The sequence below is a fragment of the Capnocytophaga sp. oral taxon 338 str. F0234 genome (genome assembly GCF_000192225.1).
Classification (GTDB): Bacteria; Bacteroidota; Bacteroidia; order Flavobacteriales; family Flavobacteriaceae; genus Capnocytophaga.
This window is the reverse complement of sequence record NZ_GL872413.1, coordinates 2,304,089-2,360,944: the sequence shown is the minus strand read 5'-3', so window position 1 is coordinate 2,360,944 and position 56,856 is coordinate 2,304,089. Positions and strand designations below refer to the sequence as shown.

Annotated in this window: 45 protein-coding genes and 1 pseudogene; 29 read left to right on the top strand and 17 right to left on the bottom strand. The window is 37.5% G+C overall.

Annotated elements, in window-relative coordinates; translation table 11 throughout:
• Positions 1–76 precede the first annotated feature (76 nt).
• The 3 genes from menA to idi all read left to right on the top strand — a co-directional run bounded on the left by menA (position 77) and on the right by idi (position 2,145).
• Positions 77–976 carry a 1,4-dihydroxy-2-naphthoate octaprenyltransferase gene (gene menA, locus HMPREF9071_RS10770; protein WP_009746680.1) on the top strand — a complete coding sequence of 300 codons (900 nt, stop codon included), beginning with the start codon at positions 77–79 and terminating at the stop codon, positions 974–976.
• A 111-nt stretch (positions 977–1,087) separates the two neighbouring features.
• On the top strand, positions 1,088–1,630 hold the full coding sequence (locus HMPREF9071_RS10765; protein WP_009746679.1) for a DUF192 domain-containing protein: 543 nt from the start codon (positions 1,088–1,090) through the stop codon (positions 1,628–1,630).
• Positions 1,630–2,145, top strand: a complete 516-nt coding sequence (idi, locus tag HMPREF9071_RS10760) for an isopentenyl-diphosphate Delta-isomerase (RefSeq protein WP_009746678.1) — start codon at positions 1,630–1,632, stop codon at positions 2,143–2,145. Before HMPREF9071_RS10765 ends, idi begins: the two co-directional genes overlap by 1 nt.
• Positions 2,146–2,332: 187 nt before the next feature.
• On the opposite strand, the pseudogene HMPREF9071_RS12695 reads toward idi, so the two are convergent.
• Together HMPREF9071_RS12695 and HMPREF9071_RS10750 are read right to left on the bottom strand one after the other, a co-directional pair.
• A pseudogene (locus HMPREF9071_RS12695) lies at positions 2,333–3,210 on the bottom strand (carbohydrate kinase).
• A gap of 78 nt (positions 3,211–3,288) precedes the next feature.
• The gene (locus HMPREF9071_RS10750) at positions 3,289–5,499 is read right to left on the bottom strand and encodes a GH32 C-terminal domain-containing protein (protein WP_009746676.1); all 2,211 of its coding nucleotides are present in this window, start codon (positions 5,497–5,499) and stop codon (positions 3,289–3,291) included.
• Between the two features lie 307 nt (positions 5,500–5,806).
• Here HMPREF9071_RS10750 and frr point away from each other — a divergent pair, with 307 nt between their 5' ends.
• From frr to fabG, 3 genes are all read left to right on the top strand, one after another.
• On the top strand, positions 5,807–6,361 hold the full coding sequence (frr, locus tag HMPREF9071_RS10745; protein WP_009746675.1) for a ribosome recycling factor: 555 nt from the start codon (positions 5,807–5,809) through the stop codon (positions 6,359–6,361).
• Positions 6,362–6,518: 157 nt separating this feature from the next.
• Positions 6,519–8,930 (top strand): thiamine pyrophosphate-dependent enzyme, encoded by a 2,412-nt coding sequence (locus HMPREF9071_RS10740; protein ID WP_040358593.1) that lies wholly within the window; start codon positions 6,519–6,521, stop codon positions 8,928–8,930.
• Between the two features lie 67 nt (positions 8,931–8,997).
• Positions 8,998–9,732 carry a 3-oxoacyl-ACP reductase FabG gene (gene fabG, locus HMPREF9071_RS10735; RefSeq protein WP_009746673.1) on the top strand — a complete coding sequence of 245 codons (735 nt, stop codon included), beginning with the start codon at positions 8,998–9,000 and terminating at the stop codon, positions 9,730–9,732.
• Here fabG and rsmA read toward each other — a convergent pair.
• The 6 genes from rsmA to rplS all read right to left on the bottom strand — a co-directional run bounded on the left by rsmA (position 9,729) and on the right by rplS (position 14,349).
• Entirely contained in the window at positions 9,729–10,508 is a 780-nt protein-coding gene (gene rsmA, locus HMPREF9071_RS10730; RefSeq protein ID WP_009746672.1) for a 16S rRNA (adenine(1518)-N(6)/adenine(1519)-N(6))-dimethyltransferase RsmA, read from the bottom strand. The two genes, fabG and rsmA, sit on opposite strands and share 4 nt — an antisense overlap.
• An 11-nt stretch (positions 10,509–10,519) precedes the next feature.
• Entirely contained in the window at positions 10,520–11,155 is a 636-nt protein-coding gene (locus HMPREF9071_RS10725; RefSeq protein WP_009746671.1) for an SCO family protein, read from the bottom strand.
• Between the two features lie 81 nt (positions 11,156–11,236).
• Positions 11,237–11,995, bottom strand: coding sequence for an energy transducer TonB (locus HMPREF9071_RS10720; protein ID WP_009746670.1), 759 nt, complete (start codon positions 11,993–11,995; stop codon positions 11,237–11,239).
• Between the two features lie 165 nt (positions 11,996–12,160).
• Positions 12,161–12,766: a superoxide dismutase gene (locus tag HMPREF9071_RS10715; RefSeq protein ID WP_009746669.1), complete on the bottom strand. Its 606-nt coding sequence runs from the start codon at positions 12,764–12,766 to the stop codon at positions 12,161–12,163.
• A gap of 78 nt (positions 12,767–12,844) precedes the next feature.
• A complete protein-coding gene (locus HMPREF9071_RS10710) occupies positions 12,845–13,912 on the bottom strand; it encodes a beta-ketoacyl synthase N-terminal-like domain-containing protein (protein ID WP_009746668.1) in 1,068 nt (355 codons plus the stop codon).
• 86 nt (positions 13,913–13,998) lie between these two features.
• Positions 13,999–14,349, bottom strand: a complete 351-nt coding sequence (gene rplS, locus HMPREF9071_RS10705) for a 50S ribosomal protein L19 (protein WP_009746667.1) — start codon at positions 14,347–14,349, stop codon at positions 13,999–14,001.
• A gap of 239 nt (positions 14,350–14,588) precedes the next feature.
• Here rplS and HMPREF9071_RS10700 point away from each other — a divergent pair, with 239 nt between their 5' ends.
• Genes HMPREF9071_RS10700 through HMPREF9071_RS10690 form a run of 3 tightly spaced genes read left to right on the top strand, consistent with a single transcriptional unit; the run spans position 14,589 to position 17,898 of the window.
• The gene (locus HMPREF9071_RS10700) at positions 14,589–15,902 is read left to right on the top strand and encodes a TolC family protein (protein ID WP_009746666.1); all 1,314 of its coding nucleotides are present in this window, start codon (positions 14,589–14,591) and stop codon (positions 15,900–15,902) included.
• Between the two features lie 16 nt (positions 15,903–15,918).
• The gene (locus HMPREF9071_RS10695) at positions 15,919–17,145 is read left to right on the top strand and encodes an efflux RND transporter periplasmic adaptor subunit (RefSeq protein WP_009746665.1); all 1,227 of its coding nucleotides are present in this window, start codon (positions 15,919–15,921) and stop codon (positions 17,143–17,145) included.
• A 6-nt stretch (positions 17,146–17,151) separates the two neighbouring features.
• Positions 17,152–17,898, top strand: a complete 747-nt coding sequence (locus HMPREF9071_RS10690; protein ID WP_009746664.1) for an ABC transporter ATP-binding protein — start codon at positions 17,152–17,154, stop codon at positions 17,896–17,898.
• An 84-nt stretch (positions 17,899–17,982) separates the two neighbouring features.
• Here HMPREF9071_RS10690 and HMPREF9071_RS10685 read toward each other — a convergent pair whose 3' ends face one another.
• From HMPREF9071_RS10685 to HMPREF9071_RS10670, 4 genes are read right to left on the bottom strand one after another with little or no spacing between them, the layout of a single operon-like run.
• A complete protein-coding gene (locus HMPREF9071_RS10685; RefSeq protein WP_009746663.1) occupies positions 17,983–18,459 on the bottom strand; it encodes an S-ribosylhomocysteine lyase in 477 nt (158 codons plus the stop codon).
• Positions 18,460–18,491: 32 nt separating this feature from the next.
• Entirely contained in the window at positions 18,492–18,866 is a 375-nt protein-coding gene (gene crcB / locus HMPREF9071_RS10680) for a fluoride efflux transporter CrcB (protein WP_009746662.1), read from the bottom strand.
• Positions 18,867–18,878: 12 nt separating this feature from the next.
• The gene (locus HMPREF9071_RS10675; protein WP_009746661.1) at positions 18,879–20,270 is read right to left on the bottom strand and encodes a NupC/NupG family nucleoside CNT transporter; all 1,392 of its coding nucleotides are present in this window, start codon (positions 20,268–20,270) and stop codon (positions 18,879–18,881) included.
• Between the two features lie 11 nt (positions 20,271–20,281).
• Entirely contained in the window at positions 20,282–20,824 is a 543-nt protein-coding gene (locus HMPREF9071_RS10670) for a bifunctional nuclease domain-containing protein (protein ID WP_040358591.1), read from the bottom strand.
• A gap of 210 nt (positions 20,825–21,034) precedes the next feature.
• Between HMPREF9071_RS10670 and HMPREF9071_RS10665 the strand changes: the two genes are divergently transcribed.
• The 3 genes from HMPREF9071_RS10665 to alaS all read left to right on the top strand — a co-directional run bounded on the left by HMPREF9071_RS10665 (position 21,035) and on the right by alaS (position 25,675).
• Positions 21,035–21,958 carry an SPFH domain-containing protein gene (locus tag HMPREF9071_RS10665; RefSeq protein WP_040358110.1) on the top strand — a complete coding sequence of 308 codons (924 nt, stop codon included), beginning with the start codon at positions 21,035–21,037 and terminating at the stop codon, positions 21,956–21,958.
• A gap of 127 nt (positions 21,959–22,085) precedes the next feature.
• Entirely contained in the window at positions 22,086–22,865 is a 780-nt protein-coding gene (gene murI / locus HMPREF9071_RS10660; protein WP_009746658.1) for a glutamate racemase, read from the top strand.
• 176 nt (positions 22,866–23,041) lie between these two features.
• Positions 23,042–25,675, top strand: coding sequence for an alanine--tRNA ligase (gene alaS / locus HMPREF9071_RS10655; protein WP_009746657.1), 2,634 nt, complete (start codon positions 23,042–23,044; stop codon positions 25,673–25,675).
• A 42-nt stretch (positions 25,676–25,717) separates the two neighbouring features.
• Here alaS and HMPREF9071_RS10650 read toward each other — a convergent pair whose 3' ends face one another.
• Complete coding sequence (locus HMPREF9071_RS10650; RefSeq protein ID WP_040358109.1) at positions 25,718–27,163, bottom strand: hypothetical protein; 1,446 nt, start codon at positions 27,161–27,163, stop codon at positions 25,718–25,720.
• Positions 27,164–27,266: 103 nt separating this feature from the next.
• Here HMPREF9071_RS10650 and HMPREF9071_RS10645 point away from each other — a divergent pair, with 103 nt between their 5' ends.
• The 13 genes from HMPREF9071_RS10645 (at position 27,267) to HMPREF9071_RS10585 (ending at position 37,476) form a co-directional block, all read left to right on the top strand.
• Positions 27,267–27,512: a FeoA family protein gene (locus HMPREF9071_RS10645; protein WP_009746655.1), complete on the top strand. Its 246-nt coding sequence runs from the start codon at positions 27,267–27,269 to the stop codon at positions 27,510–27,512.
• Positions 27,505–29,616, top strand: coding sequence for a ferrous iron transport protein B (gene feoB, locus HMPREF9071_RS10640; protein WP_009746654.1), 2,112 nt, complete (start codon positions 27,505–27,507; stop codon positions 29,614–29,616). Before HMPREF9071_RS10645 ends, feoB begins: the two co-directional genes overlap by 8 nt.
• 59 nt (positions 29,617–29,675) lie before the next feature.
• Positions 29,676–30,242, top strand: coding sequence for a LemA family protein (locus HMPREF9071_RS10635; RefSeq protein WP_009746653.1), 567 nt, complete (start codon positions 29,676–29,678; stop codon positions 30,240–30,242).
• A gap of 122 nt (positions 30,243–30,364) precedes the next feature.
• Entirely contained in the window at positions 30,365–30,736 is a 372-nt protein-coding gene (locus HMPREF9071_RS10630) for an EthD domain-containing protein (RefSeq protein WP_009746652.1), read from the top strand.
• Positions 30,737–30,741: 5 nt separating this feature from the next.
• The gene (locus HMPREF9071_RS10625; protein WP_009746651.1) at positions 30,742–31,494 is read left to right on the top strand and encodes a hypothetical protein; all 753 of its coding nucleotides are present in this window, start codon (positions 30,742–30,744) and stop codon (positions 31,492–31,494) included.
• Between the two features lie 62 nt (positions 31,495–31,556).
• On the top strand, positions 31,557–32,483 hold the full coding sequence (locus HMPREF9071_RS10620) for a DUF3829 domain-containing protein (RefSeq protein WP_009746650.1): 927 nt from the start codon (positions 31,557–31,559) through the stop codon (positions 32,481–32,483).
• Between the two features lie 79 nt (positions 32,484–32,562).
• Complete coding sequence (locus HMPREF9071_RS10615; RefSeq protein WP_009746649.1) at positions 32,563–33,477, top strand: M48 family metallopeptidase; 915 nt, start codon at positions 32,563–32,565, stop codon at positions 33,475–33,477.
• A gap of 63 nt (positions 33,478–33,540) precedes the next feature.
• Entirely contained in the window at positions 33,541–33,975 is a 435-nt protein-coding gene (locus HMPREF9071_RS10610) for an acyl carrier protein (RefSeq protein ID WP_009746648.1), read from the top strand.
• Positions 33,976–34,377, top strand: a complete 402-nt coding sequence (locus HMPREF9071_RS10605; protein ID WP_009746647.1) for a hypothetical protein — start codon at positions 33,976–33,978, stop codon at positions 34,375–34,377.
• The gene (locus HMPREF9071_RS10600; RefSeq protein ID WP_009746646.1) at positions 34,374–35,120 is read left to right on the top strand and encodes an ABC transporter ATP-binding protein; all 747 of its coding nucleotides are present in this window, start codon (positions 34,374–34,376) and stop codon (positions 35,118–35,120) included. The genes HMPREF9071_RS10605 and HMPREF9071_RS10600 overlap by 4 nt, the downstream gene beginning before the upstream one ends.
• Entirely contained in the window at positions 35,113–36,387 is a 1,275-nt protein-coding gene (locus HMPREF9071_RS10595; RefSeq protein ID WP_009746645.1) for an ABC transporter permease, read from the top strand. Before HMPREF9071_RS10600 ends, HMPREF9071_RS10595 begins: the two co-directional genes overlap by 8 nt.
• Positions 36,362–36,811 (top strand): thioesterase family protein, encoded by a 450-nt coding sequence (locus HMPREF9071_RS10590; protein ID WP_009746644.1) that lies wholly within the window; start codon positions 36,362–36,364, stop codon positions 36,809–36,811. The genes HMPREF9071_RS10595 and HMPREF9071_RS10590 overlap by 26 nt, the downstream gene beginning before the upstream one ends.
• Positions 36,781–37,476 carry a response regulator transcription factor gene (locus HMPREF9071_RS10585; RefSeq protein ID WP_009746643.1) on the top strand — a complete coding sequence of 232 codons (696 nt, stop codon included), beginning with the start codon at positions 36,781–36,783 and terminating at the stop codon, positions 37,474–37,476. Before HMPREF9071_RS10590 ends, HMPREF9071_RS10585 begins: the two co-directional genes overlap by 31 nt.
• A gap of 55 nt (positions 37,477–37,531) precedes the next feature.
• On the opposite strand, the gene HMPREF9071_RS11835 is transcribed toward HMPREF9071_RS10585, so the two are convergent.
• From HMPREF9071_RS11835 to recQ, 3 genes are all read right to left on the bottom strand, one after another.
• Positions 37,532–39,382 carry a GAG-binding domain-containing protein gene (locus HMPREF9071_RS11835; protein ID WP_050784936.1) on the bottom strand — a complete coding sequence of 617 codons (1,851 nt, stop codon included), beginning with the start codon at positions 39,380–39,382 and terminating at the stop codon, positions 37,532–37,534.
• A gap of 29 nt (positions 39,383–39,411) precedes the next feature.
• Complete coding sequence (locus tag HMPREF9071_RS10575; protein WP_009746641.1) at positions 39,412–41,106, bottom strand: glutamine--tRNA ligase/YqeY domain fusion protein; 1,695 nt, start codon at positions 41,104–41,106, stop codon at positions 39,412–39,414.
• Between the two features lie 271 nt (positions 41,107–41,377).
• Positions 41,378–43,567: a DNA helicase RecQ gene (gene recQ, locus HMPREF9071_RS10570; RefSeq protein ID WP_040358586.1), complete on the bottom strand. Its 2,190-nt coding sequence runs from the start codon at positions 43,565–43,567 to the stop codon at positions 41,378–41,380.
• 85 nt (positions 43,568–43,652) lie between these two features.
• Between recQ and HMPREF9071_RS10565 the strand changes: the two genes are divergently transcribed.
• Positions 43,653–44,618 (top strand): SIS domain-containing protein, encoded by a 966-nt coding sequence (locus HMPREF9071_RS10565; protein WP_009746638.1) that lies wholly within the window; start codon positions 43,653–43,655, stop codon positions 44,616–44,618.
• Positions 44,619–44,652: 34 nt separating this feature from the next.
• Here the strand turns inward: HMPREF9071_RS10565 and pbpC are convergent, their stop codons facing one another.
• Positions 44,653–47,010: a penicillin-binding protein 1C gene (gene pbpC / locus HMPREF9071_RS10560; RefSeq protein WP_009746637.1), complete on the bottom strand. Its 2,358-nt coding sequence runs from the start codon at positions 47,008–47,010 to the stop codon at positions 44,653–44,655.
• 447 nt (positions 47,011–47,457) lie between these two features.
• Between pbpC and HMPREF9071_RS10555 the strand changes: the two genes are divergently transcribed.
• The 3 genes from HMPREF9071_RS10555 to HMPREF9071_RS10545 all read left to right on the top strand — a co-directional run.
• On the top strand, positions 47,458–49,893 hold the full coding sequence (locus tag HMPREF9071_RS10555; protein WP_009746635.1) for a gliding motility-associated C-terminal domain-containing protein: 2,436 nt from the start codon (positions 47,458–47,460) through the stop codon (positions 49,891–49,893).
• A 1-nt stretch (position 49,894) separates the two neighbouring features.
• Complete coding sequence (locus HMPREF9071_RS10550; protein ID WP_009746634.1) at positions 49,895–51,229, top strand: type IX secretion system membrane protein PorP/SprF; 1,335 nt, start codon at positions 49,895–49,897, stop codon at positions 51,227–51,229.
• A 441-nt stretch (positions 51,230–51,670) separates the two neighbouring features.
• A partial coding sequence (locus HMPREF9071_RS10545; protein WP_009746633.1) for a hypothetical protein occupies positions 51,671–56,856 on the top strand: 5,186 nt, incomplete at its 3' end.

Sequence of the window (56,856 nt, the reverse complement as noted above, 5' to 3'; positions counted from 1 at the left end):
ACTTTAATATTGATTGTATTAATACCCCGAGTAAGTACTCGGGGTTATTGTTTGTTTTTATTTAATAATTATAATTGTGATAACTTTTCATAGCTTATACCAATCTGCTCGCTTGCGTTCACTGCCTCTTTCTATATCAGGAATCATATTGGGGAGTGCAATCGCTTATGGTCAAGGTGAATTTCAGTGGAGTATTTTTCTTTTAGCATTGTTAACCACTGTATTATTTCAAGTTCTTTCGGATTATGCTAATGATTATGGAGATGCTCAGAAAGGAACAGATAATGATCAGCGTTTAGGTCCTAAGCGAGCTATACAATTAGGAGCTATGACTCTTGAGGAGATGAAACGAGTAGTTATTGTTACCGCTATTCTTTCAGCTATTTCGGCACTGGTACTTATAGGGATTGCTTTTGAAGAGGAATGGATATTAGCTCTTGTATTTATAATTCTAGGAGGGGGGGCTATTTTTGCAGCTATCCGATATACAGTAGGAAAATCTGCATACGGATATAAGGGATTGGGAGATATATTTGTTTTCATTTTCTTTGGTTGGGTAAGTGTAATGGGTTCCTATATGCTTTATACACAAAGATTTGATATTTTAGTTTTACTTCCAGCCTCTGCTTGTGGGATGCTTAGTATGGGAGTATTGAATCTTAATAATATGCGTGATATGGTGAATGATAAGCAAATGGGAAAACATACTATTCCTGTAAAAATAGGACTTTCATTTGCTAAGTATTATCATTATCTACTTATTATATTACCTATGCTTTTGATGATGCTCTATACAGTGTTTACTTTTGAATTTCGTTATAAGGCTTTGTATATTATAGCTTTTATTCCTTTAGTCTTTCATCTGTTTTACGTAAGAGGAGTAAAGAATCCTAAGGATTTTGATTCACAGCTGAAAGTAGTAGCTTTCTCAACTTTTTTGATGAGTATTTTATTTTTTGCAGGAAAGCTATTGTGAGAAATAACAGACATTGATGATGAATTGACAGATTACTAATTTTTTGCTTTTTGCTTTTCATTTTTCTACAAAAGTTGTATTTTTGTCCCCTAAAAATAATAATGAATTTCGATGGATTTTTTCAGAAAACATTTTACTAATATCCTTATAGGAATATTAATATTAGTAGCATTAGCTACAGTGTTACCACGTTTTTTTTCTAATAATGACACACTCCCCCAACAGATAGTGACTCCTGATGAAATAAAGGAATATGAACCTCCTTTTGAACATGAAGGGAATCTCTCTTTCTATAAAAAAGATAATACTCTTATTAAAACCTTTGATGTTGAATTTGCCCGAACAGAGCGAGAAACTGAGCTAGGATTGATGTACCGAAAATCCATGAAGGAGAATCAGGGTATGCTCTTTGTTTTTCATGAGGAGAAACCTCGTTCTTTTTGGATGAAAAACACTTATATCCCTCTGGATATTATTTATTTAGATAAGGATAAGCATATTGTGAGTATAGCTAAGAATGCAGAGCCTCTCTCTGAGACTTCACGTCCGTCAGAAGGAAATGCTATGTACGTACTTGAAATTAATGCAGGCTTATCCGATAAGTTAGGTCTTACGAAAGGGGATTATATGACTTTTGAATCCTTGATAGACTAATGAAAGAGTATGTTATTTTAGTAGATGATGCAGACCGTCCTATTGGACTAATGGAGAAGATGGAAGCTCATGAAAAGGGGCTACTCCATCGAGCTTTTTCTGTATTTGTATTCAACTCTAAAAAAGAGATACTCCTTCAGCAACGGGCTTTTTCCAAATATCATTCACCGGGGCTTTGGACAAATACCTGTTGTAGTCATCCCCGAGAAGGAGAGACCAATATACAAGCAGGTGAACGTAGGCTTTGGGAAGAAATGGGCTTACGAATTCCCTTAAAGGAACTCTTTTCTTTTATTTATAAGGCTGATTTTGATAATGGACTTACTGAACATGAGTATGATTATGTATTGGTAGGTTGTAGTGATGATATTCCTGTGGTAAATCCTAAGGAGGTTGCCTCTTGGAAATGGCTCCCTTTGGAAGCAATAAAAGAGGGTATAGCACAATCGCCCCAGCAATATACTGCTTGGTTTAAAATTATATTTGACAAATTCTATCATCATTTATTAGCTTAATAAATGATGAGTTCTTAAGTGTAGATGTTCCTATGAATGGTTTTTATTTACATTATATCTGCTATTAAATACCTTTTAAAACTATTGTAAAAGTTATTTTTAGTATTTTATTCTATTATTTCTTCTTTGTATATTTCAGTCATATTGTGAAGGAAAGAGAGGACTTAAAGATAATAAATAAAATTTTTTATCTAAATAGTTCCAAATGAGCATCAGCAAGTTTAGGCATAGCTCCATGTTGCTGGCATACATAGGCAGATACTTCTACGGCTAATTGATGAGAGGCAACAAGACAACGTCCATGCAGATGTGAGGCTATAAAAGCAGCTGTAAAGGAATCTCCAGCACCTACAGTATCAGCAATAGTTATTTTTGGAGTAGGCAGGAAAGATTCTTCTTTGGGAGTAAGTACCCAACTTCCTTCAGTTCCTTTGGTAAGTATAAGAATATCAAGATTGTAATTATTTAATAAGTGTTTACAAATATCTTTTTCAGAGGCTTCCCATTTTAAAAGTTTAGCAATTTTTACAACTTCTTCATCATTGATTTTAAGGATAGTAGATTTTTGTAATGAGTTTTCTATGATTTCCCGAGTGTAATGTTCTGTCTAAGGTTGATGTCAAATATCTTTATACTGTCTTTAGGCATAGCATCTAAAAAAGCATTGATAGTAGCTCGTGATAATCTGTTACGTTGTGCCAAAGAGCCAAAACAAACTGCTTGTGCCTCCTTAGCAAGATTAGCCATGCGGGAGGTAAAAGAAATATTATCCCAGGCAACTCCTTCACAGATTTCATATTGAGGAACTCCCCAGTTATCTACACTAACTTTTACAGTACCTGTAGGGAAATCAGTTTTCTCTATCAGATAATTAAGCTGTTTCTTTTCCAGGTTATCTAAGATTTCCTTACCTAAGGAATCATTACCAATGGCACTTACTGTATAACCATTAAAGCCAAATTGAGAGATATGATAAGCAAAATTAGCAGGGGCACCTCCTAATATTTTTCTTTCAGGGAATACATCCCAAAGAATCTCTCCAAGTCCTATGATTTTATTTTTCATTATCCAATAATTTTAGAGTGGTTATTAATAGAAAAGCAGAGGGAAAGTTGCTTTCTCCCTGTTTTTCCTTTGTTGTTATTAATTTTTTATCTTGTAAAGTGTAATATTTTCTATACTAACGTCTGTATTTCCTCTTAGATTGAACCATAATTGGTTATAAGGTTCTGTAGGAAAAGCGATGTTGGTCTGTACCACCTCACCTCCATTGACAAAGACTTCGGTAGAGGCTTTATCCACCCAAAGGTGTATGGTATAGCTTTCTTTTGGAGTCAAAGGAGCTTTGATTAGAGGCTCGGCAAAGTTACCACTAAAGTTAGTAAGACCACTTTGGCTTCTATCTACTACAAAGGTTTTCTCTGTTGTATCAAAAGAATACACTATCTTTTCTCCTTTGCTATTTTGTAGAGAAAAACTAAAGCTCTTAAGAGTATTGAGCTTGACAGTGAAGCTCACCACATACCCGTTGTTATAGAAATCAGCACTGATGGGCAGGGGATTCTCAGTGAGTTTGTTTATAATAACGGGATTACTATCTCTCTCTTCTCCTACCTCTTGTACAGGAAAGCTTGCAACTACTAAGTGTTGTCCGTTGTCAGCAAGTCTTAGTTCTCGTGGTAGGGTCATAGCACTTCGAAAATTTTGGGTAGGCACTGAATTACCATAATCCCAATTATTCATCCAACCAAGGAAAATTCTGCGTCCATCACTTTCAGGAATATTACTCCAAGTAACTCCTGCGTAGTTGTCACGTCCGTAATCAATCCAGAGAGGGTAGGGAAGAGGATCTGGGGTAAAGGTAGTTCCATCAAAGTCACCAATAAAATATTGGGTAGCATTTCCTCCATTAGGGCCTCCTGGGTTAATGCTCACAAAGAGTATCCATTTTTTTTGTCCCTTATAAGTTAAAGGGAAGAGGTCAGGGCATTCCCATACACCTGTATGAGCTCCTATATTTTGTCCAAATTCACTAAGTTTTTCCCACTGCTTGAGGTTCTTAGATGTGTAGAAAGTAATAGTTTGTGAAGTAGCTAATGACATAATCCATTTCTTCTGAGGATCATACCAAAATACTTTAGGATCACGAAAATCCTGAATATTAGGATTGGGAATCACAGGATTATGAGTATATTTGACAAATGTACGTCCGTTATCAAGGCTATAAGCAATGGATTGAGATTGTTGTGCACCTGCAGAAGTATAGAAGGCAATCATGGCATTTTCACCAAAGCCTGCGGAGTTATTTCTATCTATCACTGCACTACCAGAAAAGATAGCTCCCAAGCTATCAGGAGAAAGGGCGACGGGGAGCTGCTTCCAATGCATCATGTCTTCACTTATAGCATGCCCCCAGTGCATATTCCCCCAGCGAGCTCCATAGGGATTATATTGGTAGAATAAGTGATACTCTCCATTATGATATACCATACCATTAGGGTCATTCATCCAGCCATATTCAGGAGTGAAATGGTAGCAAGAGCGATAGGATTCCTTATAATTATAATCAAAAGTATTAGAAGGTTTTATTTGGTGAATCCCCATATCTCCTTTTGTAACTTGCCTAAAAACGAGCGAAATTTTCTTCCCTTGATAGGAAGCTACCGGAAGAGGTAACCAATATTGAATGTGTGTTTTAGCAAGGCGGATATCCATAGGGGCACCCATCTCTTTTCCCTCCACTAAGAGTTGTACTTTAGTCTCTGGAGCACTATCCTCAATAGGAAGGAGAAGGTACTTTTGGGAAATGTTGTAGGTAAGAGTGTAGTTTTCCATTATATTACTTTTAAAAAGATTGCTTTGTTCAATAGCATCGATAAGGATATGCCCCCAACTGCCACGTTGGTTATCTACGATGCGTAGGGTGGCTTGTTGTCCTTTGTAAGTTTTTACATCCCAACTCATTAGTTGTAGAGTTTCACTCTCCACAGGGCTATGTGTTTTATAAATACTCTGTTCTCCAATAAGGAGTTCTATATAGGTATCACTGGAATTACCTCCTCCAATAAGAAAGTTAATGAAGTCTCGTTCTATACGAAAAGGTTTACTGGTGAGGATTCCACGGGAATCATCTCCATTATGAAAACTATTAGCAAGATATTTTCCTTGAAATCCAATAACTTCTTGTTCGCCTGCAAGACTTCCCTCAGCAGGAACTTGTCCAAAGGCATCTCCCTCAATAATCCAATCTTGAAAAGATCCTGATTCAAAATCTTCTATCATAAGGTCACCATTGTGTTGGCAGGCAGTAGGGATTAATAGAAAGAAGAGAATATAGAATAAAGATTTTTTCATAAATAATTGTAGTTTAATAAGTTTTAATTCTGTGCCAAAAGTACATCTTTTTTTTAATTAAAAAAATTTTTATGATAAAAAAAGTTTTTTGTCATATTGATTTTAATGAATTGATTTGTATATATTTATGACTCTTTGGAGAAATATAATAGTTTTGTTTGACAGGTAAGGGAGAAGAAATGATTATCTTAGTAGATTTTTGGAAAGGATGATTAAAAATTTTTAAGTTTCATTTTTTATTTTTCACTTAAATATTGTATCTTTGCCAACCGAAAGGATATTTATAACAAATAAAAAACAACTATCTATGAATGAAGAAATTGATTTTATTTTAGAGAGTACTAAGGAGGCAATGCAAGGTTCAGTAGCACATTTAGAGAAATCGTTACTCAATATCCGTGCAGGGAAAGCCTCTCCTCAGATGCTCGGGAGTGTATTTGTGGATTATTATGGTTCACAAACACCTTTAAGCCAAGTGGCAAATGTGAATACTCCTGATTCTCGAACTATTAGTATACAACCTTGGGAGAAAAATATGCTCTCAACAATAGAAAAAGCTATCATGGTAGCCAATTTAGGGTTTAATCCTATGAACAATGGAGAAACAATTATCATTAGTGTTCCTCCGTTAACGGAGGAACGCCGTAAAGAACTTGTAAAACAAGCTAAAGGAGAAAGCGAAGAAGCTAAAATAGGGGTGCGTAATGCTCGCCAAGAAGCTAATAAGGAAATCAAAAAGATAGAGATTTCCGATGATATAAAGAAGGATACTGAGGAACGTGTGCAAAAGCTTACTGATAAGTATATCAAACAGATAGATGAAATACTTGCTAAAAAGGAAGCAGAGATTCTAAAAGTTTGATATTTTGGTAAATTAAATTTAACAGAAAGGCTGTCCTTCTTGGATAGCCTTTTATATTTCCCATAAGAGAAAAATCTGTATGAAAAAAGATAGATTTTCTTGGCAAATAATTATTTTTTATGTACTTTTGGGCTTTATTTCAGAAAAACTAATTTTTATGGATACAACGACCTCTTTTTTACAAAGCATGCCTTTTGAAGAATTAAAAAAACAATCCTTGGAGGATTATAGAATAGCTGTTCTTAGCCGTGAATGTAGTTTGGCAGGACGTAGAGAAGTACTTACGGGAAAGGCTAAATTTGGTATTTTTGGAGATGGTAAGGAACTACCACAGGTGGCTATGGCTCGGGCTTTCCAGAAGGGAGATTTCCGTAGTGGTTACTACCGTGACCAGACATTTATGATGGCAATCGGAGAATATACTCCTAAGCAATTTTTTGCAGGTATCTATGCTGATAATAATATAGAACATGAACCTCACAGCGGAGGAAGGCAGATGGGGGGGCATTTTGCTACCCATAGTCTTGATGAAAAAGGAAATTGGAAAAGGCTTGTTGACCAGTATAATACGGCAAGTGATGTTTCCTGTACGGCTGGTCAAATTCCTCGTTTGGTAGGACTGGCACAAGCCTCTAAAATTTATCGGGATCTTTCTATTCCCAATAGTGAGGGTTTCTCTAACCATGGTAATGAAGTTGCTTGGGGAACCATTGGGAATGCTTCTACCAGTGAGGGACTTTTCTTTGAAGCATTCAATGCTATAGGAGTGTTACAAGTTCCAGTAGTGATGAGTGTATGGGATGATGATTATGGTATCTCGGTTCCTGCTTCTTATCATACAGTAAAGGAGAGTATTTCAGAGGCTCTTAAGGGATTCCAGCGAGATTTCAATCACAAAGGATTTGAAATATATACGGTTAAAGGATGGGACTATCCTGCCCTTATGGAAACTTATGCTAAGGCAGGGCATTTAGCTCGTACTGAACATGTACCTTCCCTTATACATGTAACGGAACTTACACAGCCACAAGGACATTCTACCTCAGGTTCACATGAACGCTATAAAACACCTGAACGACTTGAATGGGAAAAAGAATATGACTGTAATGTACAATTTCGTAAATGGCTTATATCTAATGGGATAGCTACAGAAAGTGAACTTATAGCGATAGAGGAAGAAGTAAAGAAAACAGTAAAAGATGCTCGTGATAAGGCTTGGATGGAGTATCAAAATCCTATAAAAACAGCCAAAAGAGAGCTTATTAATCTTCTATATGAAATGGAGAAAGAGTGCCTCAATAGCCTTGAGATATCTCATCTGAAGGATGCACTTGCTGATGTAGATGTACCTCTCTATCGCGATGTGATTAGTACTGCCCGTAAGGCATTACGTTATGCAGTAGGAGAGGAAAAAACATCTGTAAAAAACCTCAAAAAATGGCTTAATAATATCCTTGAAGATCTACAGGACAGATATAGTTCTCATTTATATAGTGAAGATGATAAAAATCCTATTTTTGTCAAAGAAGTACTTCCTAAATATGCGGAAGATGCTCCAGAGGTAGATGGACGTATTATCTTGCGGGATAATTTTGATGCACTGTTTGCTAAATATCCTAACTTGATTACCTTTGGAGAAGATACTGGGAAAATAGGAGATGTAAATCAGGGAATGGAAGGCTTACAAGAGAAGTATGGGATTACCCGTATAGATGATACAAGTATACGAGAATCCTCCATTATAGGACAAGGTGTAGGAATGGCTATGCGTGGCTTACGTCCTATAGCCGAAATTCAATATATAGATTATACGCCTTATGCTTTACAGACTATCACAGATGATTTAGCTTCTCTAAATTATCGAACTTGTGGTTATCAGAAAGCACCTTTGATTATTCGTACACGAGGGCATCGCTTGGAAGGAATCTGGCATTCAGGTTCACCTATGGCAGGACTACTTAACTTTTTGCGAGGAGTTTATTTCTTGGTGCCTCGTAATATGACTAAGGCAGCGGGGTTCTATAATACGCTTCTGCAAGGAAATCAACCAGCTTTCGTAGTGGAATGCTTGAATGGTTATCGTATTAAGGAGAGAATGCCTTCCAACTTGGGCGAATTCACCACTCCTATAGGGGTCGTGGAAAAAATTCGTGAGGGTCGTGATATTACAGTAGTTTCTTATGGCTCTACTTTGCGTATAGTGGAACAGGTAGCTAAGGAATTGGATAAGGTAGATATTAGTATTGAAATCATTGATGTTCAATCTTTAATTCCTTTTGATATTAATCATGATACTGTAAAAAGTGTTCAGAAGACTAATAATCTGCTCATTGTAGATGAGGATGTAGAAGGAGGTGCTTCTGCTTACTTATTGCAAGAGATTGTGGACAAACAAAATGCTTACCGCTATTTGGATAGTAAGCCACAGACCCTAACATCCAAATCTCATCGTCCTGCGTATGCCTCTGATGGAGATTATTTCTCAAAACCTAATGCTGAGGATATTTATGAGAAAATATATGAAATTATGAATGAGATAAATCCTGTTAAGTATCCGAAAATATTTTAATAAATCAAGGAATAGAAAGGCTATCTGAGAGTGTAAGATAGCCTTTTTTTCTAAAAAATGAAGAAATATGAAAAAATGTGCACTTATAACAGGAGCATCTCGTGGTATTGGAAGAGCTATTTGTGAAAAATTGGCTTATGATAATCATTATCATTTGCTTATTAATTATCAGAGTAATAAAGAAGCTGCTTTACAAACCCTTGACAAAGTACAGAGTTTAGGAGCTGTGGGAGAATTGCTCTGTTTCGATGTTACCAATAAGGAGCAAACACAGGAAGTACTTACTCTTTGGCAGGAAACGAATAAGGAGGCCTTAGTGGAGGTGATTATCAATAATGCAGGAATTACTCGTGATGGACTGTTTATGTGGATGCCTTATGAGGATTGGGATAAGGTACTGAAAACAACCTTGGATGGGTTCTATAATGTGACCCATTTTTTTATTCAAAAAATGCTACGTAATCGTTATGGGAGGATTGTTAATATAGCTTCTGTTTCGGGAGTGAAAGGTACAGAGGGACAAGTAAATTACTCAGCAGCTAAGGGGGCTCTGATTGCTGCTACAAAAGCATTAGCACAAGAGGTTGCTAAGCGAAATATTACGGTTAATGCAGTAGCACCAGGGTTTATACAAACGGATATGACCGCTTCTTTGGATGAGAAGGAACTCTCTAAGAGGATCCCCATGGGACGCTTTGGTAAAGCAGAAGAAGTCGCTAATTTAGTTAGTTTTCTTGTTTCTGATAAGGCAAGTTATATTACAGGGGAGGTGATAAATATCAACGGGGGAATTTATTCTTAAGGAGTAAGCCATTGGGTGAGTGTGATAAACTCCTCTACAGAGAGTGTCTCAGGACGCCTATCAAAAACGGAATGAACTTTAAGTTCTTCCTTCTCTGATAAAAAAGACTTTAGGCTATTGCGAAGGGTTTTACGGCGTTGCCCAAAAGTAGTTTTAACGATAGTAAAGAAAAGTCTCTCATCACAAGGGAGACTATAGTTCTCCTTACGTTTGAGGTGAATGACTCCACTTTTCACCTTAGGAGGAGGATTGAATACATTCTCAGGAACGGTGAATAGATATTCAGTATCATAAAAAGCCTGAGTGAGTACTGAAAGAATACCATAGGCTTTGCTTCCAGCCTTTTCGCAAATGCGTTCAGCAACTTCTTTCTGGAACATTCCGGCAAACTCAGGAACAAAAAAGCGAATTTCCAATAACTTAAATATGATTTGAGAGGAAATATTATAAGGAAAATTTCCTATAATAGCAAAGGAAGCCTTTGAAAAATAACTTACAATATCAAACTTCAGAAAATCTTTTGCAATAATATGGTTTTTTAATTGAGGAAAATGAACTTGAAGATATTCAACAGATTCTTTATCTATTTCAATAACAAAAGTCTCTGTTTTTTTTAGGAGAAGAAATTGTGTAAGTACTCCAGTACCAGCACCTATTTCTAAAACTATTTTATACCCATCAAAGGATAGAGTGTTTGCTATTTGTTGAGCAATATTTAAATCGGTGAGGAAATGTTGTCCTAAGTACTTTTTAGGTTGAACAGGAGATTTTTTCAAGATAAAGTCAATTATAAGGAGTTATTCTTTAGTTTTTTGATGTCCTCTATAAGCATATTAATTCCCTCTTTAGTCATACCATTATAGAAGATAATGGGTTTTCCGGTATTGTCCTTCCTGCAGACAATATTTCCTTGAGTATCCACTAAGGCAAATAATCCAGAATGTTCAAAATTTTCGGGCTTATTGCCTTCTTTAGCATAAATATTAAACCCGTCATTAGCGATATGGTATACAATTTCTTTATCTCCAGTGAGCAGATGCCAATATGGAGAATGTATTCCCTTTTCTTTAGCATAAGTTTGTAATACTTCAGGAGAATCTGTATAAGGATCAATAGAAAAGGATGCTATCCCTATGGAATTATCAGAAAAAGCATTCTGTACAGCTACCATATTAGTGGTCATAATAGGGCAGATAGTAGGGCAGGAAGTAAAGAAAAAATCCGCTACCCACACTCTCCCTTCAAAATCCTTATTACAAATCTGCTTATTATATTGGTTAGTAAGGCAAAAAGAAGGAGCTTTCCCTACTACAAATAATCCATGAGAACTCTCTTTGCGCCAAGAGTGGATCCCCCATACAATGATGGCTATGAGTACTAAAGGGATACATCCATAAAGAGTAGATTTTATCTTTTGGGACATAGTTAGTTAAGATTAAAAATTAAAAGTGAATAGAAAAATAATAATTAACTATTCACTTGTAATAAATATAAAAAATATTCATTAGTTTAGTCTGAATAAGATAGGGTAAGAGAAGATTACCGCTACCGGTCTGTCACGTTGTTTACCAGGGATAAGTTTTGGAAGTTTTTCAATCACGCGACGAGCTTCTTTCTTAAGAATATCTTCTTTTCCTTGAACATTAATGACTTCTACAGTGCCATCTTTCTTGATACGGAACTGTACAGTTACTCTTCCTTGTGTTCCCATTTCTCTAGCGATTTCTGGATAGACAAGGTTTTTGTTAACAAAAGCATCTAAGGACTTCTTAAAACACTTTTCCTGTTGATCTTTGGGTTCATCTTTACATTGCTCAAACATAGGCTTTTGCTCAATAGCAAAGAATTGAACTTCATCAGGAATATCCTCATCACCTCCTGTACCGGTACCTGTACCTCCGGGGACACCTTTTAGAATAGGGGCTTTGTTAGAAGCATCATCCTTATTATCATCATTCTTTTTTAAATTAACCTCTACTTTTTCCTTGTCATCTACTTGTTTGATAACATCAGGAACTTCAATTTCCTTAGGTTGTTCTTCTTCAGGTTGAGCAGGAGGGGGAGTATTATCCTCCATAGTGAAATCCTGCACATCCTCTGTAAGGTCAGTAATTTTGTCAAATTCTAATTTCTTTTTACCTTCTTCTACGGTCTTATAATTAATAGCATAGAGGCTAGCAAAAGTAGCTATAGCAAGACCTATGGAAAAGAATAATCCAGTACGGCGTTTTAAATCAACATTAGGATTTTTTTTAGGTTTCATGGGGTGGATATTTTAAGAATTTATATCTGTAAAAAGTAGCTCAATAATTGTGCCATTTTACTCTATTTTAATAAAAAATCTAAAAGAAAGAAGCCATTCTCTTAGAAATAGCTTCTTTGTATATTCAAAATAACTGATATAAGAGAGATCTTATCTACAAAAGGTTTATTTATTTTTGTGATATAACTCACTTACTTTATTCCAATTGATAACATTGAAGAATGCTTCAATATAGTCTGCTCGACGATTTTGATAGTTTAGGTAATAAGCATGTTCCCATACGTCTATTCCTAATATAGGAGAGCCACATTGTATATGAGGCATTAAGGGGTTGTCCTGATTGGCAGTAGCACATACCTCTATTTTCCCTCCTTTGTGTACAGTAAGCCATGCCCATCCTGATCCAAATTGGGTAGCAGCAGCTTTTGAAAAGATCTCTTTAAAAGCTTTAAAAGAACCAAATGCTTTATCAATAGCCTCAGAGAGCTCCTTTGAAGGAGTCATCCCCTTATTAGGAGTTAAGATCTCCCAAAAAAGATTATGATTGTAATAACCTCCGCCATTATTACGAACTGCTTTGTTTTCCGGGTCTAAATTAAGGAGGATATCTTCAATACTTTTTCCTTCTAACTCAGTTCCTGTAATGGCATTATTTAGGTTATCTGTATAGGCTTTGTGGTGCTTGGTGTAGTGAATTTCCATAGTACGTGCATCTATATAAGGCTCAAGAGCATTATATGCATAAGGAAGTTCAGGTAGATTAAATGACATATTTTTATTTTTTAGTAATAAAGTACAAAGATATAAAAAATGATTAATATAAAAAACTATTTTGTATAAATAGAATTGTTATTTTTTTCTTAATAATATTAAACTGTGTTCTTTCCCTAAGTATTGGTTATAGAGTAAGATATACTGGATGGGAGCATTTACCTCCTTTTGGGTAAGTATGTTCAAGGATTGAGGTACGGTGCCTTTCTTGAGAGCATTACAAGCAATCCATAATCCAATAGCAGAAGCCGTAAGAAACTCTCCTGTTAGATGTTTGTAGATAAGTATAGGAATAGAGGAAAATAAATTTTCAAAGGCTTTGAAATAAGGAATATCATCTTTGTTGTCATTTCTTCCAGAGATAACCATTGAAATATCATTAATAGTAATTCCTTGCTGATGTAGAAAATGGTTAATGAAAGTAGGAATTTCATTGATATCCATTCTGTTAAGGAAAGATACCTCTATAAGTTCCGCAAATGTACTCTCATTACAATAATTAGAAAGAGCAAAGAAGGTTGCCCCTTCCCCCAAACGAACCCCTTGAGTTTTTGGTGATAAAATGGATTGAGGGAGACTTCCTTTATCTTTTATGATGTTTGCTAATTCATATAAATAGAGGGTATGAGGGCTGTGTTCATCTACTCCTCCTACCAAAACATTTTTCAGTAAATTCTGCTCCATTTGCATCTTAGCCTCCAGTAAGGCGCTTTCAAAAGAGACTGCCCCATTTACGTATGTGAAATTCATTCCTTTGCATTGCATATTCAGTGCAATTTGCCCTGCAACTGTATTATGAGTGGATTGTATGAATGCTGTAGGAGTAAGGTGTTGTTCCTGATTGTCTAAAATACCTCGTAAGAATTTCTCAGAGTCCTGTACGCATCCCATCCCCGTTCCTACTAATATAGCTTCGGGAGAGGAGATTTGTGCTTGCTTTAGTGCATGAATTCCCGCTACAATTCCCATTTTTACTCCTTTAGCCATTCTTCGGATAGATGCCGGTGGAATATACTCCTTATAAGCAGGTTCTATAGCATAGAGTATATTATTCTCCTTGTTTTCAATAGAATAAGAGGGGAACTCCTCCGTAAAAGAGGGCTGTACGGAGATACAGGAGGCTCCATTAATAAAAGTTTTGCTCATGATAGGTCTATCAATTGAAAATGAATAGAAATTATAAAAAAAGGCTGTCAATTGACAACCTTTTTGTTATGATCACGTTTAAAAGACTATTTTCTTATTTCTTTGATACGTGCTTTCTTACCACGTAATTCTCGATAATAGAAGATACGTGCACGGCGTACCTTTCCGTATTTGTTAACTTCAATTTTCTGAATAGCAGGCATATTAATAGGGAAGATACGTTCTACACCTACTTCACCTGACATCTTACGGATGGTAAATGTTTCTGTTGCACCTGTACCTTTTCGTTGGATAACGACTCCCTTGAAGAACTGAATACGGGATTTTTCTCCTTCTTTGATTTCATAATACACTGTAATAGTGTCTCCGGTGGAGAAATCAGGAAAATCTTTCTTTGTAATGAGATTGTCTTGTACGTACTTTAATAAAGACTCCATAAAAGTATAAAAATTATTAAATTAACCCTAAGCAACATATACGTCCTTCGCCAGAGGTTACTTAGCGGGTGCAAAGATACTCCTTTTTTTTTATCTGACAAATTTTTATCTAAAAATATTTTGATAAAGAAAGGTATAAAAAATTTATATAATTGCTATATAATTCCCGAAAAATTATTACTTTTGTAGTTCAAATGAGCACCTAAATATTCTGTTAGGTACTCCAAATGTAATAAAAGATGAAAATGAAATATAAAACTATCTTTATTGCCCTTTTGTCTCTTCCTATATGGGCTCAAGAAAAAACATGGTCTCTTACTGATTGTATTAACTATGCGATTACTAATAATATTTCAGTAAAGAAAACACAACTTAACCAACAGATAGCTTCCGTTAATCATCATCAGGCAAGAAGTAATCGCTTGCCTAATGTAGGAGCTAATGCTTCAGCAAATGTAAACAATGGATCTGTGATTAATCAGATAACGAATGATAGGGTGAACCAAACTACCTTCACTAATAGTTTTGGCATAAGTGCTTCAGTTTCTCTCTATGAAGGGAATAGATTGAACCTACAAATACAGCGTACACAGTTGGTGTTGGAACAGAATGAATTATATGTAAAAGAAGCTCAAAATAATATAGTACTGAGTGTGTTAGAAGCTTATCTGCAAGCGCTTTTTAAGTATGAGAATATTACAGTTGCCAAGAATACGGCTCTTTCCTCTCAGGAAGAACTTGCACAGGCAAGGAAGCGTTTTGAAAATGGGGCTATAGCTAAGATTGATCTTATTGAAATAGAAACACAAAACGCCAATAATCAATACAATATTATACAAGCTCAAAACCAATATGAAACTCAGGTACTTGCTCTCAAGCAACTTTTAGAACTCCCTGTAGGGACAGATTTCAGAATTCAAATTATTCAGAAGGAGGAAGTTAATGAGCCTATTGAAAACAAAGAAGTCATTTTCCAGCAAGCCTTACAACAACTTCCTAATACAAAAATATATGAAAAACAGAAAGAAATAGCGCAGAAGGATATTCAGATAGCCAAATCAGGCTTTCTACCTACTCTGTCTCTTAGTGCAGGTGTAAATACAGGATATTCCAATCGTGCGGAAGTGAATTATAGAACACAGTTAGATAATAATTTTGGACAAACGGTGGGACTCTCACTCAATGTACCTATTTTTTCTCGTTACAAAAATAGAGATAATGTTACTTTAGCTAAAATTTCTGAATCACAAGCTGAACTTGAACGTAGACAAGCTGAAAAAGACCTCTATACCAAGATAGAAACAGCTTGGCATAATGCTACCACACATCAGGCACAGGAAGTTGCTTCTAAAACAGCGCGTGATAATGCTAAGTTAGCTTATGAACTTGCTATGAAAAAACATGAATTTGGTAATCTTACCAATACAGAACTCTTGGTCAGTAGGAATACCTATCTTAATGCGGAGCAGACCTATTTGCAGAATAAATACATGGTAATACTTTACCAACAATTGTTGAATTTCTATCAAGGGAAGAATATTGATGTTCATTAAAAAATAAGATAAAAGAATGAAAAAGATATTAAGAAATAGTATTTTTACTCTATTGTTAATTGTTATAGGATATGGGGTATATTACTTTTTCTTTAAGGAAAAGCCGGCTATTATAGTTTTGCAGAAGCAAAAGGTAGAAAAAGGAGATGTAACCACAGAAGTAACTGCTACGGGAAGTGTGCAACCTGTGGATGAAATAGAGGTGGGTACACAGGTTTCTGGATTGGTGAGTAAGATATATGTGGATTACAACAGCCAAGTGAAAAAGGGAGAACTTTTAGCAGAGTTGGACAAAACCAATCTGCAAGAGAATGTGATTAATGCACAAGCCAATTATAATGCTTCTCTTAATGAGGTTACTTATTACCAGCAAAATTATGATCGCAAAAAAAGCATGTATGAGAATCAGATTATTAGTAAGGCAGATTTCGAGCAAGCTTATTATCAACTTCATAATGCTAAGGCTGCAGTTACCCAAAGGCTTACTATTCTGAACCAAGCTAAAACGAATCTTGGGTATGCCAATATCTATGCTCCTATTGATGGAGTAATCCTTAGTAGGGAGGTAGAAGTAGGACAAACGGTGGCTGCTACGATGAGTGCACCAACCCTCTTTAAAATTGCTAAAGATATTAAGAAAATGCAGGTAGAAGCCAATGTGGATGAGGCAGATATAGGTCAAGTGAAGTTAGGACAAAGGGTAACCTTCACTGTGGATGCCTATCCTTTGGAAGAGTTTCAAGGAAAGGTCTCTCAAGTACGGCTTTCTCCCACAACTACCTCTAATGTGGTTACCTATACCGTTATTGTAGATGCTGAGAATCCTGAAGAAAAACTAAAACCAGGACTTACTGCGACCATTATCATCTATACGAATGAGTTAAAAGATGTTACAACACTTAATAACAGGGCAATTAATTTCTCTCCAGATCTTTCACTCTTAGCAAAGTATTATCTGCAGAAAGGAATAAAAGCACAAATGCCTAAGGTTGAGATAGGCAAGGGAAAGAATAAGTATGTATGGGTTGAAAATTCTGATGGTACGCTCTCTCAGAAGCCAATTGTCATAGGAAGTAATGATGGTATTAATGTAGAGGTAATGAAAGGAATCACTGTAGGAGAGGAGGTAGTAACGTCTCTTAATAGTATCAATCCGTCAGCAAAAACAGCAGATGATCAGCAAAATGGAGGTAGTCCTTTTATGCCTCGTTTCCGTAGAAGGCAGAATACTAAGGCAAAATAGAAACTTATGAAGAAGTCAATTATTGAAATAAGGGATATGAAGCGAGAATTTAAAATGGGAAGTGAAGTCCTAAAGGTTCTCAAGGGGATCAACTTAAGTATCTATGAAGGGGAATTTGTAACTATTATGGGTCCCAGTGGTTCTGGAAAATCTACTTTACTGAATATATTAGGCTGTTTGGATAGGCCTTCTTCAGGAGATTATCTTTTAGATGGTATTTCTGTAAAAAATATGACAAAAAATGAATTGGCAAATGTGCGTAATACCAAAATAGGATTTATCTTTCAGGCATATAATCTTTTGGCAAGAACTTCTGCTATAGAAAATGTAGAACTACCCTTAATGTACAATTCTAAAATTTCGGCAAAAGAGCGTAGAGAGCGTGCTATAGAGGCATTGAAAAGGGTCGGTTTGGAATCCCGTTTGCATCACATGCCCAGTGAACTTTCAGGTGGGCAACAGCAACGAGTAGCCATTGCACGCTCTTTAGTGAATGACCCTGTAATCCTCTTGGCAGATGAAGCTACAGGAAACTTGGATACACGTACCTCTTATGAAGTTATGGAATTATTCCAAGAACTCAATGACAGGGGAAGTACTATAGGATTTGTTACGCATGAGGATGATATTGCACATTTTAGTAAGCGCACAGTAGTACTTAAGGATGGTAATATTATTAATGATAAGCCTATAGAGAATCGTTTCGATGCGAAAGAAGAACTTAGAAAAATAAATAGTACAGTCCAGGAGTAGTGAATTACAAGGAAAAGTTTTTGAATATTAAAGCCCTCCATAAAAGCAATAAAACTTTTTGGAGGGCATTCTATTTTAATAAGATTAGGATGGATAATTTAAGTTTTCTTCGGTTAGGTGATAGAGTACTTCTTCCAGATACTTTTTAGCCTCATATTTTGCCATAGGAAGATTATTATTATAATAATTTCCACATTCTATGGCTGAGGCTCCAGGAATATCTCCTTCAAAATTGGCTATATATTCAAACAAATGAGTGATAAGGGGAGCAATTTCTTTGGAAGTATAATCACCAGCCAAAATAAGGTAATTCCCAGTCATGCATCCCATAGGTCCCCAATAGATAATTTTATCCTTCCAATCGCTGTTACGGAGCCATGTAGCCGCCAAATGTTCCATAGTATGTATCTCTGCCCCTCCTAATACAGGTTCTCGGTAGGGGGCTTTCATACGAATATCAAAAGAAGTAATCACTTCATTACCTACAACATCTCTACGAGAGAGATAAATTCCTCTTTGTAATTTAAGGTGATTTACACAAAAACTAGCTATTCTTTCCATTTATTAGTTAATTTTATTTGAATTAGTAATATCTATAAATATGTTTTCCCTATATAAGTTCCTCCTATGAGAGATAAAAAGCCTATAAGAATACTTAATACAATATACAAAAGAAGTTGTATATAGTTCCCTTGTTGCCATAAATGCACATTCTCAGCCGAAAAGGTGGAAAAAGTAGTGAACCCTCCACAGAATCCAGTAATGAATAAGTATTTGGTTAGGGAATTTTCTCTGATAAGAGAAATTCCTACTCCTATAAGTAGGCAGCCTAGTATGTTTATAGTAAAAGTCGCCCACGGGAAAGGTCTTATCCCTACCCATCGCATAATAACATTATTAGTCATGTAGCGAAGCATACTTCCCAGTCCTCCACCTATGAATACAAGGAGAATTTTTGATAAGGACATCTTTGATGATTTTTAACCTAGGATCATTCCTGCAATGGTGGCGGACATAAGGGAAGCAAGTGTTCCTCCTAATACAGCCTTAATTCCAAATTCGGAAAGAGTTTTACGCTGACCAGGTGCAAGAGAACCAATACCTCCTATTTGTATCCCGATGGAGGCAAAATTAGCAAATCCACATAGGAGATAAGTTGCCATGATTATTGATTTGTGATACATAAAATGCATAGGGGCAGTAGGATCCTTTAGTACTGCTAATTGGGTATACCCTACAAATTCTGAAGCAGCAAGTTTGATTCCTAAGAGTTGTCCTACCAGCATCATATCCTCCTTAGCAACTCCGATGAGCCACATAATAGGAGAGAAAATAGAACCCAAAATCATTTCCAAAGAAAGCTTATCATAAGGGAGGAAATTACTGTCAGCAATAATAGGGTTTAAGAAGGTAACATCGCCCACCCAACCAAGGAAGTAGTTTACCATAGCAATCAGGGCAACAAATACTAAAAGCATAGCTCCCACATTGGCTGCAAGTTTTAGTCCTTCTGTAGTTCCTGTACTAATTACATCAAGGATATTGCTGCCATATTTTTCATTAGAGGTTGTATATTGAGTAGGAATAGCTTCTTCCTGAGGATATAATATTTTTGAGACAACTACGGCTCCTGGGGCAGCCATAACAGAGGCGGCTAAAAGGTGTTTAGCAAATTCTAATTTTAGGACTTCATCACTACCTCCTAAGAAATTGATGTAAGAAGCCAGTACGCCCCCAGCTACTGTTGCCATACCACCGACCATTACCAAGAGAATCTCGCTTTTGGTCATTTTTTCTAAGTAGGATTTTATCATAAGAGGAGCTTCTGTTTGTCCTAAGAAAATATTTCCTGTAACGGAAAGGCTTTCTGCTCCGGATATTTTCAGAGATTTACTCAGTACCCATGCTAACGCTCGGGTAAATACCTGAATAATACCATAATAGAAAAGAATAGAGGTAAGAGCAGAGAAGAAAATAATGGTAGGGAGTATCTGAAAGACAAAGATATATCCAATTCCGTTTATGTCCATTAGATTACCGAAGAGGAAATCACTACCTGCTTTAGTGAAGTCCAGAATGAGGAGAAAGAACTTTCCAGCGAGTTCAAATACACGTCTTACCCATTCTACTCTCAGTACACCGAAGGCTAAGAGTAGTTGTATAAGAAGTCCTACGCCGACAGTTTTCCAAGCAATGGCTTTGCGATTATGACTAAAAAGGAAGGCAATCATAAGAAGTACACACATTCCTAAAGCACCTCTTAATATACTTTCTATAGATATTCCTTCACTAGGAATAATAGTGGTTTGTTGGGACTGTGAATAGCCTGTTATAGAGAATAACAACGCTATAAAAGTATAGATAAGTCTCATAGATATTTGTATTATATTTTTTTCCTTCTATTAAGTTCGTCTTGTATTTCACCAGCCAATTCATAATCTTCTTGTTCAATAGCCTCATTCATTAGTTTTTCTAATTCTCCTGTAAGATAGCGTTTTAGATTATTTTTTGGAAGAGTACGTTCATTGGAATAAGTTTCTTTCTCCTCTGGCGTATCAGGTTCTTTAGGAAGAGAGCCATATTTTTCAATAAGTGATGTAGCAACAAAGAGAGGGATTCTGGAGCGGATTACAATTGCCATAGCGTCGCCAACACGGATAGGGAAAGAGAAAGTTTCTCCTGCTTTTTCGCAGATAATTTGCCCATAGAATATTCCCTCACGAAAGTTGGTGATTTGTGCTTGTACAATATGCATATCATTAGCTTTCATGATATCTAATATGACATCATGTATTAGTGGGACAAGGGTAGGAAGGCGCAAAGTTCCATGTTGGATAGTATAGGCTTCTAATTCTCCAATAATAATGGGTAACTGGCGTGCTCCATCTGTTTCTTTTAAGAGAAGAGCATAATTATTATGGGACATATTACCCAGTGATTTTATGTACATTTGTGTCCATTCCATAAATCTGTATAATAGAGTGCAAAATTAGGTAAATTTATTTATTTTTGCAACCTTTATTCAAAGGATTTTTAATGATATTAATTTTTCTTTAAGGATAAAAATAATAAAAAGAAAATATTGTTTTTGTTTTTAGAAAGTTGTATCTTTGCCCCAATTAAAATATTATTAGTTATGAGTTATACCTACATAATTTTAGGCTTAGTTTTTCTGTTTGTTTTCTTTTCTTTATTCTTTACAGTAAGGCAACAAACAGCAGTCTCTATTGAGCGTTTTGGAAAATTTCAGAGTATTCGTCACTCAGGTTTGCAATTAAAAATTCCCGTTATTGATAAGATTGCTGCCCGTATTAGTCTTAAAATTCAGCAATTAGATGTAATTGTAGAAACTAAGACTTTGGATGATGTATTTGTGAAAATCAAAGTTTCTGTACAGTTCGTTGTTATTAAGGACAAGGTGTATGATGCTATTTATAAATTAGAGTATCCGCATGATCAGATTACCAGTTATGTCTTTGATGTGGTACGTGCAGAGGTACCTAAAATGAAGTTAGATGATGTTTTTGTAAAAAAAGATGATATTGCTATTGCTGTGAAGCGAGAGGTACAGGAATCCATGGAAACTTATGGATATGATATTATTAAAACTTTAGTTACTGATATTGACCCCGATGCACAGGTGAAAGCGGCTATGAATCGTATCAATGCAGCAGAACGTGAAAAGGTGGCTGCTCAATATGAAGGAGATGCGCAACGTATCCTTATCGTAGAGAAAGCTAAAGCAGAGGCCGAAAGTAAGCGTTTGCAAGGACAAGGAATTGCTGACCAACGTAGGGAGATTGCACGAGGTTTAGTGGAAAGTGTTGATGTGCTTAACAAGGTGGGTATTAGTTCTCAGGAAGCATCTGCTCTTATTGTAGTTACTCAGCACTATGATACCCTTCAATCCGTAGGACAGGATGCCAAGAGCAATTTGATATTGTTGCCTAATTCACCTCAAGCAGGTGCTGAAATGCTTAGTAATATGATTGCTTCCTTTGCTGCCTCTAACCAAATAGGGGAGATTGTACGTAAAGAAAATGCTAAAAAGGATAAATAAGAAAAGTTTTTCTCATTATTATTATGATAAGGGGTGTGCTATTGGCATACCCCTTGTTGTCTAAACCAATTTTTTACAAAAGTAAATGATAATTATCTTTGTACTTTTGCCTGTTAATTGATAACTTATGAATACCCCAATTGGATTATTTGATTCGGGAGTAGGAGGAACCACTATCTGGCGTACTTTAGTGCGTTTGCTCCCTTATGAGGATACCCTATTTTTAGCCGATAGTATCCATGCTCCTTATGGAGAGAAGACCTCTGAGGAGATTATAGCTCTTTGTGAAAAGAATACAGAATATTTGCTTGAACATAATAGTAAGCTCATTATAGTTGCCTGTAATACAGCTACCACTAATGCTATTAGTCATCTTAGAGCTAAGTATAAAGTACCTTTTATAGGAATAGAACCTGCTATAAAGCCAGCGGGGCTTTATAGTCAAACTAAGACCATTGGTGTATTGGCGACACAGAGCACCCTTCGTAGTGCATTCTTTGCTCGTACCTGTCAGCAATTGTTTGATAAGGGTATCCATGTAATAAAGCAAGAAGGAGTGGGCTTAGTACCTCTTATTGAAGAGGGTAGAATCAATACTCCTGAAATGATAGAACTTTTAGAGAAATACCTTCAACCTATGATAGAACAAAATATGGACTATCTTGTCTTAGGCTGTACTCATTATCCTTACCTTACCTCACTTATCTCAGAAATCCTACCCGAAAAAGTTCGTATCATGGACTCAGCAGAAGCGGTAGCTAAGCAAACTCAACGTATACTTTCTCAAAATCAGTTACTTACAGAGAATAAGGCTACTCCATCACATCTTTGGTTGACCAATAAAAATGTGGAAATCCTCCAATCCTTTGCTCCAACGGGAGTACAAGTCCATTATGAAAACTTTTAAAGGATAGTCAAGCATATTCCTCTTATAAATGATCAGTGAATCTCAAGGATAGGAGTTTAACAAGGTAGGAAAATATATAAGAAAAACCACAAATTTAATGTATGAGCAATAATTGGCAATTGATATTTATTTTGTATCTTTGCCCGATTTTTATTTAAGGTATAATATTTTAGTATATGACCTCACAAGAGATAAGACAACAATTTTTAAAATTTTTTGAAAGTAAGGGACATGTTATTGTGCCTTCTGCTCCTATGGTTATCAAGAATGATCCTACACTGATGTTCACCAATGCGGGGATGAATCAGTTCAAGGAGTATTTCCTTGGTAATGCTAAACCTAAGCAAAAAAGAGTTGTAGATACCCAAAAGTGTCTTCGTGTATCAGGAAAGCATAATGATTTGGAGGAAGTAGGCAGGGACACTTACCATCACACTATGTTTGAAATGCTTGGTAATTGGTCATTTGGTGACTACTTTAAGAGAGAAGCTATTAGTTGGGCATGGGAGCTCTTGACAGAAGTCTATAGAATTCCTAAGGAAAACCTTTATGTAACTGTTTTTGAGGGAAGTCCTGAGGAGGGAGTTCCTCTTGATCAAGAGGCTTATGATATTTGGAAAGAACGTATTGCAGAGGATCATATCCTTTTAGGAAATAAAAAAGATAATTTCTGGGAAATGGGAGATCAGGGTCCGTGTGGGCCTTGTTCAGAGATACATGTGGATATCCGTTCTGAGGAGGAGAAAGCTGAAATACCTGGACGTGATTTGGTTAATCGTGATCATCCGCAGGTGATTGAAATTTGGAATAATGTATTCATGGAGTTCAATCGTAAAGCAGACGGTTCTTTAGAAAAGCTCCCTGCGCATAATGTGGATACAGGAATGGGTTTTGAAAGGCTTTGTATGGTCTTACAGAAGAAACAATCTAACTATGATACAGATGTTTTCACGCCCCTTATCCATAAAGTAGAAGAAATAACTAAAAGCAAATATAGTAATGGTACAAATGTAACCCCAGAGCAAGAGGAGATAAATGTAGCTATCCGTGTAGTTTCTGACCATATTAGGGCGGTAGCCTTTGCTATTGCCGATGGTCAATTGCCCTCCAATAATGGAGCAGGCTATGTAATTCGTCGCATCCTTAGAAGGGCTATCCGCTATGGTTTTACTTTCTTAGGACAGAAAGAACCCTTTATCTATAAATTAGTAGAAACCCTTTCCAAACAAATGGGAAGTACCTTTCCTGAATTAGAAAAACAACAATTCCTTATTATGAGTGTTATTAAGGAGGAGGAAGCCTCTTTCTTGCGTACTTTGGAGCAAGGCTTATTGATGTTGGATGTAATGATACAAAATAATCCAGATAAGCAACTTTCAGGTAGTAAGGCTTTTGAGCTCTATGATACTTATGGTTTTCCTAAGGATCTGACAGCATTGATTCTTTCAGAAAAAGGAATGACTTTGGATGAAAGAGGTTTTGAAGAGAACTTACAGAAACAAAAGGAACGTTCTCGTGCGGCTGCTCAAGTAAAAGCAGATGATTGGGTAATACTCCGTGATGATGAAGAGGAAGAATTTATTGGGTATGATACTTTAAAAGCTATCGTGCGCCTTGTGAAATATCGTAAAGTAGAAAGCCAAAAAGACGGTACACTCTATCAATTAGTCTTTAATACAACACCTTTTTATCCAGAAGGAGGAGGACAAGTAGGAGATAAAGGGACTTTGCAGGCAGCCAATGGCGAACTTATCTATATTTTGGATACTAAGAAAGAAAACAACTTAATTATTCATATCGCAGAGCATCTTCCAGAGAATCTTAATGATCCATTTCAAGCAGAAGTAGCCTCTCTGTCACGTACTTTGGCAGAGGCAAATCACAGTGCCACTCACTTACTTCATCAAGCTCTACGTGAAGTATTGGGTACCCATGTAGAACAAAAAGGCTCTCATGTGGCTCCTGAATCCTTACGCTTTGATTTTTCTCATTTTGCTAAACTTACTCAGGAGGAGCTTAGGAAGGTAGAGCGATTGGTGAACAAGCGTATCTTTGAGAAAATCCCTCTTGAAGAGCATCGTAATATACCTATTAGGCAAGCAATAGAGTCAGGCGCTATGGCTCTTTTTGGAGAAAAATATGGAGACCATGTGCGTATGATTCAGTTTGGGGAGAGTAAGGAACTCTGTGGAGGAACTCATGTAAAGAATACGGGAGATATATGGTTCTTCAAGATCATTTCAGAGGGAGCTGTAGCGGCTGGAATCCGTCGTATTGAGGCTATTACCAGTGCAGGAGCACTCAAGTATTTTGCCGATCAGGAGGCTCTCTTGGAAGGGATCAAGGCATCGCTTAAGAATCCTCAAGAGCCTATCAAATCGATTATAAATTTACAAGAAGAAAATGCACAATTGCATAAGGAAATAGAACAACTTAAGCGAGAACAAGCCAAACAATTGAAAGAAGGGTTGAAGAAAGAATTTATCCCTATAAATGGGATACAATGCCTTACCAAGCAATTGAATTTGGATTTGGCTACTCTTAAGGATTTGGCTTTTATGTTAGGAGAAGAAGTCAAAGATGCCTTTATACTCTTTGGAACTGTCCAAGAAGGAGGAAAAGCAATGCTATTGTGTTATATTAATAAAGAACTTACTAAGAGTAAAAGTTTGGATGCAGGCAAGATTGTACGTGAGCTTGGCAAATATATTCATGGAGGTGGTGGAGGTCAACCTTTCTTTGCTACTGCAGGAGGTAAAAAACCTGAAGGTATTATTGAAGCTTTAGAAAAAGTGAAATTTTTATTATAATATAAGGCGAGCTACTCTAAAGCAGCTCGCCTTATTTGATAGTTATATCTGAGGATAATCATACTCAGTCGGGTGTTTTTCCTTAACATAACGATCTACATCTAAAAGGATACCTAAAACGATCGGGATATTATTCTCCTTATATCTACGTGCCCAAAAAGAATAAGCCCAACGAATTTCATCTGTTCCTATATTACTATTGAGTAAGTCTCGGTCAATTTCTGTAACATCATAGTTTCTGTATACAGCTCTAAGTAACTTAACCTGAGCCTTTAGAAATTCTTCTTCTGTAATACGACCATCGATTCTTTCTTCTACATAGGAGATCTGCATGACTCTATCTATATCTTCATACAGTGCAGGGGTGTTGTTCAGGTAATATATCTTAAGAAGAAATCTCGCTCTTGAGGAATAACGTATTAGCTGATTGAGCTTCATGTGATCCAAAATAATATTTTTGAAGAAATGCCAAAAGCAACTAAGTACATAAGAGTCTGTTCCTAAGTAATTAACAAAATCACGGAGTGCTTGGTTCTTTTCATCTATTTTCTTTTGACCTGTAGGTTTTATAGTAGGTGTAATATCCTCTAAGAAGAATATGTTTTGGTAGTCAGAGAGTATTTTTTTCATAAAATCACTGTTGAATTTCTCAAAATTCCACTTGTAATACTCCCCAGGCTTGTCAAAGGTGAGATAATCTTCGCTCTTTGCCTTAAAATCAAAAGGATTATAGGTGAGATATGTATTATTCTCCTCTGAATAGACAATATCATCCTCCTCGTATAGGACATCTGAGTAAGGATCTTCTTCTTCAGATTCTTCTTCTTCATAGTGGTAATAAGAGGTTTCCTCTGGATAGTCCTGATTCGAATAGGTGTACTGATCCAAGTCCTTTTCATCTCCTTGCCCATAGGCATAGATACTTACAGCCGAAACAAAAACGAGGGCGATACCGTAAATATTCAAAGTGATTCCTCCCAGTAGCCGCATACCTCGTCGCCAAAGCCATCTTCCTATAAGAAATACAGGAAGACATCCCATAAGGGTAAATAAGAATATAGAAAGGGATGCATCTTTTTCTATTTCGAAAGAAAAATGATGAAAAATATATATGATAAGGTAGCTAATAAACAATACAGCTATGAAGATACCCTCTGTAAGTAGCAAATCAGCCATCCAAGGTATAGGAGTGAGTGATTTTTTCTTTATATAATACCAGATAATGCCAATAATAATTCCTACTACCATCGAAAAGAATAAGAAAAGACACATAGAGTGCAAGAGTAGGAGGAAAGAACTTGCATACTGGCTATTGTCTGTCAGTAAGTAGAAAGGGGAAAGTAACATCTCGGTGAGCTCACTTGCAGGACTTCCTCCATTTATATAGAGGTGATTATCAATCATATCTGTCATAAAGATAAGTAACCCTACCAATAACAAGAAGCAGATTTGCACCAATACTATTGAGCGTAATAGATAGTTTTTCATGCTTTTGAATACTTGTTAAAATTCATGACAAAAGTAAATAAAATTTTTTATACTTAGGAAAAAAATAGTATCTTTGCTTCTTTAAATTAAGTATAAATAAAATATGACGCTTACAGTTAATAAAATGAAGCGTGGAGAGAAGTACCTTATTAAAGAGGTGAATACAGAGATGCTTCCCATTAAATTATTAGAACTGGGGTGCCTACCTGGTAATGAAATAAAACTTGTAGAGATTGCTCCCTTAGGAGACCCTTTTTATTTGATTATTAATGATATTCATCTGGCTATCCGTAAGGAAATGGGGCAATATATTGAGATAGAACCATGTAAATCCACTACAAATGAGTAAGAATCAAATCAAAGTAGCCCTCATAGGAAATCCTAATGTAGGAAAGACCTCTATTTTTAATCTTCTTACGGGAATGAACCAGCATGTAGGGAATTATCCTGGAGTTACTGTGGATAAGAAGGTAGGTTTCTGTAAGCTTTCCCAGACACTCCATGCTCGTGTATATGACTTGCCAGGTACTTATAGTACCAATCCTAACTCCATGGATGAGAAGGTAGCTATTAGTTGTTTGTTGGACAGAGATGACATTGAATTCCCGGATGTAGTAGTGGTGGTGGCTGATGTGGAGAACCTTAAGCAAAACTTATATCTCTTCACTCAAATAAAGGACTTCAAGATTCCCACGATATTGGCTATTAATATGGCAGATAGGATGAAATCTCGTGGAATTACTATTGATATTCCGGCGCTTGAATCACAACTTCACACGCGAATTGCCCTTATAAGTACCCGACAAAAGACAGGGATAGAGACCCTTAAGAACCTTATTATCAATTATAGAAAGCTCCCTTTAGAGCCAATATTAGATATTAACCGCATTGATCCTACTTTCTTCCGATTCTTGAAAGAAAAGTTTCCTAATGAGGAATTGGGTAAGCTCTGGATGGTTATTTCTCAGAATTTTGAAATGGTAGGTAACTTACGTAAAGTAGAAATTCAGAAAGAGAACATAAAAACAGAGGCAGAGATTAAGCGCATGCAACAGCGGGAAACGATTCTTCGCTATCAGGTGATTAATAATGCTTTGAAGGATACTTATAAGGTAACAGCAGTAGGAACTCGTGCTCTATTGGACAAGATACTCTTACATAAGGTATGGGGTTATCTTATTTTTATGGTAATATTACTACTTATTTTTCAAGTAATTTTTTATGTAAGTGAATATCCTAAAGGGTGGATAGAGAATGCTTTGGCATGGGTAGGTGAATGGATATCCGAGGTATTACCAGAGGGATCCCTTACCTCTCTTTTGGTGGATGGAGTTATACCTGGGCTTACAGCAGTAGTCTCCTTTGTTCCTCAAATAGCTTTACTTTTTTTCTTTATCTCCTTATTGGAAGAGAGTGGTTATATGAGCAGGGTTGTCTTCCTAATGGATAGGATTATGCGTCCTTTTGGGATTAATGGGAAGAGTACAATTCCACTGATTTCAGGTGCTGCGTGTGCTATTCCTGCAGTGATGGCTACTCGTACTATTGAAAGTTGGAAGGAGCGGCTTATTGTTATTTTGGTAACTCCTTTTATTACCTGTTCAGCAAGGCTTCCTATATACTTGATTATGATAAAATTAGTTATTCCAGAAGGGAATTATTTTTTCTTTGATAATCAGGCTGTAGCTCTCTTTCTTCTCTATATGTTGGGGGTATTTATGGCTATTTTTTCAGCGTGGCTTCTGAGCAAATTCTTAGTATTAAAGAATTCTTTCAAGTCTCATTTTATCATAGAAATGCCTACCTACAAACTGCCTCTGATACGTAATGTGTTACTAACTGTGTATGAGAAATCAAAAGCTTTTGTAGTTAATGCAGGGAAGATTATCTTTTTTATAACGGTACTCATTTGGTTTCTACAGACTCATGGAATTACTCAAAAGTATCGTAATGCTGAGGCATATACAGAAAAACTTGCATTACAAAATGGCTGGGATGAAGATGAAAAGGAACATTATTTGTTGGGTTATCGTACTGAGAATTCTTTATTAGGAAATATGGGTAAGTGGGTAGAGCCTGTTTTTCGTCCTTTAGGCTATGATTGGAAGATTAGTATTGCTGTATTAGGTTCTTTTGCTGCACGGGAAACATTTGTAAGTACTTTGGCTACTATTTATAGTTTAGGAGAGGTGGATGTGGAAGAAGGAGAAGCCCAGCAGCGTACAGTCATTACGCGACTGCAACAGGAAAAGCGTCCTGATGGTACACCAATGTTCAATCTTGCTACAGGAGTTTCTATTCTGTTATTTTTTGCCTCTGCTATGCAATGTATCAGCACTTTTTCTATTGTGCGCAAGGAAACCAATAGTTGGAAATGGGCAATCATTCAATGGCTTTTTATGACAGGCTTTGCTTATCTTTCTGCATTTGCAGCCTATCAAATTCTTAGTTAAGAATAGGAATATCCATTTATTTTAATTATTTTTGCCCCAAATTTAATTGTTTTTATATTATGACAGGATTTATTATTACCCTTGCAATTATAGTAATTGTAGTGTTTTGGTACATCAGTGCCAATAACAAATTAGTAGCTTTGGCAAATAATCGTGAGAATGCTTTTGCCGATATAGATGTACAGCTCAAACAGCGCCATGATCTTATTCCACAACTTGTAGCGGCGGTAAAAGGTTATATGAATCATGAATCAGAGGTGCTTACCAAAATCACTCAAGCGCGCAGTCATGCTTTGGCTGCCACAAGTATCAATGATAAGATAGCTGCTGAAAAGGAACTCTCCTCCGCTATGGGAGCCTTCAATATACAGGTAGAGGCTTATCCTGAACTTAAAGCAAATACCAATTTTATGCATTTGCAAGAAGAAATAGCCGATATTGAAAACAAATTGGCATCAGTGCGACGTTATTTTAATTCTACTACTAAGGAGCTCAATACCGCTATCCAATCCATCCCTACCAATATTGTAGCTGGATTTAAAAAAATGACTCCTCAACCTTTCTTTGACTTAGGAAAAGAAGATCGTAAACAGTTGGATAAGGCACCGGAAATCTCATTCAGCTGATAAGAAAGAATAGCAAATAATACAGAGGGTTATTCTTTTACCAAATAATAAAAATTATGAGTCTTTCCTCTTAAAAGGGGAAAGAGTAGAATATTATACAATAATTGGTAAATTAAAGAATAATGTTTAAGATTATAATGTTTGTTCGTAAGAAGGCTTCTCTTACAACAGAGGAATTTGTAAAGCTATGGGAAGCACATTCTCAAAAAGTCATAGGTTATAAGGAGGCATTACTCATAAAAGATTATGCAAAAACATTTCCCTTTCAGCCCGTGGATGAGAAATCATCTACTCAGCGTGAAACGCTTCCTTTTACTTTTGATGCTATGGGAGAGTTATGGTATGAAAGCAAAGATGATTTTATCAAAGCACGCAATACTCCTGAAGGACAAAAAGCCTTAGCAGATCTTCGTAAAGATGAATTGAAATTCGTAGATATGGCAGCTTCCGTGATGTGGCTTGGCTTTGAAGAAAGAATATTTGATAAAAACTAATAGCTATGAATGGAGAAGTGGCACAACTCTGTAACATTGTAATTGCTGCCAAAAAAGCATTACAAACAAAAACTACTATAGATTATCTGTGTGAGGAATATGTAAAGAACCTTACATTTGTATTTTCAGAAGGGGATTTTTATAGTGCTAAAAGTGTGAGTGATTGGTATACTCATTGTCTTGAAAAAGGGCTACAAGATGTGAAATATGCAACCCCTACTACAGTGAAGGATAGAGGGATATTAGGTTTTTCCAATACAAGTGGAAGTAGTATAGTTTGTTTCTTTACCGGTGATGTGGTGAGTTATTTTACCCCTGAGTGGGCGTATAAAAATGATGGCTGGGATATTCTCTATACAGAGAGGTTGTGGAAGAATGCTCCGAAGGGGGAGCCTTTGTTTTCCGATAATACTAAGGATTTTAAAAAAGTATTGCAAGAAATAGCTGCTTTTGCCGATAAGATAGGCTTTCAAGGGTTTGCCAATATTTTCACTAAAGCTTTTGATATATTAGAAGGAACAGGAGTGAATGATACTTATTATGCTCAATATTTGAAAAATATTCCTATGCCTGAGTCAAATGTTCGTCTTTTTTGTGCTGCAGAGATTGCTGATGTATTTGGAGCAATGGGCTCATGGAATGATAGCCCTTCTTATGAAGCATATGAAAGAGGTTTGGAAAAACAATATGATATGCTTTCTGGGCAATTGCTTACACAAATACGCTTGGCACTACTTTTCGCAGTTAATCAGTGGTAACATCAAAAAAAATATGTATCTTTGCAGAAGAATAAATATATTTTAATTTAATAAAAAGAGATATGAAAAAAATTATTTTAACTTTGGTTCTTGCAGGAGCTCTCTTAGCAGGGTGTAACTCTAACTCCAAGGGTAAGAATCCTTTTGATTCCATAAGTGGACAGAATCAAGCTAATGAAGTAATAGGATTCTATAATGATGCTTTAGAGTTCTATAAGAGAAATAGTTCCTATACGGATGATGTTGTAGACTATGTGGATGAAGCACAAGAGTTTCTTCAAAAGAAAGCAAGCGGAGGAGTTGCCATTAAGCCTATCAGACCTATGAAGATGATTACGGTTTCTGCGAAGGATAACCTAAAAGTGCCTGATGGATTTGGAGATAAAAAGGAAATTATAGAAAAAGCTTTTGAAGCTCTCAAGACACACTCCGATAAAATAGGAGCTTCTGCAGTAGAAATTAACTCTTATTTGGAGGCAGAGGATTATAAGGATGATCAAGGAAAAAAACTACAAGATCTCAAAAAAACAATACAAGAAGAAGCAACTGCTTTCTATGATAGTCATGATACCCTTTTTGATGCAATGAGGGCTATTGTGGATCAAGCAGAGGAAAGTATCCTTAAAGACCATCCTCTTAAGGACAATATCCTTGCAACGAAGAAACTTCTTACCCAAGAAGGGGATCTCTTAGATGAAGTTCTCCGACAAGGAGAAGCAAATACCTTTGATGAAGCTAAGTTGCAAACTCTCTACAAGAATATAGAAGATCTATTGGATAAAAATCGAAAGATAGAGGTAAAGAGTAAAACTCCTTCTGATAAAACAAATTATGAGGATATTCACAAAGCTACAGAAAAGTTCTTAGGAGCAGCACGTAAGCTTATCCGTAATGGAAAAGAAAATAAAACTATTAGTGAAAGAGATTATAATGACCTCTCAGATGAATATAAAGACGTTATTAGTGCTTATAATTCATTTGTGAACTAATAATTATTCAAAGAAGTTTGTTTTAAGTCCTCTTTATAGCAAGAGAAAAGAACTTAGGAGGTACTTTTGTTCTGTGATTATGCAATATCTTGGAATACAACAACAAATAACAAGGAACAACACCAAGTCTATCTTGTTCCTATTAGCATTTCCCCTGCTTATTTTAGCAGGGGTATATGTAGTATTGTATGTATTCTCTGATCAAGATATAGAACAAGCTAATAGTCAGTTTGTTTCAGTAATTCCCCCTGTACTCATTGGGGTTACTGTGTGGTTTTTTATCTCCTACTTTTTCCATACTCAGATGATACAGATGGCAACTCAATCCGAGCCCTTAGAACGTCGGGAGAATATGCGGGTATATAACCTAACGGAGAACCTTTGTATGTCGGTAGGAATGACTATGCCTAAACTTTATATTATAGAAAGTGATGCACTAAATGCTTTTGCTTCAGGAATTAATGAGAAGACTTTTTCAGTTACGCTTACGCGCGGGATTATTAATACTCTGAATGATGAGGAATTGGAAGGGGTCATTGCCCACGAACTTACTCATATCCGTAACCGTGATGTCCGCTTGCTTATTGTTACCATTGTATTTGTGGGAATCTTTGCAACTATTGCTGATTTAGCCTTTCGGATGCTACTTAATGGGCAATATTCTTCACGCAATCGGAAAAATACTAAAGGAGGAGGTGGTATACTTCTTATTCTTTTGGTGGCAGGAGCCGTCTATTTCTTGTCTATTCTTTTCAAACTTGCTCTTTCTCGCAGTCGTGAATATATGGCGGATGCCGGAGCCGTAGAGATAACACACAATTCCTTGGCACTGGCTAATGCACTGAGGAAAATATCAGGACACTCTACTATTAAAGGGATTAAGAATGATGAGGTTAAGGAGCTTTTTATTGATTATAAGGCACAAGGTTTCTTTTCTCTTTTTGCTACCCATCCTCCTATTGAAAAACGCATTAAGATATTAGAACAATATTGAAAAGTGAACTTATAAAACTCTCTGGACAAGTAAAAAACTGAATTTTCCAAACTCATAACTATAATGAATATCTCTATTCATAAGTATTTGCCTCATCGTCCGCCTATGCAATTGGTAGATACCATTATACATATCAATGACACAAGTGTTACTACAGAGTTTTTAATCAGGAAAGATTGTATTTTTACTCAAAAAGGTTTCTTTATGGAGGTAGGGCTTATTGAGAATATGGCACAAACATGTTCGGCTATAGTAGGACAATTTTTTTTTGAAAAGGGGGAAGCTACTAAAAATATCATAGGCTATATTAGTGCCATAAAGAAAGTAGAGATCTATTCCTTACCCGAAGTGTTACAGTCTGTTCTTACAGAGGCAGAGCTTCTCTCAAGGATTGATGGTCAAGGTTATAGTATTTGTTCTATGGATTGTCATGCTTGCTCTAAGGGGATACTATTGGCACAAGCACAGATGAATTTGTTTATCAAAGAACTTAATTAAATGAAAGAGAGTGAAGTTCCTCAGGATAAAGGAGCCTTAGGAGAACTTAAGGAAGTTTATTATGTAACGGATACTCAGGGTAATTATACTACGGCTCTTAGTGAAGGTTGGGAGGTTAAGAATATTGCCCTGCAAGCCTCTATAGGACTATTGGAGGAACAAATGCAAGAGGTGAAAAAGCAGGTGCAAGAAGGAAAGTTAAGCCCTATTGTATATTATATGATAGAAGCTCGTATGGATTGGTCTACCTTAGCAAGTTATATGAATAAATGGCAATGGATTGTAAAGAGACATGCTAAGCCAAAAGTGTTTAAGAGATTGACAGAAAAAACACTACAGAAATATGCTGAAATTTTTGGTACTTCTGTAGAGGAATTAAAGAATTTTCCTGAGAAGTCATGAAGGAGGTGATAAAAGTAACAAGCCTTTATAAAAAATATAAGGAATCAGAAAGTTTTGCATTAAAAAATATCTCCTTTTCAGTACATAAAGGAGAAATTTTTGGTATTTTAGGGACTAATGGAGCGGGAAAAACTACATTAATGTCTATACTGATGGGGAGTATTAAGCCAACAGCAGGAAGTTTTACTATATGTGATTTGTCTTTTTCCAAGCAAGCTCATAGAATTCGTTACAGAATAGGAGTAGTTCCCCAGGAATATGCACTTTATCCTACCCTTACGGCAAGGGAAAATCTTCTTTATTTTGCAAGTCTATATGGGCTTAAGGGAAAGGACTTACATGAGAAGGTAGTACAAGCACTTACTCGTGTAGAACTCTTGGAGGTAGCCGATAAGAGAATTAAATATTTCTCTGGAGGAATGAAACGCCGTATTAACCTAATTGCGGGGATCCTCCATACCCCTGAAGTACTTTTCTTGGATGAACCTACAGTAGGCGTGGATGTAATGTCAAAAAATATTATTCTTCAGTACTTGAAGGAACTCAATGGACAAGGTATGTCCATCCTATATACCTCTCATCACATGCAAGAGGCGCAAGAATTCTGTCATAGAGTAGCTATTCTCCACAAGGGAGAAATACTTTGTGAGGATACTCCTCAGGGGCTTATTGCTCAGAAGAAAGCCCTAAATTTGGAAGAGGTATTTATTCATTTCACCAGTCAAGAACCCTCTTATGTATAAGTTTATTACTTCTGTTTACAAGGAAACCCTCCTTATCTGTAGGGATTTGGGCGGGCTTATTATTCTGTTCGTGATGCCCTTAGCATTGGTTATTACGGTAACCTTTCTGCAGGACGGTGCCTTTCGTAATATTACTGAGCAGAAAACGGCTATCCTTCTGGTAGATAATGATCATGGAGAAGTAGCCGAGCATATACGCATGGGAATTGAAGGGAGTCTTTTCTTTTCGGTTTCTACAGGGGTGAATATCAAAGACCTTGATGAAGAGAAAGCTAAGCAGATGGTGCGTCAAGGTGATTTTCTTATGGCTATTGTGTTGCCCGAGCATCTCTCAGAGGATTTGCAAGATGAAGTACAGCAAAAAGTAAACAGAATTCTTAGTGCTTTCATGGAAGAGGAGATTCCTCAAGAACAGCTAAAAGATTTTGAAACTAAGGAAATACGGCTCTACTTTGATCCTACATTGCCGCTTTCTTTTAAGGAAACGATCAAGACCCATATAGATAAAATGATGTATCAGGTAGAGAATCTCTTTATCTATATTGCCTTTGAGAAGGAACTGGGAGAAGATAAACAATTGCCTTTCCCTACAGGAAAAAAATTGATTACCTTCACTGAGATAAATCCAACACCCACGAAAAAAATTCCTAATTCAGTACAGCACAATGTGCCGGCATGGGCGCTCTTTGCCATCTTTTTTATTACAATTCCTCTTTCTGCTAATATTGTAAGAGAGAGAACACAAGGAACGAATATACGCCTAATTACCTCTCCGCTCCCTTATGGACGATTACTTATGGCAAAGATTCTGGTTTTCTCAGCTATAGGTTTACTACAGTTTATTCTAATGGTTTTGATGGGTTTATATATTTTCCCGATGTTAGGGCTTCCTGCTTTGGATATTAGTGGACGTATATTGAGCTTGTTTGTAGTAGCAATCGCTTCCAGTATGGCAGCCATTGGCTTGGGAGTCCTTTTAGGAACTCTTTGTCAGACACAGGAACAATCTGCCCCTTTAGGAGCTACTCTTACAGTGATTTTAGCGGCTATTGGAGGGGTGTGGATTCCTGTATTTGCCATGCCTTCTTTTATGCAGGCAATCTCTAGGCTCTCTCCTATGAATTGGGGTTTACAGGCTTTCTATGAAATTCTTCTAAGGGAAGGTACGCTTGCCTCTGTACTTTTAAAGGTAGCGCTTCTTTGTTTGTTTTTTATTCTTTGTATGGTAATTTCTATAGTATATGACAAGGCAAAAAGAAATCTATAAGTCCACTTCCTTGAAAGAAAGTGTACAGATACGAGTACGCTTTAGTGAAACAGATCCTTTGGGGATTGTATGGCATGGTAATTACATTAAATACTTTGAAGAAGGGCGAGAGGCTTTTGGCAGAAAGTATAGCATTTCTTATCTGGAGATAAAGCAATATGGCTTCGCAACCCCTGTTGTAAAGAGTATATGTGAACACAGAAAAAGAGTACGCTATGGAGAACTCCTTGAGATAGAGACCCTTTATATGGATACTCCTGCTGCTAAATTAGTCTTCCACTATTTTATCTATAATGAACAAAGAGAATTAGTTTGTACAGGGGAAACAGTGCAGGTATTTACCTCATTGAAGGATGGAATGCTCTCTCTGTATAATCCTGAATTTTATACACAATGGAAAGAGAAACATTTATTACGCTTTTAATAGTAGATAGTGATACCCAGTGGTTGAGGTCTGTAGCTCCTGTTTTACAACAGGCAGGTTTTGAAGTGCTTACAGCTACAGGAGGGGCACAGGCATTGCGCATAATTAAGCGAACGACTCCTGAACTAATATTGCTTAATATCTTTCTTCCTGATACTGATGGAGTGGAGATATGTGAGCGATTGCGCCAAATGAAGCTACCTGTGCGTCCTATTATTGTCCTACTGGCAGAGGAAAATCAGGAATATGCACTCTTAGCAGGCTTTGATGCTGGAGCGGATGATTTTGTGTATAAGAATATCAAAATCAAACTTCTACTCAGTAAGCTCAACGCTTTAACTAAGCTTACGCTCCTTAACCCATCTTATACAGAAGGGATGATATTGGGAACTTATACCCTTAATACGGATGCTTATAGCCTTTTTCAAGAAGGAAAAGAAATACTTCTCTCTAAAAAAGAATATGAACTCCTATTCTTACTTATGAGTGTTCCTAATAAGGTGTTCACCCGAGAGGAAATAGCTACCCTTGTTTGGAGAGATAAAGATCTCTCTAAGAGTCGTACTATAGATATTCATATTGCCAGAATACGAGAGAAAATAGGGAAAGAGTATATAAAATCCGTTAAAGGGGTAGGGTATAAATTAGTGCAAAATAAAAAGTGAAGAATGAAATTTTTCACTCTTCACTTATCTCTTTCTACAACTTCTTCTTCCTTACTTATTGGAGACTATTTACAATATCAATAATTTTATTGAAAGCAGTTACTATATTATTATTGAGATAATTAGTTAAGTGAGGCCCATCCAAATTAGTGTACTCCCCATTAAAATTCTCTTTAATAAGTTTTTCTATTTCTGTATTATTAGGATATTTCTTACGATATTGTTCAGCTATTCGTGCCATGATTTCTACTTCAGCAAAATCAATTCCGAATAGATGCAGATCTTCATATGTCTTTTTTAAGTCTGTAAGACTAGCAGTATCTTTAGTTTCTTTATAATGTTTCGTTGCAGATCTAGAGATTCTTATTCCTTCATGCCAAGTCTTATCTTGCATATTGTAATGGTATTTATCTAAGGGATATTTCTCCAAACCTTCTAATTCTAATTTCAGTTTTTCGTAGGCTTCGAGCGTTTCTTCTATAAGGCGTTTGTATTCTTCTTTGTCGGTGATCCCTGTTTTGTAGTGAGGGATATCTGCTTTATAAGCCAATTTAAGAGTATTGGCTAAGGTATATACAGATACTTCAAAACTACCTCGGCTGCGATTATCTGCAGTGAATATTTCTACCTTAGTATTACCCACTTTCTTAGCCAATAGGGTGATTTTGTTATTAGTAACTCCTCCCTTTAGCTCAACGATTTCGTTATTAGCTATCTGTATTCTATCGGTAGTATTCCATACCCCTATGATAGTTACAGTGGTAGTTTCTTCTTTCTTTACAACAGCTTTTACAGGATTAAAGGTAAGTAAGAGTTTAGGAGTTACTGTAACTTCAAAACTACCCCTACTTTGTCCTTCTTTAGTGAAAACTTCTACTTTGGTAGCCCCTACTTTCTTAGCCAATAGGGTGATTTTGTTATCGGTAACTTCTCCTTGTAGGGCAGCTACTTCCCCATCGGTTATTTGTACTCTATCAGTGGTATTCCATACTCCTGTAATGGTTACAATTGTTGTTTTCCCCTCTTCTATGGATACACTTTCAGGGGAGAAGGAAAGTAGCAACTTAGGGGTTACAATCACTTGGAAGCTACCTCTTTTATGACCATTAGCTGTGAAGATCTCCACCTTAGTATCTCCTACTTTTTTTGCCAAAAGAGTGATTTTATTGTTAGTAACCTCTCCTTGTTGTTCTACAATTTCGGTGTTTTCTACCTTTACTTTGTCAGAGGTATTCCAGGTTCCCACTATGGTGATCTCTGCCGTTTTTCCTTCTTCTATTTCGGGTCTTTCAGGGGTAAAATGTAGCTCAGCGATAGGAGTTACTGTAATTTCAAAACTGCCCCTATTACGACCATCAGCAGTTAGCACACTCACTTTGGTAGTCCCCACTTTCTTAGCCAATAGGTTGATTTTGTTATCGGTAACTTCTCCTTGTTGTGTTACGATTTCTTTATCAGCTATCTGCACTTTGTCAGTAGTATTCCAAGTTCCTACAATGGTTACAGTAGTTGCTTTTCCTATTTCCACTTCTGGTTTTTTAGGAGTAAAGTGTAGTTCAGAGGTAGGGGTTACTGTAACTTCAAAGTTACCCCTATTACGACCATCAGCAGTTAGCACATTCACTTTAGTAGTCCCCACTTTTTTGGCCAGTAGGTTGATTTTGTTATCGGTAACCTCTCCTTGTTGTGTTATGATTTCTTTATTAGCTATTTGTACCTTGTCGGTTTTATTCCAAGTTCCTACAATGGTTACAGTGGCTGTTTTTCCTACCTCTACCTCTGTTCTTTCAGGGGTAAACTTCAGTTGAGTGGGAGGTGCTTCCACTTCTTTTTCACTCTTTTTGCAGCTTATAATAAGCAAACTCATGGCAAGAGCCATGATAGTAAAATTAAAAATACGTCTCATTTTATGTTTGTTTTTATGATCTTTAAAAATTATTCCTCTTTCACTTCTATCTTAGCCCATGTATCTTTTAAGCCTACGGTTTTGTTGAATACAAGTTTCTCTGCATTGCTGTCAGTATCTACACAGAAGTAGCCAAGGCGTTGGAACTGTACAGTATCACCTACCTGTGCTGTCTTAAGGTTAGGTTCTACATAAGCAGTTACTATTTTCAAGGAATTGGGATTGATATAGTTCAAGAAGCTGTCCTCCTGTCGGTCGGGTTCGGGCACAGTAAAAAGGCGGTCATATAGTCGTGTTTCAGCAGGTATAGCATGAGCAATTGATACCCAATGGAGTGTACCTTTCACCTTACGCATACTCGCTTCGGTACCACTACCACTACGGCTATCAGGGTCATAGGTGCAGTGGATTTCGGTAATATTACCCTCAGCGTCCTTCACTACACTTTGTGCTTTAATGATGTAAGCATTCTTAAGACGCACTTCACCACCTAATTTCAAGCGGAAATATTTCTTATCAGCTTCTTCGCGGAAGTCATCACGTTCTATATATAGCTCACGGCTAAAAGGTACTTTTCGATAAGTTAATGGAGTTACCTCCGGATTGTTTTCAGCATCAAGCCATTCTTCTTGTCCTTCAGGATAATTGGTAATCACTACCTTTATAGGGTCAAGCACTGCCATTACGCGGTTAGCTTTCTTATTAAGGTCTTCGCGCACGCAGAATTCTAAGAGCGATACATCAATAAGGTTTTCTCGCTTAGCGATACCGATAGTATCAGCAAACTTACGTATTGCCTCTGGAGTATAGCCACGGCGACGTAAGCCAGAAATAGTAGGCATACGAGGATCGTCCCATCCAGCAACATAGTGTTCAGTAACCAATTGCAAGAGTTTTCGCTTGCTTACAATGGTATGGCTGAGGTTACGGCGGGCAAACTCACGTTGTTTGGGGCGGGTACGTGTGTTGTCATACACTTGATCTAAAAACCAATCGTACAACTCCCTATGCGGTAAGAATTCCAGCGTACAAAGGGAGTGGGATATTTGTTCAAGGTAGTCACTCTCGCCGTGTGCCCAGTCGTACATAGGGTAGATATGCCACTTATCGCCTGTGCGATGATGGGAAGCATTCATGATACGGTAGATAATAGGGTCTCGCATAAGCATATTGGGCGATGCCATATCTATTTTAGCGCGAAGTACATAAGTGCCATTTTCAAACTCACCGTTCTTCATGCGCTCGAAAAGGGCAAGGTTTTCCTCGGGGGAAGTATTGCGATAAGGACTTTCCGTGCCTGCTATCGTAGGAGTTCCTTTTTGGGAGGCTATTTCTTCGGAGGTTTGTTTGTCCACATACGCTTTTCCTTTTTTGATGAGTAGTACTGCCCAATCGTAGAGTTCTTGGAAGTAATCGGAAGCATAGCATTCTTTATCCCAATGGAAGCCAAGCCATTGTACATCACGACGAATAGCATCCACATATTCCTGTTCTTCCTTGCTAGGGTTAGTATCGTCAAACCGCAGGTTTACAGGGGCATTATAGCGTAAGCCTAAGCCAAAATTCAGACAGATAGAACTTGCATGTCCAAGGTGTAAATATCCGTTGGGTTCTGGAGGGAAGCGAAAGCGTAAGGCGCTGGCGGGAAAGCCAGCAGCAAGATCTTCTTCTATAATATTTTCTATAAAATTATTAGCACGTTGTTCCTTAATTTCTTCTAACATAAAATGAGTTTTGAGTTATTATAAAATATAGCTAAATATTTTACTTTTTTTAGCTATATTTAAAACTGCAAAAATAGTTAATAATTTTCAAATAATCAATAATTAAGCAAAGAAAAGAGAAAATTTCTGTTGCAGATTTATTTGTAAATTTTTCATCTATAAATGAGGGATATGAAAAGGTATGTTTTCTATAATTCAGATTTAAGAAAAAGTGATTATATACAAAAAAAGGGATGAACATGCATTCATCCCTAAAATATTTATCTTAATATTAGTTTCCTACTTCGCTGATAAACTTAATACGGTATAGGCGTAGTTCATCATCTTCATAGTCACCGCCAAATTCTTTGGAGGCTACTGAGATCTTGTCAGTTTCAGCTTCTAGGAAATAGTCATGAAGTTCTTCCTGTTGCTCTTCATCTAGGATTTCATCTATCCAATAGTTGATATTGAGCTTAGTACCACTATATACAATTTGTTCCATTTCCTTAAGGAATTCATCCATAGTAAGCCCTTTAGCCTTAGCAATATCAGGGAGGGGTAGTTTTTTGTCTATATTTTGGATAATAAAGAGTTTGAGAGCTGAGTTGGCTCCTGTAGTCTTTACAATGAGATCTTCTGGGCGGATGATATCATTTTCTTCCACATATTTAGCTATGAGAGAGACAAATTCTTTTCCATATTTTTTAGCTTTTCCTTCTCCTACCCCAAAAACATTGGTTAATTCTGTAATGGTGATAGGATATTTCATGCACATATCCTCAAGGGAGGCATCTTGGAATACCACAAAAGGAGGCACTTCAAACTCCTTGGCGACTTTTCGTCTGAGGTCTTTCAAGTATCTTAAAAGCGTATCATCCAAAGCGGATATGGTATTTTTTGGAGCCTCTTCTATTTCTTCCTCAAAATTGTGGTCTTCAGTCATCATAAAGGAATGTGGCTTCTTGAGGAATTCACGACCTTTTTCGGTAAGGAACATGACTCCGTATGTTTCAATATCCTTGCGGATATAGTCATTAACCATTACTTGGCGGATAAGAGCCATCCAATAACGGCTATCAAAATCCTTTCCGGAGGCAAAATAATCTTGCTCATCGAAGCGATTGGACTTGATAATAGCGGAATACTTCCCAGTAAGTACATTGACAAGGTCTTTAGCTTTTAACTTTTGTCGGGTTTTATCAATGACATTTAGGAGAATAGAGACTTGTTCTTGTGCTTCTTTTTTGTTCTTAGGGTATCGCATATTATCATCCATATTGGCACCTTCTCCGTTAACTTCATCAAATTCTTCACCGAAGTAGTGTAATATAAACTTTCTTCGTGAGGTAGAGGTTTCTGCATAAGCAACCATGTCCTGTAAGAGTGCTTGTCCTACTTCCTGTTCAGCGATAGGTTTTCCTACCATGAACTTCTCTAACTTTTCTATATCTTTGTAGCAGTAGAAGGCAAGGCAGTATCCCTCACCACCATCACGTCCAGCACGTCCGGTTTCTTGATAATAACTTTCTATACTTTTAGGGATATCATAGTGAATAACAAAACGAACATCGGGCTTATCAATTCCCATACCGAAGGCAATAGTGGCTACTACAACCTCCACCTCTTCCATAAGGAACATGTCCTGGTGTTTAGCACGGGTTTTGGCATCCAATCCTGCATGATAGGGGATTGCAGTAATCCCATTCACTTGAAGGGTTTGTGCTAATTCCTCTACACTCTTTCGGCTCAAACAATAAATAATACCCGATTGTCCAGGATGCTGTTTTACGAAACGAATAATATCACTATTGATATTCTTTGTTTTAGGGCGTACCTCATAATATAGGTTAGGACGGTTAAAGGAGGACTTGAATACAAGAGCCTCTGGAATGCCTAAGTTCTTTAGGATATCCTCCTGTACCTTAGTGGTAGCTGTAGCTGTAAGGGCAATGATAGGGATGTTGTTCCCCAAACGGTCAATGATAGCTTTGATATTTCGGTATTCAGGACGGAAATCATGCCCCCATTCGGAAATGCAGTGTGCCTCATCTACCGCCACAAAGGAAATGTTAATAGTTTTTAGAAAATCCGCATATTCATCTTTGGTAAGGGACTCTGGAGCTACATATAGGAGCTTGGTTTCCCCATTACGGATATCTTCCATAACAGTGCGAATTTCTCCTTTGGTAAGGGAAGAATTAAGTACGTGAGCGATTTTATCTGTACCAGAGATGCCACGAACTACATCTACTTGGTTTTTCATCAGAGCAATAAGAGGTGAAATCACAATGGCAGTTCCCTCCTTAAGCAAAGCAGGAAGCTGATAACAAAGGGATTTCCCTCCGCCAGTGGGCATTAGCACGAAGGTATGATGATTATCCATAATACTGGTGATAATCTCCTCTTGCTTTCCTTTGAAAGCATTAAAGCCAAAGATACTTTTTAATGCTTTTTGTAAATCAACTTTTGTTGTACTCATCATTGTAATATGTAGTATTTTTTCTTACTTTTGCAGGATAAAATTACAACTTTTTTTTTAAGTAGCAAATTTAAAAACAAACATTTTGGAAAATTTTAATAAAGTGCTTGATTTTGCTCGGGAAACCATTGATACTGAGCTTTATTCTTTAAAAAAATTAACAAATTTTTTAGATGAAAATTTTATCAAATCAGTAGAAGTTATTCTTCATGCTAAGGGGAGAGTCATCATTACAGGGATAGGAAAAAGTGCCATTATCGCTCAAAAAATTGTTGCGACAATGAATTCTACAGGTACCCCTTCTATTTTTATGCATGCGGCGGATGCTATTCATGGTGATTTGGGGATTATTCAAGAGGGAGATGTAGTGATTTGTATCTCTAAGAGTGGTAATACTCCAGAAATCAAAGTATTAGTGCCTTTGCTTAAGCGAGAAGGAAATCCATTAATTGCTATCACAGCCAATAGGGAATCCTTTTTAGCTACCCAATCTGATTATGTATTGTATGCCTATACTCACCAGGAGGCTTGTCCTAATAACTTAGCCCCTACGACCTCTACGACCTCTCAATTAGTCATAGGTGATGCTTTATCAGTAGCTCTTATGCGAATGAAACAATTTGGAAGTCAGGATTTTGCTAAATATCATCCAGGGGGAGCTTTGGGTAAGCGGCTTTACCTTACTGTAGGAGATGCCATTGCTAAGAATCAGGTGCCTGCAGTGGCTCCAGATACAGATATTAAACAAGTGATTGTGGAAATCTCCCAAAAAATGTTAGGGGTTACGGCTGTCCTTGAAGGTGAAACTATTGTAGGGGTTATTACCGATGGAGATATTCGCCGTATGCTTAGTCATTATGAGGATATTAAAGGACTAAAAGCAAAGGATATTATGTCCCTTCATCCCAAGACGGTGGAAGCAGGTGTCCTTGCTGTAGATGCTTTAGACCTTATGCAAAACCACAAAATTACTCAACTGCTTGTAACCAAAGAGGGACACTATATAGGCGTCATTCATTTGCATAACCTTATACAGGAGGGAATTATTTAATAATGATTAATGCCAGCAATGATTTATTTAATCATTAGTTGGTAACCATTATTAAGATTGTCTTCTCATTGCCCTGAGTGTCCATACATTTTAGATAGTGTTCTCCTTGGCTAAGGAAGATTTTCATATCATGGAAGTGGAGTGTTTCTCCCAGATAAGTGTTGTCCAAGTACCAAAAGAGCTTTCCTGTATGGTTATAAGCCACACGGGCGATGATGGGTTGCACATCTCCACCAAATCCTTTAGCTTGGTGTAGTATAGTGCCATATTTGGGATAGATAAAATCCAATACGCTCTGCTTATCACCTCTTTGACAATCTTCGCGCATGGCAGGAAGTGATTGGTAAGAAGGGTGTTGTTTTTTGTAGAACCATTCCATTAAAGGAGGTAAGGAGAACCAGCTTTGTGAATGAATATTGGCTAAGGATTCACAATCGGTGGTTACTTGCCACTTGCCATCTAAGGATAGGTGTACCCACTTATGATATTTGCAAGGGTTTGTTTGCAGATTTCCTCTTGGTACATAAATCTTCTTTTTAGGACAGATATCACTGGCGAGCATTCCACTTTGGGAGCATACTTCTATTTCCTGTAAGTCATCCCATGGAGTACTGAACCATTTGCTTTTAGGTAGTAGTTGAAATATTTCTAACATCACAGGAGAGGCTGTCCCTACTCCAGTAAGTTCAGGACGTCCTTCTCCGGAGGCATTTCCTACCCATACTCCTACAAGGTATTGGGAGGTCAGTCCGATAGACCACGCATCCCGATTGCCGAAGCTGGTACCCGTTTTCCAAGAAATCTTTCTTGCTGAAGCATAGTAACGCCAAGCTGAATCAAATGAAGGACGATTTACTTGAGTAAGAGCTTCAAAGGTTTTATAGATAGCCCCTGCGCTTAAGTGATTCTTATAGGTTTGTTCCTTGCCATAGTCATGGGTATAAGGCAGATAACTTAAAGGTTGGAAGGCATGAGAAAGGTAGGAACCTTTTTCTGTGAAGTGATTCAGAACAGCTCCCATATTCATGTATGCTTGGCTTAGTTCCCATAGGTTACTTTCGGCTCCCCCTAGGACTAAGGATAATCCATAATGATCGGGATGACGGTTAATGGTACGTAACCGATGCATCTGTAATTGTTGGTAAAACTTACTAATGCCATATTGGCGTAACATAAGTACAAAGGGAATGTTCAGTGAGCGATATAAAGCTTCGTCGGCAGGGACAGCTCCCTCATAGGTGTTTTCAAAGTTCTGAGGGGCATAACCTGCAATATGAGTAGGTACATCGGCAATAAGCTCTTGAGGAAGGAGTTCTCCACTATCCAGCATGGCAGCATATAGGAAAGGCTTAAGTATACTACCGGTACTGCGAGGACGGTGAATGATATTGACGTCCTTTTGATGTTCCCTATCAGTAGGAGTATTACCTATATAAGCAAGCACTTCTCCTGAACGTATATCTGCGACCAATACACACATATTATGTACTTCGAATTGCTTATAGTGGAGGTAATATTTCTTCACTATCTGATTGATTCGTTCCTGTAAGTGGTAGTTTATAGTACTTCTTTCTCGTTTTCCACCATAACTTTTAGCGATACGTTCTACCAGATGCGGGGCTATATTAGGGAGTTCATGAGGTTTTTCAGGTAGGGGTTCGGTAAGAGCAAGGTCATAGGTGGTTTTATCTATGGTACGATTTTTGAAGAGTTTTTCAAGGAGGAAGTTACGTTTTTTTTCTAAAAAGATTTGATTTTTTCCTGGGTAGATGAGTCCTGGAGCATTGGGAAGTACAGCTAAGGTACAAGCCTCTGCCCAAGAGAGTTGTTCAACAGGTACACCAAAGTAGCGCCATGCAGCCATATCTGCCCCTATAACATTACCTCCAAAGGGAGCATGAGAAGCATAAAGAGCAAGGATTTTCTTTTTAGAGTAACGCAGTTCTAAGCGAGTAGCCCAGATAGCTTCAATGAGTTTTTCTCCGTAGGTACGCGATTTGTTCTTACGAGCCAAGCGGATAACCTGTTGAGTAAGGGTACTGCCTCCTCGCACCGTGTGTCCCTGGCGAATATTTGCCAGGAGTGCTTTTACAGTGGAGACAGGATTCACTCCTAAGTGATAATGAAAGTACTCATCCTCATAAGCAAGTATCGCCTTACGGAGTTTTTCTGGTACACTATCCCGCTCAGGGAAACGCCATTGTCCGTCAGGGGCTATTTTTCCCCCAAGGAGTTTTCCTTCACGACTTTCCACTATGGTAGCATATCCCTCTGTAAAGAGAGGTGAAGGCAGGCAAAAGGTGTACCATATTAATAGAATCACTAAAATGGCTGATTTTATTTTATGGGTCTTTATGTAGTTAAGGAGTCTGTAAGTATAGCGGCGAATCATTTTACAAAAATACTATTTTTTTCTCAGATAAAGATAAAGAAAAACAGATTTTTTATCTTTCAGTTTTGTTATATTTTTTACGAATTTATTAAGAATTTTGCAAAGGCTTTTTGTGGATAAAAAAAAGAAGATAATTTATCTAAAAATCCTCTTAAAGATAAATGTTTATAATTCTAAGAAATGTTAATAACTTTTTCCTTTATACCATATATATGAATGAAAAGGATGAAAACCCTTGTATTTACAGTAACCAAATAGTTTTATATTCCTAAAAGAAGAAAGAATTAAAACCTAAGAGAAAAGAAAAAATTTAAGAAAAATCCAACGAATAAAAACTTTTTTATATATTTGCGTTGGGTTAGTGCCCAACTTGGAAAAGCATAAAAAGCATGTTTAATAGAAATATAAAAAAACCAATAAATTTAATAAAAAAATAGCATCCATGTTATGAAAAGAATACATATATTATATATCCTTATAGTAAGCCTTATAGGGGGGACTATATATGGGCAAATTATCCCTGAAATAAAGAATATACGTACCAATAGCCGTAATTTGTATTGTCCACGAAATAATATGCCAAATAAGTTGACTGTACAATTTAGCTGGAGTGGAACACTTCTTTCGGATGATAATGCTTTTATTGCAGAACTTTCTTCTCCTACAGGGGATTTTTCCTCCCCTATAGAGATAGGACGGCTTGATAAAACTAACTCTACGGGGAATCTTCATAAGGGAAGTAATGTACTTCCTATCTATATAAAGATAGAATTTCCTACCAACACTTCAGGAAATAGATATAAGATACGTATTAAGACAAGTACTCTAAAGCAGGACGGAAGTGGTAATCCTGTAGCTCAAGGAGAAAGTGAGTTTTTTGAAGCTCATCACTTAGGTTCTGCTACGGCATTGGAACTTAATAACTTGCATTCGCCTATTGAGATATGTCCAGGCTCTTCAAGTAAAACAATCTCTGTTACAGGATCCACTCATGCGGCTTCCTATATATGGTATAAGGATGGACAAGTAATTCCAGGAGTTACAGGTGAGAGTTATACAGTAACCCAACCAGGACGCTATGCGGTAGATCCTGACTTTGGGGGCTGTAGTGAGGGAGGAAATTATCGTTCCAATGAGGTAGTTGTTAATGATGCAGGAGGAGCTAATGCTGCTCAAGTGAGAATAAAAGGAGCTGCTTCTCAGCAGATATGTACAGGTGTACCCCTTACTCTTGAATCAGAAATTGTTAATGATTCAAGTGGTTCCACCTATACTTACCAATGGTATAAGGATAATACACTCATTACAGGAGCCAACCAGCCTACTTATAATGTTACGGCTGTCGGGAGCTATACTGTCAAGGCTATCCCTAGTACAGGCTGTGAGAAAACCTCCTCTGCTGTAACAATTACCCAACGCAATACGGAGGGACTTCTGGTTATCGCTGGTGGAAACAATCAGGTAAAATGTTCCGGACAAACGCTCCCTCTTACGGCTTCACTAACAGATACTACCCTTACAGGGACTTACAAATGGTATAAGAATGGTACAGTAATACCTGGTATTACTACCACTTCCTATACGGTTTCCGATAATGGTTCTTATTATATTACCCTTACCGAAGCAGGTGGCTGTGTAATTAAGTCCAATGTGGTAACAGTAAGTGATCAGTCCTCCGTGAATCCAGGCGATATCAAATGGTTGGGCTATAATAATGAAGATGTGGTTTTTGCCTTCCCTTATCGACGTCCTGTAATAGAACTTGATATTCCCAGTACAGAAACCTTGACCATCAAATGGTTTAAGGAGGATGATCCTACCAATATTTTGCAGGAGAACACCACACGCTCTTTTCAAGTACCTTCAGAGGGAACTTTTGTAGCAGAGGTATATGACTCTTGCCATAATCGTGTGAGTACGGGAGTTCTTAAGCTCCATGTGAAGGAACCTTCTCGCTATAAACCTACCATTGGCTTCAAGCAGGGATCTTCTCCGTGTGGAGGAGGACAAGCGATATTGGAACTTTCCAGCCTGGAGGCAACCATCGTACATAATGGTCAAGAGAAGAGTACCTTAGTTCCCAGTTCGGATTATTCACATTATACCCTTCAGTGGAAGAAAGATGGGGTGAATCAATCCATGGGGACTGAAATAGCAGCTACTACTTCCAATACACTTAGCGTATATCGCTTACAGGTCAATGGAGCCTTTAATTCTAATGAGATTAAGCTTATAGATATCAAGTTTCCTACCGCAGTGCGTATCACTACCGGTTCGGGAGCTCAGGAGTTGGAGGATAATCGTTCTTTAGACCTTATCCCAACCCTTATGGGTACCTTCCAACAAGAACTCTTTACTTATAAGTGGTATTTCCGTAAGGATGACACTCAGTCATGGGTAGAAAAAGCAGATGTAACTGCCCTGACAGATAAGAAATATACCATTGCAGCGGCTCCTTATGGTTCAGCTGCCTTTAGAGAATCCATAGGGCAATACCAATTGGTAGTGAGGCTTAAGGAAGGAACGGTGAATATTGCAGGAGAAAATATTGATCTGACGCCTTATGCTCACAGTTGTGGACAGGTGGAGGGCTTGATTAACATCTCTTATACTCTTTCCTATCAAGGGAAAGAAATTCCAAACATAGTACTCCTAAGTGGGGAAGACCTCAACCGAAAGTGGGTGCTTCCTAATGAATGGACAGGAGCTAAGGTAACAATCTATAAGCAGACCGGAGAGATTATTTATAAGTCTGATAGATATAATAATGACTTCCCAAATTTTGAGCCTAAATCCACAGAACGTGGAGCTGCGATTTATTATTTCTATGTTATAGAAAAAGATGGAAAAACTAAAAACGGAACCCTAACGGTATTACATTAGTATGAAGATAGGAATTCAATATAAAATGTGCCTTTTGCTACTGTGCATGACTTTCTCTTATGCACAGGAGCAATCAGGCTTTTATGTGCCTTACCAAATGCCTACTCACGCCTTTGTGCGCTTTAATACATTTGTGGCAAACCCTGCTTTCCCTTTGATAGTTAATTATCAAGAACACAATATAGGACTTTACTATCGTAACCAGTGGATGGGTTATAAGAATGACAATTTCTCCCTAATGGGACTTTCTTACGGGCGAAATTTTAGAGAGACCAGCTCCATGAATGCTATGATTTTCAAGCGCAATGTTACAGTAATGACCAGCTATGGAGTGGTACTCAATTATGGACATGCTGTAGAGCTCTCGGATGCGGTAAAGCTTAATATGGGACTTAATGTAATCCCTACTTTCAGCGGTTTGGATAAAGGTCGTATACATGCTGCAGACCCCTCCGATCCTCTTTTGAATGTGGGTAATATCTTTGGTGTCAGTGTGCAACCAGGAGTGGATATTGCTATAGGAGATTTCCATATTGCAGGTACTTCTGATAACTTGATAGACTATGCTACAGGATCCAATAAGGCAATGACAGCTTTTCGTGATAAAACTTTCACGGCTCACCTAATGTACCGTACTGCTTTTCAAAGTCGTAATGACCTCTTAGAGGAAGGTTATTGGTCAGTAGCCCTAAGAGCTACTAAGGAATATGATGGTTTTAACTTTGGAGGACATGCCCTTATTGATCTCCCCGCATTGGGATGGGCAAATGTAGGCTATACCCAGCGTAATGGTCTTATTGCTGGAGTAGGCTTTAATATTCGCCAACAATGGAGCATAGGAGTGGAGTATGAGAATGCTATAGGAGTGAAAGTGCCTCAACTAGGAAATACTCTCGGTGTATACCTTAATGTACAGTTTGGAGGTAAGCGACAAGAACATACACCGCCTCCTCCTAAGCGACCTAATAAGTTGCCTGTGGTACCTGTAGAACCACCTAAACCAGTAGAAAAGAAGAAAGAGGAGATAAAACCAGTGCCCGTTCAAACAGATGCTCCTTTGGCAGTTAAGACAGAGAAAATGAAAGGGGTAACCGAAGGTTATTATGTGGTTATTGGGGTATATGCAAATCCTCGTAATGCCTTTAATGAACGTCAACGATTGGGTAAACGTTATGATGTAGGTACCTTTGTTAATTCCAAGAATGGGTATACTTATCTTTATTTAGGTAAAGGAGTAATGTCCGCCGAGGAGGCTCAAAGCCTCATGCGTAAGAATATGATGAAAGAGGACTTCTACGGGGGCATTTGGATTCTTGAAGTAAAACTAGAAAAATAATATTCACCTAAGGTATAAGTTAAAAACTTATACCTTAGGTGTAAAAATGTTTTAAATAAATTTTTCCAAAAATCTTTACGAAAAAGTTTGAAATGTTATTAAAAAGTTAATTTAATACAGTAAAATAATAAATTTCAATATTTAAGAAAATAGATTAAAGAAAGTTTAAAAAAATGTATATCTTTGCTCAATGAAAATGGAAGGATCATTATATACAGGAAGTTCTTGTATATATTTGATTATCAATAATAAAGATATTTTAACATAAAAATCAATAAGTTCATGGAAACTGAAATACTCACGATAAGACAGATGAGAATAGAATCCAATGTCCTATGATTCCCTTGTAGAGAGTCAAAAATAGCATACAATAATAAGAAAATAAAAGACTTTTACTCATATATCCATTTGGATATACTTTATTACTTTAACTAAACAATTATGGATACAAATTTTAAAGTGATGAAACTAAAACAACTTTTCCGGTATTTGCTGACCCTTATACTACTGGTAGGAGGTACGGCTGTATTCGCTCAAAAGACTATGGGCACTCGTTACAATAATGATGGTAAACCTATAAGAGGGGGAGTTGCCCTGATTGGGAACCGTTCCGATGCTCCATATAATCTTAATATTCCTTCAACAGACCCTAATTGCCGTGTAAGGGTGAAGAAGGCGCTCCTTTATTGGGGAGGTCATGCAGGAGGTGGAAATATGGATATTGTACGGCTTAAAGGTCCTAATGGGTTAAATAAAGTTGTAACTAAAAATGATGGACATACGGAATCCAATGCTATTGTATGGGATGAGGCTGATTATTTGGTATATCGTTTGTATTTTGATCAATATAATGGGCGAGACTTGGATATCCGGGTGCAGGTAAGTTCCCCTTATAGTGGAAATCAATTGGGTTGGTGTAGAAGTTCTTCAGATACTTATGCACAATGGAGTGGGGATAATACAGGCCATGGACTGGAATCCATTATGTTTGATGTAAAGAGAATGCGTCAAACTTATGGAAGTGCGATGACCCTAAGATTCAATTATAAAACCTGGTGGTATGGTTACCGAAATAATGGAAATGTAAAAATGGAGGTGAAAGGTTACCGAGGAGGGCACATGGAATTGCATGGATTTAACTGGGTGAATGTTGGAGGTACAGAAATAGGTACTTACCAATTCCCTCAACCAGTTAACATTACTCAAGAAGGAGGAGGTTGTCGTAGTGATTATGATTTAGGGAATGTAGGAGATTTTGAATATAATGCAATTAATGGAAAACTTGTATGGCACAAACCGGATGGTACTATTTATGAGGCAGGACAAAATGATGATATTGATCCTCGTAAGACCATTATTAATGATGGAACACGTGTAACGGATGACTCTTATTATTACCGTTATGCAGATGTTACTGCTGACCTTCAAGCTTTAGCCAATGCAGGGAATCTTAATGGTACTTATCAAGTGGATAATGTCCATAATAATGGAGGACATGCATGGAAATTGGGCTCTGGATGGGCTTTAGTAGTAGTTTATGAAGACCCTAAAGCTAAAGGGAATGCCTCTAATGTTGTCTTCCAAGTACAGGATGGCTTTGAGCGAGTAGGAGCAGGGCAGGCAATTGAGCGGGATAGAACCCTTTCAGGTTTTGTGGCGGCAAATGCATCGGGAATCCCGCCTGGAACTGTTAATCAAGTGTGGCCTACCTACGGACAGGTAACTCTCGGTGGGGAAGAATCACAAGCAGGCGATGGAGTGAAAGTGAATGGAAGTGCAGGAATTGCTTATAATACTCGTGAGTCTCATAACTTCTTTAAAGGAAAAATCACTCGTGAGAATGACCCTATACAGGAAGGAAAAGGATGGGATGTCTCTCTTTTCGGTATACAAGATAACCCTGCAGCAGGGGCGACTTCCACCACAATAAAGTACCTTGCACAGCAAGCAGGGGTGTCAGGCTATGATGCCTTTATCAATATTGTTAATACCATGTTGGTACCTACCTCGCGTCCTACTTATGAAGTGGAAACTTTAGTTAAGGACAATGCAGGAGTGGATATTTCAGGACAACGTAAGCCGTTGGGTACAGAAGCCAAATATGAAATTCGTATTCGTAACATAGGGTCAGGGGTAGCTTCTGCTCCTATTACTTTAGAGGCTCTCTTGCCTGCTAATGTAACTTATCAGAGCCATGAAGCATTACCGTTGGGTGCTACCTTTATAGGTCAGTCTCAAGTGAGCGGGCGTACTATGCTCAAATTCTCTATTCCAGCAAATCAGTTGCCTGCAGATCCTAATGCCAATCTTTCCGCACCTATCACTATTAAGGTCAAAGCCACTACGGATTGTGGAGCTTTAAGAGATGCTTGTTCAAACAGACTCGCTTTTCAACCTAAACTGATTTATAATGTAATAGGTCCTAATGAAAATAATTTAGAGCAGCTTTCTTATAAAAAAATTACAGATTGTGACCCTGCTCCTACCACCTTCTTCTTAGAAGATAATCCATGTGGACAGGCAAGCAATAATACCATCCCTTACTGTTCGGCAATGCGCTTGGACGGAGGTGCTGGTTATCCATCATATAAATGGACAAAACAAGGGAGTCCTACGGTACTCTCTACCGATCGTTTCTTGGAGGTAACCTCACAAGGAACTTATGTTCTGGAACGCGGTAACACTGAATGTAATAATGTAACTACCATTACCTTTAATATTACACAGCGTACGGGTCCGCAGGCAATCCATCCACTTAAGGATAATCCGAACATCACCGAGAAGCAGGTTTGTAATATTGATGGTACGGATTATTACCAAATAGCCCTTTGTGGTACTTCTGTGAATTTGCAGACAGGACCTCTTTCCGTACCAGATAATAAGGTAGAGTGGTACAAATATATAGGTGCCGCTACGCCTCCGAATGATACCTGTCCTCCTTCAGGAGGTGGGGATATTTCCACCAATTCGAACTGGAGGAAAATAGGAGAGGGTAAGAACTTTACTCTTAGCGAATCGGAAGTACATAATAATGGCACACACTTTGCTATTTTTGTAAGATATGACAATTGTCCTGCTACTTACTTCTTCCGTGCCTATAAGAGTACACTTTCCTATACCTTGGATAAGGAAAATATTCTCCCTTGTGGAGGTTCTACGGTAGGTCGCCTTAAGATATCTGGCTTGCCTAATACCAATTATCAATATATGGTGGCAGGCCCATCAAATTCTATTCCTTGGACAAATGTACCAGGACAGAACTTCAATCATGAGGTAACTGCAGGTGGAGAATATACAGTAACGATACGTCCTAAACTTACAGGTGGAGCAAATCAGTTCCAGAATAATGTGTGTAAGTTTGAGAAAAAAATCACTCTACAAGCAATCATAGGTTCGGATGCTGTATTTACCATAAGTAAGGAGGATGTTAAGTGTGTGGGTAATCATACGAATACCGGTAAGATTCGTATTCAAATTAATAGGGATGTTACCCTACCGGTACGAATTATTGTGAAGAATGCTTCCAATACTCAAGTGGCTGCCTACCAAGTAACTACCGATGCTGAGAGAGACTCCAATAATAGTACTGCACGTACTGCCCTAGAGTCACTCCCCAGTGGTACTTATACGATAACACTTATACCAAGCTATCGTCCTACTTGTAATATTACACCTCCCACTCCAATAACTATTACAAATCTGCCAGAGCTTAAACTCTTGAATGCCATTCCTGAGGATCTATCTTGTGGAGAAATACGTTATATTACCACTACACAAATAGGAGGTACTCCTCCTTATACCATTAAGATAGAAGAAGGAGCACGTACCTTGCTATCAAGCAATGTGGGATCTAATACTTCTTCACAATTAGCGATTAGTGATGGTGGATTTACTTCCGGCACCAAGACCTATAAAGTTACTTTAACTGATGCTAATGGTTGTACTGCAGTACGTAATGTACCATTCACTATCCAGCCAAAGCCTAAGTTTGCTTTTACTAAAACAGAGGCAGATTGTTCAACTACGGCGGGTACTATTACCATTAATATTACAGAAGCAGCTTTCTTGGCACCTGCTAATTTTGCTAAGTATCAGGTGGAATACGCCATTAGTAAGAAAAGCGGAGGCACATGGGGAGCATGGCAACGTCAGGCACACCCCAATAATGTATTTCGTGGTCTTACAGAGGGAGAATACCGTATGCGTGTTTTCTATAGGATAGGTAGTAAAGAATGCTCCTTCCCTGAAGAAGGTTATGAATATACTGACCCTGCTACCGGCAGGCGTGTACATACCTCAGGTCCTGACTTTGATGATATTACTACCACCATTACCTCAGGGAATGGACCTATTAATGCCTATGTAGGGGTATCACATTTGGCTTGTCAGCCATTAGCTAACAACCCTGCGGCACATGCACATGCTTCTATTCGCGTTGCTTCTCCTACAGGAGGTAACGGGACAGGAACAGGGAATGCTCGTTTTGAGGTAAGTTTGGACAATGGAGTTACTTGGAATAATCCACCAGCGAGCCTTCCAGGAGTTACTTTTGATGCTAATGACTTGCGCTTTGATAATGTCCCTGTAGGACAGTATACGGTAAAAGTACGTAGTAAAAACCCTGCTGGAGGAGTACCTCCTTGTGAAATGACAGAGGTGGTACAGGTGGAATCTCCTCTTGCTTTGCCTGTGGTAAATTCCTCAGTAGCTTATGATTGTGATGGGGTAGCACGGGTGTCCTTTACTACTGATCATTCGGATTATAGTTATGCTTATGTAACAGGTAACAACCTTAGTACACTGGCAACAGAACATTATGGACCTTACACCGCAAGAAATATTCCTGACAAAACCTTTACCGCTGCTGATAAGGGTACTACTCAATATGTACGTATATTTTATAAGAAAACCAATGTACCTAAGCGAGAACTTATCCGTGAGGACTTTGGTGCCGGTGCAGTTACAGATATTGCTGGGTTAAATCGACCTGGAGTTTCCATTTCTCCTAATCTGACTTATGTACAACCTTGTACAGGTTGGAATCAGTATATGATCATCAATGAAGGTGATTTTAATTATGCTTGGTGGAGAACTGGTGCACCTTGTGGTGACCATAGAAACAGTACTTTCTGGATAGATTCGGCTCCTGTTGATCATACAGGACTCCCTAAAGGACGCTATATGTATATAGATATGGGAGGAAATATCCCTGTAGGAACTACTCTTTATCAAAAAGAAGTGGATATAGTACCTAATGGACCTATTGGTTTTGAAGTTTGGATTATGAATCTTAATAAGCCAACGGCTACCTTAACTCATCCAACTTCTGTAAGACCTAATATTCGTGTTCAGGTAACTGACCTTTCGGATAACGTGTTAGGAGAAGTTACATCACAAGATATTCCGTATAATAATATAGGACCTTCTAACTGGGTGAAAATTTCTTCTGATAATTTAGGGGATATTAATCCAGGTAATAACAATCGTGTACGCATTAAGATTCAGAATACTCGTAATCATGAATATGGTAATGACTTTGCCATAGATGATATTTATGTATTCCAAGGACCTGTGAACTGTCCTACCCTTAATACAACCCTTACAATTCCTTTGGCAAATAATAAGGA

What these genes read in the sequence shown, in the direction of transcription:
- HMPREF9071_RS10670 (WP_040358591.1), bottom strand. Translation starts at nt 20,824, where the DNA reads ATGTCCCATAATAATTATGCTCTTCTCTTAAAAGAAACAGATGGAGCA.
- HMPREF9071_RS10605 (WP_009746647.1), top strand. Translation starts at nt 33,976, where the DNA reads ATGAAAGAGAGTGAAGTTCCTCAGGATAAAGGAGCCTTAGGAGAACTT.
- HMPREF9071_RS10595 (WP_009746645.1), top strand. Translation starts at nt 35,113, where the DNA reads ATGTATAAGTTTATTACTTCTGTTTACAAGGAAACCCTCCTTATCTGT.
- alaS (WP_009746657.1), top strand. Translation starts at nt 23,042, where the DNA reads ATGACCTCACAAGAGATAAGACAACAATTTTTAAAATTTTTTGAAAGT.
- HMPREF9071_RS10630 (WP_009746652.1), top strand. Translation starts at nt 30,365, where the DNA reads ATGTTTAAGATTATAATGTTTGTTCGTAAGAAGGCTTCTCTTACAACA.
- HMPREF9071_RS10700 (WP_009746666.1), top strand. Translation starts at nt 14,589, where the DNA reads ATGAAAATGAAATATAAAACTATCTTTATTGCCCTTTTGTCTCTTCCT.
- HMPREF9071_RS10750 (WP_009746676.1), bottom strand. Translation starts at nt 5,499, where the DNA reads ATGAAAAAATCTTTATTCTATATTCTCTTCTTTCTATTAATCCCTACT.
- feoB (WP_009746654.1), top strand. Translation starts at nt 27,505, where the DNA reads ATGAGTAAGAATCAAATCAAAGTAGCCCTCATAGGAAATCCTAATGTA.
- HMPREF9071_RS10715 (WP_009746669.1), bottom strand. Translation starts at nt 12,766, where the DNA reads ATGTCATTTAATCTACCTGAACTTCCTTATGCATATAATGCTCTTGAG.
- frr (WP_009746675.1), top strand. Translation starts at nt 5,807, where the DNA reads ATGAATGAAGAAATTGATTTTATTTTAGAGAGTACTAAGGAGGCAATG.
- HMPREF9071_RS10555 (WP_009746635.1), top strand. Translation starts at nt 47,458, where the DNA reads ATGAAAAGAATACATATATTATATATCCTTATAGTAAGCCTTATAGGG.
- HMPREF9071_RS10765 (WP_009746679.1), top strand. Translation starts at nt 1,088, where the DNA reads ATGGATTTTTTCAGAAAACATTTTACTAATATCCTTATAGGAATATTA.
- murI (WP_009746658.1), top strand. Translation starts at nt 22,086, where the DNA reads ATGAATACCCCAATTGGATTATTTGATTCGGGAGTAGGAGGAACCACT.
- HMPREF9071_RS10720 (WP_009746670.1), bottom strand. Translation starts at nt 11,995, where the DNA reads ATGAAACCTAAAAAAAATCCTAATGTTGATTTAAAACGCCGTACTGGA.
- HMPREF9071_RS11835 (WP_050784936.1), bottom strand. Translation starts at nt 39,382, where the DNA reads ATGAGACGTATTTTTAATTTTACTATCATGGCTCTTGCCATGAGTTTG.
- HMPREF9071_RS10590 (WP_009746644.1), top strand. Translation starts at nt 36,362, where the DNA reads ATGACAAGGCAAAAAGAAATCTATAAGTCCACTTCCTTGAAAGAAAGT.
- HMPREF9071_RS10645 (WP_009746655.1), top strand. Translation starts at nt 27,267, where the DNA reads ATGACGCTTACAGTTAATAAAATGAAGCGTGGAGAGAAGTACCTTATT.
- idi (WP_009746678.1), top strand. Translation starts at nt 1,630, where the DNA reads ATGAAAGAGTATGTTATTTTAGTAGATGATGCAGACCGTCCTATTGGA.
- crcB (WP_009746662.1), bottom strand. Translation starts at nt 18,866, where the DNA reads ATGTCCTTATCAAAAATTCTCCTTGTATTCATAGGTGGAGGACTGGGA.
- HMPREF9071_RS10615 (WP_009746649.1), top strand. Translation starts at nt 32,563, where the DNA reads ATGCAATATCTTGGAATACAACAACAAATAACAAGGAACAACACCAAG.
- HMPREF9071_RS10610 (WP_009746648.1), top strand. Translation starts at nt 33,541, where the DNA reads ATGAATATCTCTATTCATAAGTATTTGCCTCATCGTCCGCCTATGCAA.
- HMPREF9071_RS10690 (WP_009746664.1), top strand. Translation starts at nt 17,152, where the DNA reads ATGAAGAAGTCAATTATTGAAATAAGGGATATGAAGCGAGAATTTAAA.
- rplS (WP_009746667.1), bottom strand. Translation starts at nt 14,349, where the DNA reads ATGGAGTCTTTATTAAAGTACGTACAAGACAATCTCATTACAAAGAAA.
- fabG (WP_009746673.1), top strand. Translation starts at nt 8,998, where the DNA reads ATGAAAAAATGTGCACTTATAACAGGAGCATCTCGTGGTATTGGAAGA.
- HMPREF9071_RS10685 (WP_009746663.1), bottom strand. Translation starts at nt 18,459, where the DNA reads ATGGAAAGAATAGCTAGTTTTTGTGTAAATCACCTTAAATTACAAAGA.
- HMPREF9071_RS10575 (WP_009746641.1), bottom strand. Translation starts at nt 41,106, where the DNA reads ATGTTAGAAGAAATTAAGGAACAACGTGCTAATAATTTTATAGAAAAT.
- HMPREF9071_RS10625 (WP_009746651.1), top strand. Translation starts at nt 30,742, where the DNA reads ATGAATGGAGAAGTGGCACAACTCTGTAACATTGTAATTGCTGCCAAA.
- HMPREF9071_RS10635 (WP_009746653.1), top strand. Translation starts at nt 29,676, where the DNA reads ATGACAGGATTTATTATTACCCTTGCAATTATAGTAATTGTAGTGTTT.
- HMPREF9071_RS10600 (WP_009746646.1), top strand. Translation starts at nt 34,374, where the DNA reads ATGAAGGAGGTGATAAAAGTAACAAGCCTTTATAAAAAATATAAGGAA.
- HMPREF9071_RS10550 (WP_009746634.1), top strand. Translation starts at nt 49,895, where the DNA reads ATGAAGATAGGAATTCAATATAAAATGTGCCTTTTGCTACTGTGCATG.
- HMPREF9071_RS10710 (WP_009746668.1), bottom strand. Translation starts at nt 13,912, where the DNA reads ATGAGCAAAACTTTTATTAATGGAGCCTCCTGTATCTCCGTACAGCCC.
- HMPREF9071_RS10725 (WP_009746671.1), bottom strand. Translation starts at nt 11,155, where the DNA reads ATGTCCCAAAAGATAAAATCTACTCTTTATGGATGTATCCCTTTAGTA.
- HMPREF9071_RS10740 (WP_040358593.1), top strand. Translation starts at nt 6,519, where the DNA reads ATGGATACAACGACCTCTTTTTTACAAAGCATGCCTTTTGAAGAATTA.
- HMPREF9071_RS10665 (WP_040358110.1), top strand. Translation starts at nt 21,035, where the DNA reads ATGAGTTATACCTACATAATTTTAGGCTTAGTTTTTCTGTTTGTTTTC.
- pbpC (WP_009746637.1), bottom strand. Translation starts at nt 47,010, where the DNA reads ATGATTCGCCGCTATACTTACAGACTCCTTAACTACATAAAGACCCAT.
- HMPREF9071_RS10695 (WP_009746665.1), top strand. Translation starts at nt 15,919, where the DNA reads ATGAAAAAGATATTAAGAAATAGTATTTTTACTCTATTGTTAATTGTT.
- HMPREF9071_RS10620 (WP_009746650.1), top strand. Translation starts at nt 31,557, where the DNA reads ATGAAAAAAATTATTTTAACTTTGGTTCTTGCAGGAGCTCTCTTAGCA.
- HMPREF9071_RS10585 (WP_009746643.1), top strand. Translation starts at nt 36,781, where the DNA reads ATGGAAAGAGAAACATTTATTACGCTTTTAATAGTAGATAGTGATACC.
- HMPREF9071_RS10675 (WP_009746661.1), bottom strand. Translation starts at nt 20,270, where the DNA reads ATGAGACTTATCTATACTTTTATAGCGTTGTTATTCTCTATAACAGGC.
- recQ (WP_040358586.1), bottom strand. Translation starts at nt 43,567, where the DNA reads ATGAGTACAACAAAAGTTGATTTACAAAAAGCATTAAAAAGTATCTTT.
- HMPREF9071_RS10650 (WP_040358109.1), bottom strand. Translation starts at nt 27,163, where the DNA reads ATGAAAAACTATCTATTACGCTCAATAGTATTGGTGCAAATCTGCTTC.